The organism is Pseudoalteromonas sp. UBA2102, from assembly GCF_002331165.1.
Lineage (GTDB): Bacteria > Pseudomonadota > Gammaproteobacteria > Enterobacterales > Alteromonadaceae > Pseudoalteromonas > Pseudoalteromonas atlantica.
This window is the reverse complement of the sequence record NZ_DCYU01000033.1, coordinates 1-48,535: the sequence shown is the minus strand read 5'-3', so window position 1 is coordinate 48,535 and position 48,535 is coordinate 1. Positions and strand designations below refer to the sequence as shown.

42 protein-coding genes are annotated in these 48,535 nt (G+C 40.2%); 22 read left to right on the top strand and 20 right to left on the bottom strand.

Annotation, left to right across the window (positions count from 1 at the left end; genetic code table 11):
• Positions 1–88: 88 nt before the first annotated feature.
• Positions 89–2,980, bottom strand: a complete 2,892-nt coding sequence (locus B2R65_RS03980) for an insulinase family protein (protein WP_286741263.1) — start codon at positions 2,978–2,980, stop codon at positions 89–91.
• A gap of 167 nt (positions 2,981–3,147) precedes the next feature.
• On the opposite strand from B2R65_RS03980, the gene B2R65_RS03975 reads away from it, so the two are divergent.
• Positions 3,148–3,567, top strand: coding sequence for an MAPEG family protein (locus B2R65_RS03975; RefSeq protein WP_273607990.1), 420 nt, complete (start codon positions 3,148–3,150; stop codon positions 3,565–3,567).
• A 48-nt stretch (positions 3,568–3,615) separates the two neighbouring features.
• Here the strand turns inward: B2R65_RS03975 and B2R65_RS03970 are convergent, their stop codons facing one another.
• A complete protein-coding gene (locus tag B2R65_RS03970; protein ID WP_273608001.1) occupies positions 3,616–4,374 on the bottom strand; it encodes a peptidylprolyl isomerase in 759 nt (252 codons plus the stop codon).
• A gap of 296 nt (positions 4,375–4,670) precedes the next feature.
• Between B2R65_RS03970 and ushA the strand changes: the two genes are divergently transcribed.
• Entirely contained in the window at positions 4,671–6,293 is a 1,623-nt protein-coding gene (gene ushA, locus B2R65_RS03965; RefSeq protein WP_273607991.1) for a bifunctional UDP-sugar hydrolase/5'-nucleotidase UshA, read from the top strand.
• 41 nt (positions 6,294–6,334) lie between these two features.
• On the opposite strand, the gene B2R65_RS03960 is transcribed toward ushA, so the two are convergent.
• Both B2R65_RS03960 and B2R65_RS03955 read right to left on the bottom strand, forming a co-directional pair.
• Positions 6,335–7,279 (bottom strand): hypothetical protein, encoded by a 945-nt coding sequence (locus B2R65_RS03960; protein ID WP_186807286.1) that lies wholly within the window; start codon positions 7,277–7,279, stop codon positions 6,335–6,337.
• Complete coding sequence (locus tag B2R65_RS03955) at positions 7,272–8,153, bottom strand: type 2 periplasmic-binding domain-containing protein (protein WP_273607992.1); 882 nt, start codon at positions 8,151–8,153, stop codon at positions 7,272–7,274. Before B2R65_RS03955 ends, B2R65_RS03960 begins: the two co-directional genes overlap by 8 nt.
• 233 nt (positions 8,154–8,386) lie before the next feature.
• On the opposite strand from B2R65_RS03955, the gene B2R65_RS03950 reads away from it, so the two are divergent.
• Both B2R65_RS03950 and B2R65_RS03945 read left to right on the top strand, forming a co-directional pair.
• Positions 8,387–9,232, top strand: coding sequence for a S1/P1 nuclease (locus tag B2R65_RS03950; RefSeq protein WP_029772090.1), 846 nt, complete (start codon positions 8,387–8,389; stop codon positions 9,230–9,232).
• Between the two features lie 330 nt (positions 9,233–9,562).
• Positions 9,563–12,703, top strand: a complete 3,141-nt coding sequence (locus tag B2R65_RS03945; protein ID WP_029772091.1) for a TonB-dependent receptor — start codon at positions 9,563–9,565, stop codon at positions 12,701–12,703.
• A 213-nt stretch (positions 12,704–12,916) separates the two neighbouring features.
• Here B2R65_RS03945 and B2R65_RS03940 read toward each other — a convergent pair whose 3' ends face one another.
• On the bottom strand, positions 12,917–13,342 hold the full coding sequence (locus B2R65_RS03940; protein ID WP_029772092.1) for a MarR family winged helix-turn-helix transcriptional regulator: 426 nt from the start codon (positions 13,340–13,342) through the stop codon (positions 12,917–12,919).
• A 415-nt stretch (positions 13,343–13,757) separates the two neighbouring features.
• Here B2R65_RS03940 and hmgA point away from each other — a divergent pair, with 415 nt between their 5' ends.
• A complete protein-coding gene (gene hmgA, locus B2R65_RS03935; RefSeq protein WP_273608002.1) occupies positions 13,758–15,056 on the top strand; it encodes a homogentisate 1,2-dioxygenase in 1,299 nt (432 codons plus the stop codon).
• 5 nt (positions 15,057–15,061) lie between these two features.
• The gene (maiA, locus tag B2R65_RS03930) at positions 15,062–15,691 is read left to right on the top strand and encodes a maleylacetoacetate isomerase (RefSeq protein WP_248461938.1); all 630 of its coding nucleotides are present in this window, start codon (positions 15,062–15,064) and stop codon (positions 15,689–15,691) included.
• Here maiA and B2R65_RS03925 read toward each other — a convergent pair.
• Positions 15,688–15,921, bottom strand: coding sequence for a TIGR02647 family protein (locus tag B2R65_RS03925; RefSeq protein WP_004588741.1), 234 nt, complete (start codon positions 15,919–15,921; stop codon positions 15,688–15,690). The two genes, maiA and B2R65_RS03925, sit on opposite strands and share 4 nt — an antisense overlap.
• Positions 15,922–16,038: 117 nt before the next feature.
• Between B2R65_RS03925 and B2R65_RS03920 the strand changes: the two genes are divergently transcribed.
• A complete protein-coding gene (locus B2R65_RS03920; protein WP_273607993.1) occupies positions 16,039–16,341 on the top strand; it encodes a DUF1496 domain-containing protein in 303 nt (100 codons plus the stop codon).
• A gap of 54 nt (positions 16,342–16,395) precedes the next feature.
• Entirely contained in the window at positions 16,396–16,704 is a 309-nt protein-coding gene (locus tag B2R65_RS03915; RefSeq protein WP_004588743.1) for a VF530 family protein, read from the top strand.
• Between the two features lie 36 nt (positions 16,705–16,740).
• Here B2R65_RS03915 and B2R65_RS03910 read toward each other — a convergent pair whose 3' ends face one another.
• A complete protein-coding gene (locus tag B2R65_RS03910; protein ID WP_121638437.1) occupies positions 16,741–18,360 on the bottom strand; it encodes a diacylglycerol kinase family protein in 1,620 nt (539 codons plus the stop codon).
• Positions 18,361–18,817: 457 nt separating this feature from the next.
• Between B2R65_RS03910 and B2R65_RS03905 the strand changes: the two genes are divergently transcribed.
• From B2R65_RS03905 to B2R65_RS03880, 6 genes are all read left to right on the top strand, one after another.
• Positions 18,818–19,342, top strand: coding sequence for a sigma-70 family RNA polymerase sigma factor (locus B2R65_RS03905; protein WP_024031922.1), 525 nt, complete (start codon positions 18,818–18,820; stop codon positions 19,340–19,342).
• Complete coding sequence (locus tag B2R65_RS03900; RefSeq protein ID WP_273607994.1) at positions 19,339–20,022, top strand: anti-sigma factor; 684 nt, start codon at positions 19,339–19,341, stop codon at positions 20,020–20,022. The genes B2R65_RS03905 and B2R65_RS03900 overlap by 4 nt, the downstream gene beginning before the upstream one ends.
• 389 nt (positions 20,023–20,411) lie before the next feature.
• The gene (locus B2R65_RS03895) at positions 20,412–22,004 is read left to right on the top strand and encodes a DUF4331 domain-containing protein (protein ID WP_273607995.1); all 1,593 of its coding nucleotides are present in this window, start codon (positions 20,412–20,414) and stop codon (positions 22,002–22,004) included.
• Positions 22,005–22,014: 10 nt separating this feature from the next.
• Positions 22,015–22,527, top strand: coding sequence for an Ig-like domain-containing protein (locus B2R65_RS03890; RefSeq protein WP_273607996.1), 513 nt, complete (start codon positions 22,015–22,017; stop codon positions 22,525–22,527).
• Between the two features lie 56 nt (positions 22,528–22,583).
• Positions 22,584–23,612, top strand: a complete 1,029-nt coding sequence (locus tag B2R65_RS03885) for a tetratricopeptide repeat protein (RefSeq protein WP_273586288.1) — start codon at positions 22,584–22,586, stop codon at positions 23,610–23,612.
• Positions 23,609–24,712 (top strand): HupE/UreJ family protein, encoded by a 1,104-nt coding sequence (locus B2R65_RS03880; protein WP_286741255.1) that lies wholly within the window; start codon positions 23,609–23,611, stop codon positions 24,710–24,712. The genes B2R65_RS03885 and B2R65_RS03880 overlap by 4 nt, the downstream gene beginning before the upstream one ends.
• Before the next feature lie 42 nt (positions 24,713–24,754).
• Here B2R65_RS03880 and B2R65_RS03875 read toward each other — a convergent pair whose 3' ends face one another.
• From B2R65_RS03875 to B2R65_RS03845, 7 genes are all read right to left on the bottom strand, one after another.
• Entirely contained in the window at positions 24,755–25,381 is a 627-nt protein-coding gene (locus B2R65_RS03875; protein WP_154945473.1) for a TetR/AcrR family transcriptional regulator, read from the bottom strand.
• Between the two features lie 78 nt (positions 25,382–25,459).
• Complete coding sequence (locus B2R65_RS03870) at positions 25,460–26,875, bottom strand: efflux transporter outer membrane subunit (protein ID WP_286741252.1); 1,416 nt, start codon at positions 26,873–26,875, stop codon at positions 25,460–25,462.
• Positions 26,872–30,006 (bottom strand): efflux RND transporter permease subunit, encoded by a 3,135-nt coding sequence (locus tag B2R65_RS03865; protein WP_054981829.1) that lies wholly within the window; start codon positions 30,004–30,006, stop codon positions 26,872–26,874. Before B2R65_RS03865 ends, B2R65_RS03870 begins: the two co-directional genes overlap by 4 nt.
• 12 nt (positions 30,007–30,018) lie before the next feature.
• Positions 30,019–31,188 (bottom strand): efflux RND transporter periplasmic adaptor subunit, encoded by a 1,170-nt coding sequence (locus B2R65_RS03860; protein WP_054981828.1) that lies wholly within the window; start codon positions 31,186–31,188, stop codon positions 30,019–30,021.
• Positions 31,189–31,446: 258 nt separating this feature from the next.
• On the bottom strand, positions 31,447–32,727 hold the full coding sequence (gene paeA, locus B2R65_RS03855; RefSeq protein WP_138684675.1) for a polyamine export protein PaeA: 1,281 nt from the start codon (positions 32,725–32,727) through the stop codon (positions 31,447–31,449).
• A gap of 115 nt (positions 32,728–32,842) precedes the next feature.
• On the bottom strand, positions 32,843–33,553 hold the full coding sequence (locus B2R65_RS03850; protein ID WP_286741251.1) for a substrate-binding periplasmic protein: 711 nt from the start codon (positions 33,551–33,553) through the stop codon (positions 32,843–32,845).
• Positions 33,554–33,672: 119 nt separating this feature from the next.
• The gene (locus B2R65_RS03845) at positions 33,673–34,782 is read right to left on the bottom strand and encodes an arginase family protein (protein ID WP_024031934.1); all 1,110 of its coding nucleotides are present in this window, start codon (positions 34,780–34,782) and stop codon (positions 33,673–33,675) included.
• Positions 34,783–35,217: 435 nt separating this feature from the next.
• On the opposite strand from B2R65_RS03845, the gene udp reads away from it, so the two are divergent.
• Positions 35,218–35,973, top strand: coding sequence for a uridine phosphorylase (gene udp, locus B2R65_RS03840; RefSeq protein WP_286741248.1), 756 nt, complete (start codon positions 35,218–35,220; stop codon positions 35,971–35,973).
• An 81-nt stretch (positions 35,974–36,054) separates the two neighbouring features.
• Here udp and cdd read toward each other — a convergent pair whose 3' ends face one another.
• On the bottom strand, positions 36,055–36,981 hold the full coding sequence (gene cdd, locus B2R65_RS03835; protein WP_248533169.1) for a cytidine deaminase: 927 nt from the start codon (positions 36,979–36,981) through the stop codon (positions 36,055–36,057).
• A 107-nt stretch (positions 36,982–37,088) separates the two neighbouring features.
• Positions 37,089–39,734: a phosphoenolpyruvate carboxylase gene (ppc, locus tag B2R65_RS03830; protein WP_286741246.1), complete on the bottom strand. Its 2,646-nt coding sequence runs from the start codon at positions 39,732–39,734 to the stop codon at positions 37,089–37,091.
• A gap of 120 nt (positions 39,735–39,854) precedes the next feature.
• Here ppc and B2R65_RS03825 point away from each other — a divergent pair, with 120 nt between their 5' ends.
• From B2R65_RS03825 to B2R65_RS03805, 5 genes are all read left to right on the top strand, one after another.
• The gene (locus B2R65_RS03825; protein WP_024031936.1) at positions 39,855–40,253 is read left to right on the top strand and encodes a thiol-disulfide oxidoreductase DCC family protein; all 399 of its coding nucleotides are present in this window, start codon (positions 39,855–39,857) and stop codon (positions 40,251–40,253) included.
• Positions 40,250–40,972: an SDR family NAD(P)-dependent oxidoreductase gene (locus B2R65_RS03820; RefSeq protein WP_248461929.1), complete on the top strand. Its 723-nt coding sequence runs from the start codon at positions 40,250–40,252 to the stop codon at positions 40,970–40,972. Before B2R65_RS03825 ends, B2R65_RS03820 begins: the two co-directional genes overlap by 4 nt.
• Positions 40,973–40,981: 9 nt before the next feature.
• Positions 40,982–41,593 carry a flavin reductase family protein gene (locus B2R65_RS03815; protein ID WP_004588763.1) on the top strand — a complete coding sequence of 204 codons (612 nt, stop codon included), beginning with the start codon at positions 40,982–40,984 and terminating at the stop codon, positions 41,591–41,593.
• A 158-nt stretch (positions 41,594–41,751) separates the two neighbouring features.
• Positions 41,752–42,972, top strand: a complete 1,221-nt coding sequence (locus tag B2R65_RS03810; protein WP_286741243.1) for a M24 family metallopeptidase — start codon at positions 41,752–41,754, stop codon at positions 42,970–42,972.
• Positions 42,973–43,082: 110 nt separating this feature from the next.
• Positions 43,083–43,742, top strand: a complete 660-nt coding sequence (locus B2R65_RS03805; protein WP_054981820.1) for a DsbA family oxidoreductase — start codon at positions 43,083–43,085, stop codon at positions 43,740–43,742.
• A gap of 56 nt (positions 43,743–43,798) precedes the next feature.
• On the opposite strand, the gene B2R65_RS03800 is transcribed toward B2R65_RS03805, so the two are convergent.
• A complete protein-coding gene (locus B2R65_RS03800; protein ID WP_286741240.1) occupies positions 43,799–44,656 on the bottom strand; it encodes an immunity 49 family protein in 858 nt (285 codons plus the stop codon).
• Between the two features lie 1,047 nt (positions 44,657–45,703).
• Here B2R65_RS03800 and B2R65_RS03795 point away from each other — a divergent pair.
• Together B2R65_RS03795 and B2R65_RS03790 are read left to right on the top strand one after the other, a co-directional pair.
• The gene (locus B2R65_RS03795; protein ID WP_286741238.1) at positions 45,704–46,435 is read left to right on the top strand and encodes a MauE/DoxX family redox-associated membrane protein; all 732 of its coding nucleotides are present in this window, start codon (positions 45,704–45,706) and stop codon (positions 46,433–46,435) included.
• 106 nt (positions 46,436–46,541) lie between these two features.
• Positions 46,542–46,886 carry a TonB family protein gene (locus B2R65_RS03790; RefSeq protein ID WP_029771693.1) on the top strand — a complete coding sequence of 115 codons (345 nt, stop codon included), beginning with the start codon at positions 46,542–46,544 and terminating at the stop codon, positions 46,884–46,886.
• A 67-nt stretch (positions 46,887–46,953) separates the two neighbouring features.
• Here B2R65_RS03790 and B2R65_RS03785 read toward each other — a convergent pair whose 3' ends face one another.
• The 3 genes from B2R65_RS03785 to B2R65_RS03775 form a co-directional block, all read right to left on the bottom strand.
• Positions 46,954–47,232, bottom strand: coding sequence for a peptidylprolyl isomerase (locus tag B2R65_RS03785; protein WP_004588770.1), 279 nt, complete (start codon positions 47,230–47,232; stop codon positions 46,954–46,956).
• Positions 47,233–47,340: 108 nt separating this feature from the next.
• A complete protein-coding gene (locus B2R65_RS03780) occupies positions 47,341–47,763 on the bottom strand; it encodes a hypothetical protein (protein ID WP_286741227.1) in 423 nt (140 codons plus the stop codon).
• A 310-nt stretch (positions 47,764–48,073) separates the two neighbouring features.
• Positions 48,074–48,406 carry a DUF3592 domain-containing protein gene (locus tag B2R65_RS03775; RefSeq protein ID WP_286741225.1) on the bottom strand — a complete coding sequence of 111 codons (333 nt, stop codon included), beginning with the start codon at positions 48,404–48,406 and terminating at the stop codon, positions 48,074–48,076.
• Positions 48,407–48,535: the final 129 nt, after the last annotated feature.

Genomic DNA, 48,535 nt, shown 5'->3' with positions numbered 1-48,535 from the left:
GTAGTACTACATTGGGGTGTTTTACCAATCCACAATAATACTTAATTAAGCGGATTGGCATTCTTTTAGCTGTATAAATATATATAGCTTATTTTTGTAATTTAATACCATTGTAATAGGTTTCAAGCGATTGAATTTTGGTTTGATTTGGTAAATCAGCAAAGTCGCTTTCTACAAATTTAGTACCACGTAACTGCACATTTAAACGTGCGGCTTGTGGGTTTAACATAGTTTGTTTGTAGTACTGCTTAATATCCTCAAGCGTTACTTTTTCAACTTCATCAATTAGCTTTTGCTTAGAGTCAAAGTTAAAGTTTTCGCGATACCAATCAGTAATAAGTGGCCCCATTTCATCGCTTAGGTTTTTAGGCTGCTCTTTTAGTGATACAAGCGTGGCATTTTTAAGTTGAGCAAAAGTATCTAAGCTCATATTATCAAGCTCTACCGCGTACTCTTTTTTGAATTGATCAAAACGTGCCTGTATTTCTTTTGGCCCTTTAACAGGTGTTTGAATAAACAAGCCAATTGCCGAGTAATCCTCTATTGGGCGAGCCAGCGCGCCTACGGCGTATGCAAGTTGCTCTTCGGTGCGCATTTTATCAAATGCAATGGTTCTAAAGTGGCTTTGTAACACCGCGGCTTGCGCTTTTTGTTTATACCCTGGCACTGGGTGAACGGTCATATCAACAACTGCCACATCAGCAACATCAATATCTTTTTGCAATACTCGCGTTTCGCCTGGCTGCGGTAACCATGCTTTACTGCGCGCAAACTCACTCGATGTATGATTGCTTGGTAAAGTGGCACTTAACTCATTAGCTATCGATTCTATATCTTGTTGGTTGTAATTACCGTAGCTAAATACACGTAAATCGTTGGTGGCAAATGTGGCTGTTTTTAGCTTGTTTAAATCGGCAACGCTTAGCGATTCTGCCACTTTTATCAGTGCCTCTGTATCAAAGCTGCCTGTGCGGATAAGTTTTGAGTAGGCGCCAAATGCTTGTGCATACGGAAATTGCTTTTGCTGATTTAACAAGCCACGTTTGTAGCGATCAATGGCTTGGGTAAATGCTTGTGCCGTTACGTCGGCTTTTAACCCGCTTAGCGCTTGTTTTAAAAGTATATCTTGCTTATCGGTAAAGCCACTCATTGATAAAACTAAACCATTACTTGGCGCAAGGTTTACACTCATGCCGGCAATGGCGGCTTCGGTGCTTAGTTGGCTTTGTTGAATGTTATATAAGTCGGCCCATACTGAGTAAAGTACTTCAGCATTAATATCATTTAAGCCTGGTTGGGTATTAATATATACCTCAACCAACCCCTTTGGCTGGGCAGCAAATTTTTGGCTTGCTTGGCGCCATACTTTTACGCCGTTTTTATCGTAAGCCAGTTCAGGGTGTTTTTGCTCTTTAAACTCAGCTGTTTTAATCGCGAAGCTTTCAGGTAGTAAGTTATTTACACTTGGTAAAGCAAGCTTAAACTCGCTTGATGTTTTCCAACTGGCAATTTCGGCATCGCTAATATCTTCTATGCGGTATTTACCATCATAAAAATGCAGTTGCGAGTCGGTTTCTTCTTGTTGCGAAATATACCAAACGCGCAACGTATCGGCATTTAACTGCTTAAGTACCTCGTTTATCGCCTCTGCGTCAAATTTGGCATAATAGTAAGGCGCATCAATGGCATGATTTAATGGGTAATCTTGCATGCTGCCAGTAAGCGCACTGACATAGCTAAACTCATCGCCTTTTTCTAAAAACTTAAATTGATTGCTAAGTGATGTACGAATTTCATTAAAGTACTTAGCATCTACACCTTCTTTTTTAATCAGTTCAATGTATTGCATAATAGTTGCGACAATTGTTTCGCGGTTTTTCATGCCTTCATCGGTTAATTCTAGCGAAATAGTAAGCGCGCCGTAATTGCCGTACTGACTAGGAGAAGGAGACGCTGTTAATTGCGATACCCAGCCTTTGTCGCGTAGTAATTGTGCCGGGCTACCTGGCATTTCATTACTTAATAAATAACTGACATAACGGTTAGGTTTAACCGCAAAGTCGCGGCTGTTGTTATTAATAGTAAACTCAAGTTGCAGCTGTTTTACGTCTTCATTAGGTGAGTAATATACTTTTTTGCCACCGGCTTTATCAAAATCAAGCTCTGCGGTAACGGTTGGCTTTTCAATGTGTTTATTTTTGATATCGGCAAAATAAGTTTTTGCTTTTTGCTCCATTTGCTCAATTGGCAAGTTTGAAATAAGCGCTACTTTCATAATGTTAGATGAATAGTATTTATTGTAAAAGTCGACCGTTTCTTTGTGTAATTGGCTGCCTTCTTTGTCTCCTAGCGTTTCTAGGTTACCAATTAAAAAGCGATTTGCCGGGTGATCGCCCATCATTTTACGGGCAAGTTTAAACTGGCCAAAAAAGTCCATTTCGCGGCGCATTGACCACTCGGCATTTACAGCGTTTTTTTCTTTATCTGTATATTCAGGGTACAGCTTAGGGGCTTTAAAAAAATCAGCAAAACGGTCTAGCGCTTCATCAAAGGCATCGTTATTAATTTTAAACATGTAGTTTGTAATATCGAGCCAAGTATACGCATTATTTACCCCGCCATTTTTGGTCATAAAGTCAGAGTAGCCTTTTGTATCGGGGTAGCGCTCTGTGCCTAAAAAAAGCATATGCTCTAAGTAATGTGCCATACCTTGCTGCATCATAGGGTCGTGTAGTAAGCCTACGCCTACACTTAGTGATGCTGCTGATTTTTCAGCGCTTGGATCAGAGACTAAAATGACTTCTATTTCGTTTTCGAGGGTAAGGGTTTTATATTCGCGCGTATCATTTGGGCTTACAACTAATGTGTCTGAGAGTAAGGAGCTTTGCGAAGAACTAGCAACCGATAATGTAGATGATGTATTAGTACAGCCACTTAAAACTGCTAAAGCGATGACGCTAAAACCAAGAATTTTTTTCATTTTGTTTTTCCATTAAAATTGCGCTTAGGATGCGCTCAAAACAACGTAATAGAGCTAAATTAACACTAACAATTAAGGGTTTACCACAAAATAATACTAATTTATGTAACACATTGTGAAAAACACCTGCATACTTAAAGTCAGAAAATAATAACGAAGGAAATAGGATGGAAAAAATAATAATACTCGCCATGTTTGCACAAGTAACGTTATCGCTCGTTGTAATGTTAATTATGGGCAAGCGACGCTTTGCTGCTGCAAAAAACAAACAACTACAGTTGGACGATTTTAAAACCATGCGCCTTGATAACGCAGGCGATACCGTACGCGTAGCAGATAGAAACTTTACAAATCAGTTTGAAATACCAGTGCTTTTTTATATCGGTTGTATTGTTGCATTGCAACTTAACAGCGCTAGCTACTTAATTACTGCGCTTGCGTGCTTATTTGTTATTTCGCGTATTGTGCATACGGTTATTCATATTGGCAGTAATAATGTAAGAATGCGCTTTAATGTTTTTTTACTAGGCTGCGCCAGTGTGTTTGCTTTATGGCTCGCGATTATTTGGCGAATTTTAGCATTTTAGTAAAAGCGGCTTAATTAGCCGCTTTTTTATTTACTGTTTAACACTTAATTAGTATTTAGCGCGTTTTAAGCGTTTACCCACACCAAGCAGTGCAATTAAGCAAAAACCAACCCCCATACTCCCACCCGAACTGCTTGATGAGCCAGCCTCTGCTGATGAATCGTCCTGGCTTATTAATGTATTGGCTGTTGGGTTTAAGTTGGCAGATGAAAGCGGGTCGTCATCTAATACCACCACACTATTAATAGTTACAAAGTTAGCGCTGCTCAGAGCGACATCGCTACTTGAGCATTGTTCACTGGTTATATCAACCAATGGGATATCGCCGCAGTGTACCAATCCAGCAATACTATCGAGCGTAGCTTGGCTTTGCTCTGTAATTTGCCCAAATACTGTAAAACCGCCATTTTGGGTATCAAGCGCTTCGCTATTATCAACCATATTAAAAAACCACTGGCTCGTTGCGCTGTTTTCATCGTTGGCTAATTTAGCCATCGCGATTGTACCCTTCACATTAGATAAAACAGGCTCATTAACAACAGTAGGCTTGGTGGTTATTGGCACTAATTCGTCGGTAAATGTAAAGCCACCGCCTTGTATTACAAAGTCGCTGACTGAGCGATGTATTACGGTTTGGTTGTATGCGTCATCTTCAATATAACTTAAAAAGTTAGCAACCGTATTGGGGGCTTGTTGATCAAACAAGTTAAGCTCTATCACCCCGTGCGAAGTTTGCATTTCAACAATAGTGGCTTGGCTAGTAAAGCACGAAAACGCAAGTAGTGAGCCAATCAGGCACTTTTTCATCATGAGTCCTTTTTGTTATTGTTATTTAAATTAAGTGTTAATACCAATTCACACTATACGCCAAGGAAAAGCATTTAGAAGGCACAACTACAATTAACACCCTTTTAGTTACACTTCATTACATATTCTTTTAAATAACACTTGCTGTATTCGCTTTGTGTAAAAGCATTTAATAATTTAATATTACTTTTAAAAATCGAATATAAAAAAGTATAAAATAAGTACGTTATTTATCGCTAAATTAGTTTAAACTAACCGCCTAATAAATTAAGCACACCATAATAAATGGGTATTTCATGCGTATAATTATTTTATTTTCAGTTATTTTATCTGTTATAGGTTGTACAAACTCACCTTTAAACACCTCCACTGCTCCACAGTATATTACTGTATTACATACTAACGATAATCACGGGCGCTTTTGGCATAACGAAAAAGGTGAATATGGTATGGCAGCGCGTAAAACGTTAATTGACGCTTTACGTAACAAAGCTCAACAACAAGGCCATGCAGTCCTGCTGCTTTCTGGCGGTGATATTAACACCGGTATACCTGAGTCAGACTTACAACACGCAGAGCCTGATTTTAAGGGAATGTCGTTACTCGGTTACGATGCTATGGCCATTGGTAACCATGAATTTGATAACCCACTGAGCGTTTTAACTAAGCAGCAGCAATGGGCTACCTTTCCTTTACTGTCTGCAAATATTTTTGACAAAGCAACTGGGGAAAGCGCATTTCAAGGCTATAAAATTTTTGAAAAGGGGGGCTTAAAAATTGCGGTTATAGGACTTACCACTACAGACACCGCTAAAATAGCTAACCCACAATATATTGGCCATTTAGAATTTAAAGACCCCGTTGATGTGACGGCAGCTCTCGCTAAAAAAATTAATGAGCAATACAACCCCGATATCACTATTGCACTTACTCACATGGGCCATTATGTAGATGCAAACTTTGGGATTAATGCCCCGGGCGATGTCACACTTGCCCGCTCTTTACCCGCTAATACCTTAGATATGATTATTGGTGGTCACTCGCAAGAGCCGGTTTGTATGGCAGCTAAAAATAAAAATGACGATAACTTTAAACCCGGTCTTGCGTGTAAGCCCGATCAGCAAAACGGCACGTGGATTATGCAAGCACATGAGTGGGGCAAGTATGTAGGTAAGGCAGAGTTTAAGCTAGAGAACGAAAAGCTCACCTTACTCGATTATAAATTGCTGCCAGTTAATTTATATGTTGATGAAATTCAAGTCGATGGGTCTAGTAAACAAGTATTAGCCAACGAATACATTAAACCCGATCCGACCCTAGAAGCTTTTTTAGCAAGTTATCAAGCAAAAGGCGCAAAACAAATTGCAGGTAAAATTGGCAGTGTTGATGCGCGTTTAGAGGGCGATAGAAACAAGGTACGTTACCAACAAACTAATTTAGCGCGTGTGATTATACAGGCACAAATGAATGTGGTTGGCGCCGACTTTGGCCTTATTAGTGGTGGCGGAATAAGAAGCTCTATTGAAGCTGGCGATATTAGCTATAAAGATATTTTAAAAGTACACCCGTTTAAAAATCGCATTACTTACATGGACTGGCAAGGGCGTGATTTATGGAACTACTTAGAAACAGTGACCAGCTTCCCTGTTGATGCAGGTGCCTATTTGCAATATCACAAATTAGCGTTTACCCGTAAAAATGGCAAATTAGTCAGTGTACTCATTGATGGTAAGCCATTTGATGAAAATAAAACTTACCGTATGAGTTTAAATAGCTATAACGCATCGGGTGGTGACGGTTACCCTGCTATTAATAAACTCAAAGGGTTTGTGAGCACAGATGAAACCGATGCCCAGGCGCTTAAAACCTTTGTATCGCAAAATAGTCCTCTTAAAGCTGCGCAGTTTGCACCTAAATAACAAAACGTTATTAAAAGATAATGTTTAAGGAAAGTAGCTGACTACTTTCCTTTTATTTCTATGTTTCCCTTTGCAATATTTATTAAACCGTAACTGTGTAAACGTGAGCGAGAGCCCTCGCCATATGCTTTAGGCGGATAATAAATGTCTTTCATATCAGGGTGTTCGTTTAAGACTTCGTCTAGGGCTGCACGAATCTCACTGAGTGTTTTTTCTAAGCTGCTATTAAAATTTGGCCGCTTGCGTATAGTATGCCCAAGCTCAATCAACCTATAAAAGTACTTATTAGCAAGCTCTATAAGCTCATCTGGCACGTATTTATTTTGATTTAGCACAACATCTTTATTATCACGACAAAACTCTATTAATGCTAAATAAAAGCATAACGGTTTGTTAGCTAAACACACTGTAGCCTCAGGCATATAACTATTACTGAGTGTTTTAGTGTTTAAATCAATGATCAATGCCAGCTCTTTTGGTTTTCCTAAGTCGGTACCAGCATTCAGTGATGGGCCTTTTGCATCTACAGGCATACCTATAATAGACTTCAGCCATTTGCTAAATAAAATACTCAAAACCAAAAATAACAAACAAATTAAAAACCTGTTTTCTGACCAAAACTGTGCGTTTTTCTCAAACACTAAAGAGACATGGGTAGTGCTCGACTTGAGTGTTCTTACAAACTGGTTTGGCTTTAAAGTTAAAGGCTTAGCAGATTTTGGCACAATTTTAACTAAGCGAAGATTATTGTCTAAATAGCCGTTGAGCTTTAATAAGTAGTCTTGCACTGCATGTTGGTTACCCGAGTGCTTTAAAAGCTCATTAGAGAGCGCAATTAACGGTAAATCGAGTGCAACTTGTTTTTCGGTTTCAATAACCTGGCGTTTAATAGCGTCACTCTGCTCATTAATTACAGACACATAAAACACTAAACAGTTAATAATAAAAACAGCGCAGCCAAAAAAAACATATTTATACTTATCCATTTTTAACGATCTCATCTTTAGCTGTTACCTGCTCTGAACTGCAATCCCAGTACGATTGCGCCTCTTTGTAATAACTCAGTGTCTGCTCCTTTGACATATCAAGAATATGACGCTGTACAGCACATAAAAGGTCTGTATTGTTTTGCTGCATTTTTAGATACCAGCGCGAACCTGAAATTTTATTACTTAAAGGGGTTATATAATTTTTTGAAAAACGAGCAGCATCACTTTCTTTCCAAAAAGACGCAATAATATCGACCTGCCCATTAGCTAATAAGTCACGAAGCTCGCTGTGCGAACTGGCGTAAGTAATATCTAAATTGGCTAAGTTGATATTTAAATCTTTAAACATTTTCTTTGGAAGTATATGGCCAGAGCGGCTTGTAGGGTAATCTAATAAGCCTATACGCTTATCTAAAAAGTATTGTTTTGTTAAGCGTGGTTTTTCTTTTGAGGAGATAAAAAATGCGGTGTAATCAGAAAAGCCCACCACAGATTGATAGTTATAAGTTAGCTCTGCATTAAAGGCGTCCATTATATTATTTTTTGCAAGTACGAGGTCTGCAATCCCTTTGCCTACAAAATCGAAGCTTTCCGTTGTACTGTCACCCCAGTAACCTTTAACTGAACCGTATTGTTTCGTTACCACGGTATCAAGGCATAGAGACTCTGTAAGCTTCTCTGCCACGCTTTGCGATGGCGTAAATACAATAAGCTGATTTTTGTTTTCACTGGCTGTTGTATAACATTGTGTTGACGTTTTTATTAGTTCTGGGAAATTTATTTCATCACTTTTAACGCTCACCTTTCCAACAGACCATGCAGCAACCATAACCAGAAACAAAAGTGTAACAAACGACAGTTTATGTAACATGACCTTTCCAAACCCCATCAATAAGATGTACCTAACAACGCTAAGGCTTTATTTGAACAATATTATTTACTTATTACAACAGGTAATTTTACCCATTAAAGTTAAGCTGTTGATTTAAAACGATTATGAATAAGAAATAATGAATACTCTTGACTCCTTTCTATATTTAGCAAAAACAATCACAATGTTTACACCAGCTAATAGGTGAATAAAAATAAATGCAGGAAACATTGATGCGCATTAAAATTGCTACTCTCGTAGCAACAACGTTAATAATTGGTGCTGTTTTTACAACTTCTAAAGCGTATGCGTGGGGTCAAAATGGTCATCGAATTGTTGGGCATATTGCTGAGCAACATTTGAGTGACGAAACAGTGTATAACCTGTTGCCACTATTAGAAGGACAATCCCTAGCTCAAATTTCTACTTGGGCAGATGAGATGCGATCTAGTCCTGAACTATTTTGGCGTAAAAAATCTTCACGCTGGCACTACATAAACCTTCCTAAAAATAAAACACTTTCTCTAAATCACGCACATACACACAGCAAAGACGATGTAACAAATATTCTAGAAGGTATTTACTTCTCTATTAATACACTTCAGTCATCTACCTCTTCCCTTAATGAAAAACAGTTTGCTTTAAAGTTTTTAGTTCACTTGGTTGGCGACAGCCATCAACCATTTCATGCTGGGCGAAGTGAAGATAGAGGCGGCAATTTAATTAAAGTTGATTTTTTTGACAACGAAACCAATTTGCACAGCCTTTGGGACACTGGACTAATAGAAAATGAAAACTTAGCTTACACTGAATACGCTAAGTTTATAGATACCGACGATGCAGCATTAATTAAAACATACTTAAACAGCAGCCCTACTACTTGGCTGATGGAATCTCACAAACTGGCCGAAGATATTTATACCTCAACCAGTGATGAAGTGAGCTATAGTTATGTTTTCAAATACAATCCGCTTGTTAAGCAGCGTTTGCAAAAAGCAGGCGTTAGGCTTGCGGGTGTATTGAACTATTTATTCGATTCGTCAGATGACAACAAAAAATTAAAAATAACGACAAAATAACAATCAACCTATAAATAAAAAACCTACACACGGGAATTAATTTATGTTTATACACTCTCTGGAGTATAGCTAAAATAATACAGCTAAAAATGTATTAATTACAAAATGTAAATAATTAATTGTAAAAGGAATTATAAAGTTTGCATTTCATAATACTGTCACATAACGGCGGTAACATAACAATAAGTAATTAATCCAAATTTAGTTAAGTATACAAGTATAAATTGTGCAAATTAATTTTGCATATTACAAGAGTATAAATTCAACAACACTGCTGACTTTATACTACTTAAAATAACAATTTAATTATAACTTTCACGGGAAATGAAAATGAAGACTAAACTTCAAAAAACAGCACTCTCACTTGCTATCGCTGCGTGTGTAAGTGTAAGTGGCGCTGCATTCGCCAACGAAACAACCTCTGCGATTAAGGGTCAAATTACCGGTCCAAACGGTAACCCAGCTCCAGGTACCAAAATAACAATTTTACACGTACCGTCTGGCTCAGTTAAAACAACAGAAGCAAACGATGCAGGTTACTTTACTGCTAAAGGCCTTCGTGTTGGTGGTCCTTACAAGGTAATCGTTGATTCTGATGTTTATGCTGATCAAGAATTTAATAACATTATCCTAAACATTGGTAACGATTACCCAGTAAATGCTGCACTTGAGCCACAATCAAGCATGGAGCAAATTGTAGTAACGGGTGCACCTATCAGCTCTATGTCTGGTGGTACTGGCCCAGCGTCTACATTTACTTTAACTGATCTTGAAAACACACCTGCTATTAATCGTGATTTAAAAGATATTATTCGTATTGACCCGCGTATCACAATTGACGATAGCCGTGGTTCAATCAACTGTGGTGGTGGTAACCCTCGTTACAACAGCTTAACGCTAGATGGCGTTCGTATGAACGATAACTTTGGTTTAAGCTCTAACGGTTACCCTACTATTCGTGCCCCTTTCTCATTTGATTCAATTGAGCAGGTTTCAGCTGAGCTAGCACCATTTGACGTACAGTACGGTGGTTTTACCTCGTGTAACATTAATGCGGTAACAAAATCTGGTGGTAATGAAGTTCACGGTGGCATCTTCTATGATTACACAAGCGATTCATTAAAAGGCGATAAAATTGAAGGCGAAGACGTTGATAACGGTAACTACACCGAAAAACGTTACGGCTTTAACGTTGGCTTACCGTTAATCGAAGATAAACTGTTTTTATTCACTTCATACGAAAAGCTTGAAGGTGTGCAACAGTTTAACTACGACGGTTTAAGCAGCGGCAGTGTAACTGCAGATGATATTGCTCGTATTACAAACATTGCTCAAACTGTATATGGCTATGACGTAGGCGGTATGCCTTCAAGTATGCCTGTTGAAGATGAAAAAATCTTAGTTAAATTAGATTGGAACATCAACGAAGATCACCGTGCAAACTTAATCTACAACTACAACGACGGTAATACGGTTTCACAGTCAGACACTGGTTCTAGCCGTGTTTCACTATCAAACCACTTTTACGACCAAAGTGCAGAATTTACTTCAATTATCGCGTCTGTGTATTCAGATTGGTCAGATGATTTTTCAACTGAAGTTCGTATTGGTAAATCAGAATTAGACGCAACGGTACAATCGCTTGATGCTGCAAGCAGCTTTGGTGAAATGCAAATAAGCACAGGTAACGGTGGTACAGTTTACATTGGTCCAGATGATTCTCGTCAATCAAATGATTTAGATTACGATACCACTACATTTAAAGTAGCGGGTACTTACTACCTTGACCAACATACCATTACAGCTGGCTATGAGTTTGAAGAGTTAGACGTATTTAACTTATTCGTACAACAAACTGAAGGCGAGTACCGTTTTTATAACGAAAGAGATTCAGACGTAACGGGTATTGATTTATTTGAGCAAGGTATCGCAAACGCTGTTTACTACAACAATGCTGCCGGTACTAATGATCCTAACGATGCGGCTGCAAGTTTCTCATACGCTCAGCATACGTTTTATGTTCAAGACGAATATGCATTTACAGACTTAGATGCAAACATCACATTTGGTTTACGCTACGATAAATACACAAGTGATGACGTACCAAACTTTAACCAAAACTATACTGACCGCTATGGTTTTAGTAACCAAAGCACGTTTGATGGTATTGATTTACTTCAACCACGTGTTGGCTTCCAGTGGTATGCAACAGACGAGTTAGAAGTTCGTGCTGGTGTTGGCTTATTCTCTGGTGGTAACCCAAATGTTTGGTTATCTAACTCTTACTCTAACGATGGTATTACAAACATCGGTACATTCCGCAGCTCGGTTGATTTATTCAACACGCCAAACGTAAATGGTGGCGCGCCTGGTTTTGAAGTACCACAAGAGATGTTTGATGAAGTTGCTAACACTGTAATTGGCTCAGGTGATGCTACAGTAAATGCAGTTGACCCAGACTTTGAAATTCCTTCAGAGTGGAAATACTCAATCGGTGCAACATACACAACTGAAAACGAGTATGTTATTTCACTTGATTACTTATACTCTAAGAAGAAAGATGCTGCCTTAATGCGCGACATCGCACTTCAGGATTCGGGCGAAACTACATTTGATGGTCGTCCTATTTACGAGTCAATCGAAGGCCGTGATGGTGAATACCTTCTTACAAATGTAAGTGGTGATAGCGGTGATTCATCGGTTATTTCATTAGCTGTAAGCAAAATGTTTGACAATGGCGTAAGCGTTAACTTTGGTTACGCATACACAGATTCAGACGATGTTAACCCAATGACAAGCTCTGTTGCTGGCTCAAACTACGGTAACATTGCTCTAACGGATCCTGGTAACCCTGGTGTTGCATCATCAGATTACGAAATCCCACATCGTTTTACTATGACGCTTGGCTACTCTCATGAATTTGTAGATGGTTTTGCTACTCGCTTTAACCTATACGGTGAAGCATACAAAGGCTTACCATACAGCTACACATTTGACGGAAGTGATGACGCATGGGGCGATGCTAACTGGAATGGTGACCGTCAGTTACTTTACGTACCACTTGAAAACGATCCTAACGTTGTTTACGACATGAGCGCTGATGAAATTAACGCGTTTAACGACTTTATCGCATCTAACGGTTTAGAGCGTGGTGAAATCACTGGCCGTAATGCTGAAAACTCAGATTGGTTTGTTAAATTTAACTTTAAAGTTACTCAAGAATTACCAGGCTTTATGGATGGCCATAAAGGTGAAGCATTCTTCGTAATTGATAACTTAACTAACCTGTTAAACGATGATTGGGGCGTACTTAAAAAAGGTCCTTTCGTTGGCGCTAGCATGATTTCAACATCAATTGATGAGCAAGGCCGTTACGTATACTCAGGCTTTAATGAAAACAACGCAAATACATCAGTACAATCTGATGCGTCATTATGGCAAATGCGTGTAGGTGTTCGTTACACTTTCTAATCGCATTAGCGTAAAAAACGACTAATTAAAGCCCATCTTTTGATGGGCTTTTTTTTACCAACCAGCTTAATTAAATTATCTATTTTAATGATGGATATATGTGTTGAGAGCTAGGCAAAAAATTTCTATTTAGTTTTCTAAATGAAAATTTTATAACGCAGATAGCGACACATTTAGCCCCTCAAAATGATTAAGTATTATTGCGGATTGGTTTTATAAGGCCTCTTTAAGCTCTTTTAGTAAATTTAGCAATTGGACTTGTTGCTGCTTACTAAATTTTTCAGCTAATTGTGCTTCCCAGTTTTGTGCATCACGTGCTATGAGCTTGTAAATTGCATTGCCCGGCTCATTTAACATAACCTGCGTTACTCGCTTATCTTGCTGATTTAGTTGTGCTTCTACATACCCTCTTTGCAGCAATGATTTTATAGCTCGCGAAACCGTTGACTTATCCATATTGGCCTGTGTACATAAATCTTTTGCATTGCTTTTGCCATATTGTGCTAAGTTTGCCAACACCCGCCATTGAGGGATGGTTAAGTTGTATTTTTGCTGATAAACACGCGCAAAATCATCGCTTATAAGATTTGCCATTTGGTTTAACTGATAGGGCAAAAACTGCTCTAGATCTATTTCCATTATTACTTTCTCATCGCATTTACACACTGTGAAAACTGTGCATTTTTATTTACAGGCTAAAACATGCGCCCATTTGAAATTACTCTCACTTGAGAGTACTTTAAACTAATTAGGGCCTGTTGACCTTTCAGGATTGAAATTTGTTCAATCTAGGGGCCATTTAATCGCGGCGCGAGGTTTGTAACCTAGTGGGCTAAGTAAAAACCGAGCAACAAAGAGTAAATGGCCCCTAGGCAGAACCCTTCGGGCAGCGCCTGTTTGACTTTTATGCTACGTTATCGCCTATTTATGGGGAACAACCACACTGCATAGGCTCTGCCTTGCCTAATTCCCAAACAGACTGCTGCAAATTCAACCTCGAAAGATAAACAGGCCCTAGAAAGATAAAACAATGTCACTCTCACAGGATCTAAATATGGCCAGCGAAATAAACTACATGAGCGGTTTTGGCAATGAGTTTGAAACCGAAGCGCTACCCGGTGCACTGCCTGTTGGGCAATTTACCCCACAAAAGGTGAAGTACAATTTATACACCGAGCAATTTAGCAGCACGGCCTTTACGGCACCGCGAGCCGCTAATCGTCGCACGTGGCTGTACCGCCTTCGTCCATCGGTGGTACAAGGTGAATACACCGCTATAGATAACGCACTAATAAGAACAGCGCCTATAACTGAAGCAATTACGCCCCCTACAATGATGCGCTGGAGCCCTATTGATATTCCTTCAAAGCCCACTGATTTTATTGATGGCTTAATTACAATGGCTGCAAATGGCAGTGCCAATGGGCAAACCGGTATGGGTATTCATGTTTATGTTGCTAACAGTTCTATGAAAGGGCGTTATTTTTGTAATGCCGATGGTGAGCTATTGTTTGTGCCTCAGCATGGCGAACTGTTATTACACACTGAATGTGGAAAGCTCACAGTAAAGCCGGGGGAAATTGCCGTCATTCCTCGCGGGATTAAATTTTCGGTTGATTTAATTGATGAAACCGCACGTGGCTACATTTGTGAAAACTATGGTCATGCATTTGAACTTGCCGAGCGCGGCCCCGTCGGTGCAAATGGCTACGCCAACGACAGAGACTTTAAATACCCTGTTGCTGCATTTGAAGATAAAGAAGGTAGCTTTGAATTAGTCACTAAATTTAACGGTCATTTATTTAGTTGCCCTATCACACACTCGCCTTTTGATGTAGTTGCTTGGACCGGTAACAGCGCACCGTACAAATACGACTTAGCGCGTTTTAATGTTATTAATACCGTGAGTTTTGACCACCCAGATCCTTCTATATTTACTGTACTTACCTCCCCTTCAGCCACTGAAGGCATGGCAAATGTAGATTTTGTAATTTTTCCACCGCGTTGGATGGTGGCAGAGAATACATTTAGACCTCCTTACTATCATCGCAATATTATGAGTGAGTTTATGGGCTTAATAGAAGGGGTTTACGATGCAAAAGAGCACGGGTTTGTACCAGGAGGCGCTAGTTTGCATAATTGTATGTCGCCACATGGGCCTGAAGCCGAGGTATTCGAAAAAGCATCTAACGCTGAGCTTGCACCGCAAAAATACGAGAACACGTTGGCCTTTATGTTCGAGTCTCGTTACATAATATCGCCCACTAAATATGCCCTTGAAGGAAAAGAGCGCCAAACTAATTACACTCAGTGCTGGCGTAGTATCACAAAACATTTTACAGGCGAGGAATAATAACAATGAAACTATACAGCTACTTTCGCTCATCTGCCGCATACCGTGTACGCATAGCACTTAATTTAAAAGGCATTGAGCATGATATGCAATTCGTTAATTTACTTAAATCTGAACAGCTAGCGCAGCCTTACTTAGATAAAAATGTGCAAGGTTTACTTCCTGCTCTTGAAACGGACGAAGGCGTATTAGCGCAATCACTGGCTATTTTAGAGTGGTTAGATGAAAGCTATCCGCAAACGCCGTTAATTTATGGCACTGCATGGCAAAAAGCGCAAATTCGTAATATTAGCTATGCAGTGGCATGTGATATTCACCCAGTAAATAATTTACGAGTGCTGAAGTATTTAAGCAACGAATTGGAGGTAGACGAGCAAGCTAAAGCCGCCTGGTATAGGCATTGGGTAGAGCTTGGATTTGAAAAAATTGAATTGATGCTAAGTGAAAACGATGAGTTTTGCGTAGGCAATACACCCACTCTCGCTGATATATGCTTAGTGCCACAGGTATTTAATGCGTTGCGTTTTAATGTAGATATGGCTGCGTATCCAAAAATTGCAGCCATTTATGCACGTTGTAATGCATTACCCGCTTTTAGTGACGCCGCGCCGCAAAATCAGCGCGATGCAGTTTAACTTTTTAATGCGCAGTGAATAACACTCACGTGCTCTATTAAATCAAGGCCCAGTTCGGTTAAATAGCCGCCATCTGGGCTGTCTATCACGCCTTTATCAAACAACCTTTGTGCCGCGCTTAATAAATTTGGTTCAGCATCCGAATGTAACTTAATCCCTTGCATTTTGCTCTCTCGTGGAAATTTAGCTAATAACGTAAATTCATCTATCATTGTTTGATTAAATTGCATGTGTTCACCTTTTTATAATTGTGTGTTTAAGTCAGTGTTGTTTAACGCTATTACTTACCCTAGCATGTTTTTTAATCGTGTGTACTATTTTTAAACTATCAAAACTCGAGGTCGCTCATGCGCCATATTATGGTTTTATTTATTTTTTTAATTGCGTTCACTTTAGCCCCTAGCAGTTATGCAAAAACAGTCAAAACGCATTCTATTATTGACGCTAATGAGATTATTAATAAGGGTGATATTTGTTGGTACGACAACAAACGTTATAGTGAAGGCGCGCTGGTGCAAGTACATTCTTTTACCTTAGTGTGCGCAGCTAATAACCCACAGCATAATAACAGTGAGCTAATTTGGCTAAAATTAGATAAAAAAGGCAATATTGTTTATCCCACAAAGCCTAAAACCATTACGGTCAATTAGCGCTAAAAGAGGATTTACGCTACAATGCGCACAGTTTAAATAAGTAGTATGGCTATGGATAATCAACCAAAAAATCCTCTTCATGGGGTAACGTTAGAACAAATTTTAGTAGAGCTTGAGCAGCGCTTAGGGTTTAAAGCCATGGGCGAGCAAGTAAACATTAAATGTTTTACCGACTCACCGAGTATTAAATCAAGCTTAAAATTTTTACGTAAAACCCCTTGGGCTCGCGATAAAGTTGAAGCTCTCTACTTACATACGTTAAGTAACAAACCGCTGCGTAAACCCAAAAGCGCTCAGCGCCCTAAGCCTGCCAGCCAAAGCGATAGCAGTGGTTTTGTTTGGCCAAGCATTAAAAAGTAACACAAAAATGCACGTTAAATACGTGCATTTTGTATTTTATAGCTCCTTACTAATTACTTTTAACGAGGCGGGGTCAACTGTAATAGTAAGCGTATCCGCTGTTTTTATTTCACCATCCAGTACATACTTAATTTCTTCGTCTGCGGTTATCGTTACTTTTTTAGCGTTGGTATGATGCGAGCTAATTGCTAAATGCGTTTGTGTAATACTACTAAACATAAGTTCAGCAATGCTTAACACGCGAGTGGTGTTTTCATCACTAGGTAGCAGCCAATTAATGTCTAATAGGCCATCTTCGTGATCGGGCTGACCACCTCCTTGAGCTAATAACGTAGTAAATGGCGCAGCATTAGCCACAATAAAGCTATTTGTATTTACCTCCTGCGTTTGATTATCATCAAGGGTGACATAAAGGGTTTGCGCTTTTTGCTCACTAAATGCCTGAAAAAAACCACTTAAATAGGCAAGCTGACCCGATTCGTTTTTTGAGTCTCTATCTGCTTTTTCTACCATTGATTGCTCATAACCAATCCCAGCTAACAACAGCATTAACTCGTCATTACAATAGGCCGTATCAATTGTTTGGGTTTGCCCATCAATAATAAGATCGCAGGCCTGCTCAACAGGAATGATTTTAGAGCTAATCCCCATAAGCACATGCGCTAAGGCATTGGCTGTGCCCATTGGAATAATACCCAGCTTGCACTGAGTGTTTACCAATACACTTGCTACCTCTGTCACGGTTCCATCACCGCCACAGGCAATTATTATATCTGGCTTATCTTTAATGGCTTGTTTAGCAAGCTCAATACCGTCTATTTCTTTGGTGGTGGTTAATACTTCTAAATCATAATACGCCGACAACCTAGCCACTATTAAATGCTCTTTGTCTTGCCACATTTTGGTACCCGACACAGGGTTTGCAATAATAACGGCTTTGTTTTTAATAACTAGCTCGCCCTTTTTATGTCGCTTTGCTAAATGACGAAGCTGATGCTTATTAAGATTTGCGGTTTCGCGGGTTTCTTTTATTTGCGCGAGCACTTGGTGAACATCGGCGTTTTTATCTTGGCTCAGTAAATACGCTGCCATAACAAATACCGAACGCCCTCTGCCCAGTGCACAGTGAACTACCACGCGGCGGTCTTCTTTAATATGATGATGTATCCAGTTAATGGCTTGGTTTAATTGCGAATGGGTAGGCACACTATGATCAAGCACCGGAATATTTAAATAGCTAATATTTTCTTGTGTAGAGCTCCATTCTAAGCCATCAAACTCACACGTTACATCTAATATTGCCGTTATGCCGTTTTCTTTTAACGTATCTATATCAGAGGGGAACAATCGGCATGCTAAAAATAAATGGTCGTTAATTTTTTGAATGGGAGGGACTTTATCGTGCTTGCGAGAATACGCATTGTAAATTTGAGCACCCAGTAAAAAAGGCACAAATGCCCAGCGAATATAAAATGGGATGACACCATTTTCACGCTTTCTAAAAATTTTCGCCAAATTAAAAATGTAAGCACCACTGACAAGAATTAACGACAATGCACTCCAGTAAAATACCACTGCAAAATATACCGAGTTAACCTCCCACCCTATAAATATAAAAATTAACGCTAAAATTAAATAACTCGTTGCAGCCCACATATTTTCTCCTTTATTTTTACTGTTTTGGCACATTTTTTTACAGCTGTGTATAAGTGTAGTAGCAATTTACACGCCAACAAAAGTTGTTTTTTAGGAACAAAAACAACACTAAGTAACTGATATAAAATAAATAAAAGTAGCTAGCTTTAGCTGTATTCGCATATTAGGCGCTTTTTACACAGTAATCGGTCATTTTTTCTCACTACTCAAAGGTAACTGTTTATATTTAAAACTTGTTTCAATGTGTACAGCAGCTAATATAAATGTCAGCTTAAAAGTTTTTGCATCCAATCACTCTTTTCACACGTTTATTGAGAGTGTGTTTATCTTTATTGGTTAAATTTATAACAGCCTGTTTAATCTCTATTTCAAAGCGATTAAGTTGCGCTTAAATAAAACAATTTTTAATTCACGAAGCCCAACACACCTCGGTAATAATAAAAACAACAGGAACCTTATGGAAAACGACAATTTACTTCCTCTTTTGTGTAAAACAGCACAGGGTAACAAAGCCGCGTTTGCTGATTTGTATCAGCAAACAAGCGCAAAGCTTTTTGCGATTAGTTTAAATATGCTGTCAAACCGCGCGCACGCAGAAGAAGTACTGCAAGAGGCATTTATAAAAATTTGGCATAACGCGTCAGAGTACAACTCATCTAAAGGCACAGTTATTAGCTGGATGATAAGCATTGTGAGATACCGCAGCTTAGATGCATTGCGTTATCACAAGGTAAGAAAAGAGCAGGCAATGGGTGACGATGAATACGATGAACAAGCTGTCGATGTTAGTTACGACGAACAAACCAAACTTGTTAATTGTATTGAGCAACTTGACCCCCAACAAAAACAAGCCATTCATTTAGCCTATTACAAAGGGCTAAGCCATGGTGAGTTAGTCAATCACATAGAAACGCCCTTAGGCACAGTTAAAAGCTGGATCAGGCGTGGTTTGCAGCAGTTGCAGAGGTGTTTAACATTATGAATTATAATAAACCAGAATTACTTGATGCTTTAGCAGGGCAGTATGTATTAGGTACTTTAAAAGGCCTGGCACGAAAACGTTTTCAACGCTTAATGCTCAGCTTACCGCAAGCCCGAGAAGCCACTATAATGTGGGAGCAAAATTTAAATGATTTAGCCAGTGCAATTACGCCTCAAACACCCAGCGCGCAAGTGTGGCAGAATATTTTAAATACATTAGAACACACCAACCAACCCGTTAAAACGGTGATCAAACCAGCCACATCGCTATGGCGCAATTGGTCATTTATAGCCACAGCTGCCTGTATTATCTTAGCATTTTTGGTTATTCAGCCCACAACTCAGCCCCAATACAGCCAACAAATTGCTTTAGTACAAAACCAAGATAAACAATCACTGTGGTTTATTAACGTAGATGAGCAAACATTATCGGTTAAAGCCAGTGATAAACTCGTTGCGCAAACCGATAAAGACTACGAGCTGTGGATGATTTTAAAAGGGCAAGACACGCCAATTTCGTTGGGTCTACTGCCTCAAAACGGTGAAAAACAGTTACTCAAAGGCACGCGCTTTAAGGCACAAGACATTGCCCTACTCGCTGTTAGCTTAGAGCCTTTAGGTGGCTCGCCAAACGGCCTACCAACACAAGTACTGTACACGACAGATTTAGTTATTTTATAACTAAATAAACGCGACTGGTTGGTCAAACTTTGTTTGGCCAACCTTTTTATTTACCTTGGGGTGTACCGCCCTTTACCTATTAATATTTGATTAAACTAAAGTAGGCTTAATCGCAGTGCGATGCTTATCATATTGTGTGCTCAATACCTGGTGCGTTATTTTAATTGCATACACCCCCTGTAATAAGTATAAAACCAAACCGCTTCAGCCTCTTTATCACTCTCTTATCACTTCCTTATCAAAATATAAAACAGCCTGCTGAAAATTTAATCTTGAACGTTAAATACCCCTTTATTAACAATAATAAAAAATATTTAACTTTTTTGCATCCATTGTGCTTTTTGTTTCGTTATTAGTTATGACTCCAATCAAAACTAAAGGAAAAAGTCATGAAAGCTTTAACTCCATCTATACTCGCAGTACTAGTATGCAGTACCTTAGTAAGCACCTCTAGCGAGGCATCAAGTCACCGTGAAGCGCCGAACATTAGCCGCTTTCCAACCTTAGACTCTACCGACTTTTACGTATTTAATAGTTATGAAGCAGGCAGAGACGACTACGTTACATTTATTGCCAACTATATTCCTCTACAAGATGCCTACGGCGGCCCTAACTACTTTGCTATGGACCCAGATGCAACCTACAGTATTCATATTGATAACGACGGTGATGCAGTTGAGGATATTACCTTTGCTTTTAATTTTACCAGTATGCTGCCAAACGATAATCAAGGCGTGCAATTAACCGTTGGCCCAGAAGATAATCAGCGTACTGTATCTGTACCTCTTAAAAACGTTGGTGGTGTAGCAGCAGGTGATGATAGCGCCGCTAATTTTAGCGAGTCATACACACTCAGCATGATAAGCGGTCCACAACGCACGGGTACCAGTACAGCATTAAGTAATACCACCACCAGTTCAACCACGTTTAATAAACCGCTTGATTATATTGGTGACAAAACATTTGGTTCAATGGCTGATTACCAAACCTATGCAGATCAGTTTGTTTATCAAGTTTCGGTACCAGGCTGTGACAGTATGGCCAAAGTATTTGTTGGTCAGCGCAAAGACCCATTTGTCGTTAACTTAGGTAAAACATTCGATTTAGTAAATTACGTTCCCGTTGAAGGTGATAGTGCGCCTGGTGCTGGAGATGGCGGTGGTTTCCCTGGGGGGATTACACAAAGCAGTGAGAATGACGACCTCGTAGATAAAAACGTTACCTCAATTGCAGTTGAAATGCCTAAAAGCTGTATTGTAGGTGAAGGCAACGGCGTAATTGGTTCATGGACAACAGCGAGCCTACCTCAAGCACGCATTTTAAACCCTAACGCTAAATTTGCAGATAACGCGGTAAATGGCGGTGCATTAACGCAGGTTTCACGCTTAGGTAATCCATTAGTTAATGAGCTAGTTATTGGTATTAAAGACAAAGATACCTTCTCAACGGCTCATCCTAAAGACGATGCACAGTTTTTAGATTACGTTTCGCACCCGTCTTTACCAGAGCTGTTAAATATTTTATTTAAAGATGCAGTAAATACCACACTTGGCGCTAATTTAGAAACTCTTGCTCCAACTAACTTTCCACGTACTGATTTAATCACCGCATTTTTAACTGGTTTTGCAGGGGTAAACCAACAAGCCACCGTAACGCCATCAGAAATGCTACGTTTAAATACTGCAATTGCAGCCACAGCACAAACTGATCAGTCTGCATTTGGTGTAGCCGGTGATGATTTAGCAGGTTTTCCAAACGGGCGCCGTCCAGGTGACGATGTCGTTGATATTGCACTTCGCGTGGTAATGGGGCGTTTATGTCATCCTATTCCTGTAAATGGTGAAGACACCGACTTAGGTCTATGTACACCAGAGGATGCTGATGTAGGTACAGTGCCATTCACTGATGGTGCTCCAGTTGATGCAAGCATGATGGATGCCACTTTCCCATACTTAGCCACCCCACTTGCAGGCTCTAAATAAGGAGTAACGTATGCGTAATTTAAACCTTACCCATAGCAGTATATTGTTATGCGCTTTGGCACTAGGCGCGTGTAGCAGTGATGATGATAACAAACAACCCACACCGGTTGTAAATTCTGCGCCCAGTGCTAGCGATGCAATGTTAATTACACAAACAGAAGTTGAAATTAACGACATGTTAGTGGCCACCGATGCTGATGGCGATACATTAACATACACATTAACTTCGCAGCCGACATTAGGTAACGCTGTAGTAAATAGCGATGGCAGCTTTACCTATACCCCAAACAAAGAAGCAACCGGTAGCGACAGCTTTATGTTTGGTGTATCAGACGGTGTTAACCAGCAAGTGACTGCAGCGGTAAATATAACCATTGAAGCACTGCAAGTGGACTTTGCACAATTTGCAAGCGATGCATTTAATCAAAGCCCCACTGCGCAACCGCTATCTACCAACGGACGTGTCTTTATCAATACAGACACAGACGTAAGCGGTATTTCATCGGGCGCTTCTGGTAACTAACTCAGTAAGTAAATTAAGCTGATGGCCATGGATGGCTTTTTTAAGAGGATAAAACAATGCGCAGTCATTATAAAAAAATGCTCTTTGTTTTTTGCGCTGCACTGTGTGTAAATAACGTGCTTGCAAAACCAATTACCCCAAAAGATAACGCAATTATTGCCTCAAGCAATGCAACATTAAGTGCTAATTTAACCCTTGAGCAACTCACTGCGCTGGTGCTAAATAGCCAATACATAGGCCAAACAGAGCGCTATCAAGGTGTATTAAAAAAACGCTTAAAAAACCTATATACCGCTTCTGCAACTGCACAAAGCGGTTATTTATATGCACGGGTACTTCAAAAGGAGCATGCGTTTTCGCGTGCCATAGACGTTGCTAATAACGTATTAAAAACCCAGCCAGATCATGTAAACACCCATTTATTACTAGCTAATATGTTGATGACACAAGGCAAATTTGAACAAGCTAAGCGCCATTGCGTGGCATTAATTGGTAACACCAGCCTATTAACGGCCAGCACGTGTGTGCTGGATGTACAAAGCCAACAGGGCAAACTGAGTGAAAGTTATCATGCGTTAGTTAAGCTTACGCAAAACAAAAACAGCAGCTTAGCGACAAAACATGTGCTCAGCGAAATGGCATTTAGACTCAATAAATTCACCCGTGCGCAGCAGCATATAAATAATATTGATTTAAACACAGCCCCGGTAAGCCTTATTGTGCTGTGGGCCGATATTCAACTGCAGCAAAACAACCCTGAAAAAGTGCTTAATACACTCGGTAAACTTGCCAATAGCCACTCATCGCTCGAAGACGCTATTTTGCTCAAGTTAGCCATAGCTGAAAAACGCAGTAATAAGCACACTAATACGGTGTGGCAACCGCTCATGCAACAGCGCGTAAAATTACGTGAACAACGCCAAGATACCTTCCATGCCAACGACTTAGCTAACTACTATATTCATGTACAAGCAAACCAAGCCAAGGCACAATACTGGGCAAATATAAATTGGCAGCAAGCAAAAATGAGTACAGATAAACATTTACTAAGCCAAGCAAATACGATGGTTAGGGATTCTTTATGAGTAAAATAAACGCGTTATTTGTTTTATTTATAGTTGCGCTATTTGCCAACTTTAGCGTGCAAGCACATCAGTTGAGCACAAGCTACATTTCACTGGATAATACAAACAACGAAAAGCAATACACAGGCACCTGGCAAATAAATATTAGCGATTTAGAACAACAAGTTGCGCTTGATGTTAACCAAGACACACAAATAAGCTGGGGCGAATTAAAATCACAAAAGACGGCTATTAATCGCTATGCCAAAAATACTCTATCGGTTTTACAAAATGAGCAAACTTGCCCATTAACAATCACCGATAACTACCAATTAGATAATCATTTTAATGAAGCATATTTAGTGTTACCGCTAGTTTTTAGCTGTAACACTGATGCAGATGTAACGTTAACGTACCGCGCTTTTTTTAACCAAGACGCAAACCACAAAGTTATTGTAAATGTAAATCAGGTTTCGCGGGTTTTCACTATAGATGAGCAACAACACACTTTTACCACTGAGCAATCGAGTTATTTAACGACCTTTAACCAATATGTTTATCAAGGCGTGTTACATATTTGGATTGGCATTGACCATATTTTATTTTTAATCGCACTACTTTTAACCTGTGTTTTAACACGCACTGAAAGTCACTGGCAGGCAATAGTAAGTAAAAAGCACATTATTAAGCACACTGCGTGGATCGTGACTGCGTTTACCCTTGCGCATTCACTTACCCTTACTGCTACGGCTCTTAATCTTGTTTCGCCAAGTAGCCGCTGGGTAGAGCTAGGTATTGCAATCTCGGTATTATTTGCGGCTTTAAACAATGTATGGCCGGTTATATTACGCCTTGGCTGGCTTACTTTTGCGTTTGGTTTGTTACATGGAATGGGCTTTGCCAGTGTACTTGGTGAGCTTGGGCTCTCGAGCGATTATCAATTGCTCAGCATTTTAGCGTTTAACTTAGGTGTAGAGCTTGGGCAGCTGAGTATACTGTGTATTGCACTGCCGGTGTTACTAACCATGCGCAATAAACCTATTTACATAAAATGGGTGATGCCAATTGGCTCCCTTGCTATCGCTGCAATGGCACTATTGTGGTGCGTAGAGCGTATTTAGCATTAAAAAAGCGAGCCTTTTGACTCGCTTTTTAGTTTTCTATTACTTTGTTTTATCAAACGGCATTAGCAAGGTTTTCATCGCAGGCCTAAGCGCGATTAACACCGTTTCTTCGGTGAGCTCAGGGTAGAGCATCTTACGAAGCAGTAACCCCGCCATCATCGAAAAAATAACGTTAATGCGGCTTTCAAGTTCGTGTTCATCAGTGTCTTTAAGTGCACTACGTTCACTGGTGAGCAATTGACGCATGCGCCCCCGCGCTTGAATATCCATATCTCGTAAAAGCGAGGCCACTTTACTATTGCGACCCGCTTCCGCCATCATGTCTAAATCAACCACACAGGCACCGGTATCCATATGCCTTTGTACACCAATGTTTAAGCCATCTATAAGCGCTTGCAGAACATCACCAGGGTGATCTTCAAATTCCTGAAAGATAGAAAACATTTCTTCCATGTCTTTAGCAATAATACTTTCAATTATTGCCTCTTTGCTTTCAAAGTAGTTATATATATGCCCAGCGCTCATGCCTGCCGTACGGGATATTTCGGCCATGCCTGCGCCATGATATCCCTTGCGTTTAAAACACTCTGAGGCAGCACTAAGCACCTGCTCTCGCCTAGCTTGTGCTAATGCTGGGTCTGTATGCCTTTTAGCTTTCGTGCTCATAACCCTACTCCGGTATTAAGCGCATACTTAATACAGCGTAAGCTCATTGCATAGCTTAACTTAACAACACCTTTCATTTTACTGCTCTTGCACAGGTGTTTTAGCTATATTCCAGCCGCCACCTAATGCTTTATACAAATTAATTTGGCTGGCAAGGTAAGCCTGCTGACCTGTTATTAACTGCTGTTGAGCCGAGTACCACGTACGCTGTGCATCAAGTACCTGTAGGTAGCTATCAGCGCCTTTTTCGTAACGCATTTTTGATAAATCGTACGTTAGCTGACGCGAACTAATTAACATATCGAGGGCATCAAGTTGCTCTTTGTAGCCTTCTCTATCTGCTAATGCATCGGCAGTTTCACGAAACGCATTTTGAATTTTTTGCTGGTACGTCGCCACCGCAATTTCTTGATCGGCCTTAGCCACATCAAGGTTTGCCTGGTTACGTCCCATAGTAAAAATTGGTAAGTTGATTGACGGTACAAAGCTCCACGTCCCTGAGCCTGAATCAAACAAGCCACTTAAATCGCTAGACGTACTGCCCGCAGTCGCGGTTAAGCTAATGCTTGGGTAAAACGCCGCACGCGCTATACCAATATTCGCGTTAGCGGCTAATAAAGCGTGCTCAGCGGCTTTAATATCAGGGCGCTGCGTTAATAAATCAGAGGGTAAACCAACAGGTACTTCTGGTAAATCCAGTAAATTAGTTAACGAGTTAGTCGGTAATAAATCACTCGATACAGGGCGCCCTACCAGTAAATCTAACGCGCTTTTATCACGTTTTAACAAGCGTTTATATGTTGCTATATCTACTTTTGCAGTGGCAACCGTACTTTTAAGCTGCTCAAGCGTAATTGCCGATGTAGCGCCTAAATCAAAGCTTTTTTGCGTAAGCGAGAGCGACTCCTGCTGCGAGCTTAATGTTTCTTTAGCAAGCTCTAATAGCTGTAAGTCAGTTGCGTAGTTTAACCAAGCATTAGCAAGCTCAGCAATGAGTGAAATTTGCGTGCTGTATTGCGTAAGCTCAGTGTTATAGAGGTTTTGCAGGGCTTGCTCAGACTGGTTACGTACCTTACCCCAAATATCTAATTCATAAGAGGTAATACCAACCGTTGCGCTGTACTGTGAGCTAATACCTGCTTCACCCGTACTGGTTAAATCAGCCGGTAAACGTTGGCGCGTAGCCCCACCATCAAAATCTAATGAAGGGTATAAACCCGAATCTTCAATTTGGTATAAACCGCGTACACGCTGCACATTTAATACTGCTATTTGCATATCTTTATTATGCTCAAGGCTTAAGCTAATCAAGGTTTGCAATTTTTCATCATTAAAAAATTGCTGCCAATGTAACTGCTGCGCTGCTGCTTGCTCAGTGTCAGATACATAAGTATCTGGCACTGGTAAACCAAGCTCTTTTTGCTCAGGGGCTAGTTGGCAGCCACTTAAAACAACTAATGTAATTGCGCTTAAAGTGAAGCGTTTAATGCTCATTGTGCGCTCTCCTTTTTATCGTCAGTGTTTTTCATTGGAAATACACGACGAACTAAAACAAAGAATAACGGCACAAATACCACCACTAAAATAGAAGAGGCAAGCGTACCACCTATAATCGAAATACCCAGTGCATTTTGCGCACCTGAACCGGCACTTGAGGCAATAGCAAGCGGTATAACACCACAAATAAAGGCCATTGAGGTCATTAATATTGGACGTAAGCGTAAGCGTACTGCTGCAATAGCCGCATCGACTAACCCTAGGCCTTCTTGCATTTTATGAATCGCAAATTCTACGATTAATATTGCATTTTTAGAGGCTAATCCTATGGTGGTTAATAAACCTACCTGAAGGTAAATATCATTAGATAAACCTGCCATTACCGCGGCAACTGTCGCACCAAATATACCTAATGGCACAATAAGCATAACCGCAAACGGTACGGACCAGCTTTCATAAAGCGCTGCTAAACATAAAAATACAAACAATAGCGATAAACCGTAAAGTAACGGGGCTTGGCCACTGCTAGAGCGCTCTTGAAACGAAATACCCGTCCACTCAGAGGCAATTCCATTAGGAAGTTGTTTAACTAAGCGCTCCATTTCATCCATTGCTTGGCCAGTACTGTAACCTGGTGCAGCAGTACCTTGAATTTCCATTGCTGAAAAGCCGTTATAACGCTCAAGACGTGGTGAACCATAGGTCCAATACGAACTTGCAAAGGCTGAAAATGGCACCATATCGCCGCTGTCATTACGTACATACCACTTGTTTAAATCCTCTGGCACCATACGTCCTTGCGCTTCACCTTGTAGGTAGACCTTTTTAACGCGGCCACGGTCAATAAAGTCATTAACGTAACTACTACCCCACGCAGTTGATAGCGTGCTGTTAATATCAGCCTGAGACACACCCAGTGCTTGTGCTTTAGCAAGGTCAACATCAAGTTGCAGCTCGGGCATATCTTCTTGTCCGTTAGGGCGTACACCCGCCAAAATTGGGCTTTGACTCGCTAAACCAAGTAATTGATTACGCGCTGCTAATAAAGCATCGTGGCCAAGTCCAACCCTGTCTTGTAAGAAAATATTAAAACCATTTGCAGTACCTAGCTCAACAATGGCTGGCGGCGGGAAAGCAAACACAAACGCTTCTTTAATCGTTGAGAAATAGCCCATTGCTTTACCTGCCACACCTTGCACAGATAAATCATCACGTTCGCGCTCATCCCAATGCTTAAAGTTTACAAACCCTATTGCTGAGTTTTGACCAGAACCTGCAAAGCTAAATCCGGTTACCGTAAAAATACCGTTAACAGCTTCAGATTGATCGTTTAAATAGTGGTTTTCTACTTTTTTAACCACTTCTAATGTTTCTTCGGTAGTTGAGCCTGCAGGCAGTGAAACCTGGTTAAACAAAATACCTTGGTCTTCATCAGGTAAAAACGCTGTAGGTAGGCTTGAAAAGATATACACCATGCCCGCAACAATAAGGCCATAACATAAAAGGTAGCGCTTAGATAAGCGGATCATACGGCTTACAAAACTTTGCGCGCCGGCATTTGTTTTATCAAACCCGCGGTTAAAACCACTGAAAAAACGGCCAAACATCGAGCTATTATCATGCACGTGGCTAGGCTTTAAAAGCGTGGCACACAATGCAGGTGTTAAAATAAGTGCTACTAATACCGATAGCCCCATTGCTGATACCAGCGTAATAGAAAACTGACGATAAATAACACCGGTAGACCCACTAAAGAACGCCATCGGAATAAATACAGCCGACAGCACCATGGCAATACCCACTAGCGCGCCTTTAATTTCATCCATCGATTTACGTGTTGCTTCAAGCGCAGAGAGTTTTTCTTCACTCATTACACGCTCAACGTTTTCTACTACAACAATCGCATCATCAACCAGTAGACCTATGGCAAGTACCATCGCAAACATGGTTAATGTATTTATTGAATAGCCAAACGCGTACAAAATACCAAAAGTACCTAACAACACCACAGGTACAGCTATAGTTGGAATAAGCGTAGCGCGGAAGTTTTGTAAAAACAGATACATAACAACAAATACCAGCACAACTGCTTCTATCAATGTATGCACTACTTTTTCAATCGATAACGAAACAAACGGAGTAGTATCATAAGGAACAACAACATCTAAGCCTTCAGGAAAAAACGCTTTTAACTCTTCAATAGCAGCTTTTACACCTTCTGCGGTATCGAGTGCATTTGCCCCACTGGCAAGCTTAATACCTAAGCCCGATGCTGGTTGTCCATCGTAACGCGCTACAACACGATAGCTTTCACCACCAAGCTCTACACGGGCTACATCTTCAAGGCGTACAAACGAGCCATCGGCGTTTGCCTTAACTATAATGTCTTCAAACTCTTTTGCTGTTTGTAAACGGCTTTGTGCAGTAACGGTAGCATTAAGTTGCTGACCTTCAACCGCAGGCATGCCGCCTAATTGTCCAGCAGACACTTGGGCGTTTTGAGCACTGATTGATGCACTAATATCAGCAGGGGTTAACTTGTAGTTTTGCAGCTTAGCTGGGTCTAACCAAATACGCATAGCATACTGAGAACCAAACAGCTGAACCTCACCTACCCCTTCAACACGCGAAACAATATCTTGAACATTAGATGACACATAATCACCAATATCGATATTCGTCATGCTGCCATCTTTTGATACAAAACCCAGTACCATTAAAAAGTTACGTGCAGACTTAGCCACCGATACACCTTGCCTTTGCACTTCTTCAGGTAGCAAAGGGGTGGCTGTGGCTAACTTGTTTTGCACTTGTACCTGTGCAATATCCGGGTCAGTTTCGGCGCTAAATGAAAGCGTAAGGGTTGCTGAACCACTCGACTCAGAAGTCGATGACATATATAGCAAACCATCAAGGCCTTTCATTTTTTGCTCAATAACTTGGGTAACCGTATCCTCTAGGGTACGTGCTGATGCGCCCGGGTATGTTGCAGTAATACTAATTGCCGGCGGGGCAATTGACGGGTACTGAGCTATTGGTAAACTTTGAATAGCTAAAACACCTGCAAGCATAACCACGATAGCAAGTACCCATGCGAAGATGGGTCTGTCGATAAAAAATCGTGACATTAAAACTCTCCGTTATTGCGCTTTGTCAGCTGTTGCTGATGGTGAAACTTCAGTCGGTGTTACCGGCGCTCCAGGGCGAATTTTTTGTAATCCTTCAATAATCACTTTATCGCCATCGCTTAGCCCGTCGGTTACTAACCAGTTTGAACCAATCGTTCTGTCTACTTTTAAAACGCGGCTTTCAACGGTGTTTTCTTTGCTAACAACCATGGCTGTTGGCTCGCCTTTTGTATTACGGCTAACCCCACGTTGCGGCACTAAAATAGCGTCTTGTTTTACGCCCTCAACCACTGAGGCACGTGCATACATACCCGGTAATAATAACTTATCAGGATTTGGGAATTTAGCGCGTAAGGTAACCGACCCTGTGCTTGGGTCTACTGTCACTTCAGAGAACTGTAACGTGCCTTTAAGTGGGTAAGTTGAGCCATCTTCCATTTGCAGTTCAACATCTGTTTGCGATTGTGAATCAACGCTCAATGAACCTGAAGAAATAGCTTTTTTAAGTTGAGTTAGCTCGTTGCTAGATTGGGTTAAATCAACATAAATAGGGTCAAGCTGGGTCACTGTTGCCAGTGCTGTTGTTTGATTAGCGCTAACAAGCGCACCAACAGTAACGCTCGATTTACTAATTTGGCCACTGATTGGAGAAGATACATGGCTGTAATCTAGGTTAATTTGCGCCGATTTAAGCTGTGCTTTTGCCGTTAATAGCTCTGCTTGCGCTTGCTTTTGCGCTGCATCTGCTTCGTCAAAGTCTTGCTGACTTACGGCTTTAATTTTTAAAAGCTCGCTATAACGCGACGCTTTTGATTTAGTGCTGGCAATACTTGCCTCAGCGCGGGCCACAGCTGCTTCGCTTGCTGCTAGGTCAGCTTCAAACGTAGCGGGGTCAATTTGATAAAGCGCTTGGCCTTGCTTAACTTGAGCACCTTCTTTAAATAAACGCGATTGCACAATGCCACTTACTTGCGGGCGGATTTCCGCAATTTGAAAAGCACTAATGCGACCGGGAAGCTCCTTTTTTAGTGTAAGCGCTTGGCTTTTTAATGTAATTACACCAACAGGTACTGCTTGTGGAGCTGAAGCTTGTTGCGAGTCAGCTGCTTGGTCGCAACCTGTTAAAGCAACAGATCCAACGAGGGCTGTTAATACAAATAAAGCGATGCGAGAACGCTGCATGTTAAATACCTTTTAGTCTATTTATGTCTAGAGTGAACGATCATTCTAAAGTAAATCTAAACGAGAATAAATTAAAACGGGTGCAAATTTACACTAACTTACAGTTGCAAAATTAAACTACGCCATAGGTTGTAGAGGGTGTTAATTTGATGAAAAATAAAACGGACAAGTATGAAAAATAAACTTTATTGCGGTGCGTTATTTATTAACCTGCAACAAAAAAGCCAAGCTAAGCTTGGCTTTAATACAAATTTATAACTATTTACTTATACGAGACACTAATAATTGCTCCACCCTTATCCCCTCAACATCAACCACCTCAAATTTAAAGCCATTAAAGGTAAAGTGCTCAGCACGTTTAGGTATACGCTTCATTGTGTATATTAAAAAGCCAGCCACGGTTTCAAAGTGCATTTGATCTGGAAACTCTTCGATGTCTAATACTTTTGCTAAATCAGAAATCGGGGTTAAGCCATCCACTAACCATGAGTGCTCATCGCGGGCAATAATAAGTTCATCGCCTTGGTGGGTAATTAAATCTCCCATAAACCCTTTCATTAAATCTTTTACGGTAACAATACCGACTAACAAGGCATATTCATTTACTACCACAGCAAACGGTTTTGCAGCACTTTTAAACGCATTTAGCGCTTCAGACAGGCTTAGGGTTTCAGGTAAATAAAACACGTCTGTTTCAATCAGCTCTTGCTTAATATTAGCTGGCTCACCTTTTAGTACTTGTCGTAGTATATCTTTTGACTCAACAGAGCCGCGTAATTTATCTAAATTACCCGAGACCACTAAAAAATGATTATGGGGGTTTTCAATAATTTTGGTGGCTATATCGTGACTGCTTTCATTTAAGTCAAAATAAACTATTTGGTCGCGTGGGGTCATTACGCTTGATAAAAAGCGTGCTTCTAGTTCAAACACATTGCCAATTAGCTCATACTCTTGTTGTTGTAAGCTGCCGTATTCTGCGCCCGCATCCATCATCGCCACAATGTCTTCGGTGGTAACAATATCTTCCCGCTCTGCGGGTACTTTAAATAAACGCAGTACAAAATTAGTTAAACCATTAAAAAACATTACTAATGGCGTAAGTGCAAAAGTAACCCATCGCATTATTGTTACCACACGCACAGCCACCGCTTCAGGCATAATCATCGCTAAACGCTTTGGCATTAAATCAGCAAATAATATAAACAGCGAGGTAATGGTAAAAAACGAAAATAAAAAACTAATTTTTTCAAGGTGTACACCTTGATAAAAAAGCACCAAGATACTTTGTACATAAGGCGATAGCGCTTGTTCGCCCACTATTCCGCCTAAAATAGCAATCGCGTTTAGGGCAATTTGGATCATCGCAAAAAACGCCCCAGGGTTTTCTTGCAGTTTTAATACCGCGGCCGCGTTATCACTGCCTTCATCGGCCATTACCCGCAGTTTAATTTTACGCGACGCTGCAATAGCAATTTCCGACATGGCAAACAACGCACTGATCAAGATCAATAAGCTAATCCCGATTAAATCACCCATTTAACGCTCCAAAAAGTTAGCGCTTTTTCAATAAAAAGCAGCTGATTATAGACGCTTTTTTAAACGCGGCAATTTATATTTATGCTTTTACAGGATTAATTAATAAGCCATTGAATTAGCGTTGTTTATTTTGCTTTTTTGCTTCATCGAATGCCAGCGAAAGTCTATCTTGTAGGCTTTGCGGCATGTTTTTATTACAGGCAAAGTAAAGGGGGGAGTGTTGTGTATTGAGCGTAAATATAGGCTCTAATAATTTAAGCTTTGGCTCAAACTGTGCGCGGTAGTTAAATTGTTTTTTACTTAAAATAACAAAGTCGAGAATATCGTGCCGTGTGCTTATTAATTTATCTATTTTGTCTAAGCTATCAATTATCAATAAGTTGTTAGCTTCACTAAAGCCACGTTCTAGCAAATAATGGTGGCTAAAATTATCCCTAAGCACCGCTGTTTTATATTTTTTAGCGTCGTTAAGCGTTTTTAAGCGAATGTTACGTGATTTAAGGGCATAAATAGCAGAGTCAAAACTTTCAAGCTCAGCCACCCAGCTAAACTTATCTTCTCGCTTAGGTAACCTTACAATAGAAAATATACAGGTATTCGTATCTCTTAATACTGCGTTATAAGACACAGCCCAACTGTGCGCTAACATAGTGTATTTAATATCTGTATTGGCGAGCGCGTTTCTCACTTTATCTACAGAGCGCCCTGCAAGTTGGTTGTTTTCGTCAATGTATTGAAAGTCGGGGAATACTTCGGTCACTATTGTAATTTCAGCTGCATTAAGCCTTATGCATGCAAAACACAACAAAAATAAGTACAGCTTCATTTAGCTTCGCCTCAAAACTAAAACAGATATACACCAACTATAGCCGAGGGTAACCGAACCGCTAGTTTTTAACCTAGCCCTATACGCTGATAGGACTAGATTTTTTAAAGACTAACTTGCTATTTATTCATTGCACTAATTAAGAACGCTGAAATTTTAGCGCCTTCACGTAATGTTGTTTCTGAACTTGCTTGGCCTACTAATGAGCTGTCGGTAAATGGCGCTATTTCCATCATGTCGGCGCCAGTAATTGGAAACTCATCGGCAATAGCTTGTAAAATATCCAGTGCATGTTGCGGGGTTAAGCCGTTATCTTCTGGTGTGCCCGTTGCTGAGGCAAATTCGGCATCGAGTGCATCTATGTCAAAGCTTACATATACTTCATCTACGTTATCGGCTTTAAGCTGCGCAATGGTTTCATCTGCAACCGCTTTTGCACCACGTTCTATAATTTCATTAGCCCAATGTTGTTTTACACCAAAGGTGCTTTCCCAGTGCGATTTAGGTTTACCGCTTGAGCGAATACCAAACTGGATTAAATGATGCGGTGCAGGTAAAAACTCTAATATATGCGTACACCAGGAGCCAAAACATAAATCGATGCCTAAGCGCTCTACTAATAAATCGGTATGCGCATCAAAATGAATAATAGCGGTACGTTTGCCTTGCTCGCGCTTAGCTTTTAAATACGCTTTAGTTAGCGGGTAGCTAATTGAGTGATCGCCCCCAATACCAAATATGCCTTTATCTTTAAATGTGGCGTAAAAGCTGTCACACACATCTTCGGTAATAGAAAGCGGGCTTACGTAGTAATCATCGTTTTTATCGCCGTATAGGGCTTTTTGGCAGTTTGAAATTGTGGCGTCGTTTAAGTATTTATCATGTAATAAATGCGGTATAACACGCACATCACCTAAGTCGAAAGAGCGGCACTGGGTTTGCTGATCAATCAAGGCTGAGCGTAAGAATAATGGCCCCCAGTTTGCCCCACGTAAAATACCGCCGCCACAATCTGAGCTAATACCTAACATAACTGCTTTGTGAGGAGATTCGGGTAATTGTGTTAAAGAATCACGCCACAAAACATCAACATTTTCGCTTTGCCCATACAATTTATTACGTAATGCCGCTTTACGCTCTTTCGCGGTATTAACTGTAAATACACCATCGCCAGGTGCACATAAACAGTGCTCTACTTTACGTTTAAACGCGTCAAATTGTGTGCTCATAATAAATCCTATACTTGTGTGTTTTATTCATGTGGTTTTGATTAGTTATGCAAAAACTAAAATTATCGGCCTATTTGCAAATAACGCGTAATGCGCTCACTTATTGCTCAAGCGTTATTTACACGCTTATTTAAAAGCCGTTAAAATAAAGCCGAAATCAAACCGTAACTATTTGTTATTAAATAACTAAAAACGCTTCAAACCACGTATTGATAAATTTAAATTATCACCATAATCAATACATATAGACTCTCAATAAACAAGTCAACCACCCGCCTTTTAACGAACTTTAAGGCTTTGATTTAATATTCAATGTGAATGAATAAAGCCATCATTTATAAGTATTTTTCAACATCGGACATACGTCCTGTACTTAGTTTACATTTGCCGTAATGATGCTAGATTGACAACAAATTTTTATAAAAAGGCTTAGTTATGGAAAAGGTATTTCACTTAGGATTATGTATTGACGATTTAAAAGGGGCTGAACTTGCTATTGTCCCTGGTGACCCAGATCGTGCTGCACGCATTTCTCAATTCCTAGACAACCCAACCTGCCTTGCTCAAACACGTGAGTTTCATGTTTATTTAGGCCAGTTAAATGGTCACTCTGTGGTGATTTGTTCAACCGGTATTGGCGGCCCTTCAACCTCTATTGCTGTAGAGGAGCTGGCACAGCTTGGCGTACGTACTTTCTTACGCATTGGTACTACTGGGGCAATTCAGCCACATATTAATGAAGGTGATATTTTAGTAAGCCAAGCGTCTGTGCGTTTAGATGGCGCAAGCCAACACTTTGCACCACTTAGCTACCCTGCGGTATCTGACTTTTTTGCCACTCAAGCTATGGTGCAAGCGTGTAAAAACCTAGATATCGACTTCCACATTGGTATTACTGCCTCAAGCGATACATTCTACCCAGGGCAAGAGCGTTACGATACGCACTCGGGTTATGTACCTAAGTCATTACAAGGTAGCTGTGAAGAGTGGCAAAACCTAGGCGTGATGAACTACGAAATGGAGTCTGCTACCTTATTTACCATGTGTGCAGCGCTAGGCCTTAAAGCGGCGTGTGTTGCCGGTGTATTGGTTAACCGAACTCGCCAAGAAATTCCAAATGTTGATCACGGTGAAATTGAGAAAAAATCAGTGTCTGTGGTATTAGAAGCTGCAAAAGTACTATTAGGCTAATGCCTTTTTAGCGCTTTAATAAAACGCATAAAGCACAGCAATTGCTGTGCTTTATTGTTTTTAGCTTACCCTGAACTCTGGTTACCTTAGCTTTGCGCTAATCACTTCTATTTCTGGCAAATTGCTAAAGCTTGCAAGTACCGCACGTGCTACTCCCCCTTGGTTTTCATGACCTTGGGTTTCTAACAGTGTAATTGCTTTAATCGTTTTATCGTTAAAGCTAAGACCCGCTAAAAACAATTGACTAAGCGCACTTTGAAGTGGCGAAAGGCTTGGGCTGTAAGCCGCGTTTTCTGCGTAACTGCCGTAAAAGTCACCATTATTAAAGGTGCTTATTTTAACTGCGCTAAAGTTGTTACTATAAGGTACGTAGGCCATTAGCGCCATGGCTGCTAGTTTTTCATCAAGGGCTGTATCTGCAAATGTGTGTTGCTGCTGTTTTGGGTTAAACAGGCTAAAATCGTTGCCTAAATCAGTGGGGCCAAATGAATGCGGTAATAAATCAGCTAATTTAAAGTGCTGATCTGGTAGTAAAATATCAAACTCTTTTGCATCAGCCATTTCGTTCATAAACTGCCTGCAATAGCCACATGGGGCATCGCTAATTGCTATTTTTAGTATTTTTTTTGCGCCATTTAACCACGCATTGTTAATCGCCGACTGCTCTGCATGCACGACTAAACTAAGCGCTTGGTGATCAAACTCGACATTAGCACCAAAATAAAAATTTATATCACCTTGCTCATCAAGAGCTTTAACAATAGCTCCCACATGAAAATGAGAAACAGGAGCCACCGAAAATTCAGACGCTAGAGGCACTAAACCTTGTAATAACGCGTCATCAGATACATTAAGTTGCGCGCATAATTGGCTAATATCGTTAGGATGTAAAATACCGCGCTGGGCTTTTAATTGGCTGCGTAATGCTTGAGTTTGCGTAACGCTTAGTGAGATATGTGAATTTGTGAGTGCTGTGTCTTGTTGCACAGTAAAAGTTGCTGATGCCATAACATATTATAATTATTTAATGGCTAAGTAGTTTAAAAGGTTAGGCGCCTAAATGCCAGCAAAAAAAGGGAGCACACTGTGCTCCCCTGTTTTTTAGTTAAAGTAGACTAACCAGTATTGCGCATACCTGCAGCAATACCTGTCATAGTGATCATTAATGCATTATCAATATCACCTTCACTTACTTTATCGCTTGAGCGCGAACGGCGCAGCAGCTCAACTTGCAGTACATTAAGCGGATCGGTGTACGGATTACGCAGCGCAATCGACTCTTTTATCCATGGTTGATCTGCCAATAAGCTATTTTGTGGGCTAAGCGATTGCACTAAGCTAATTGCTTCTTCTAGCTCTTTACGTAACGAGATACCTAATGGTTTGTACATATCTTCCACCAGCGCGTTATCGTAATGCTCACTTAACCAGCTATCGGCTTTACTAAATACCATTTCTAGCATTTCAAGACGTGCTCTGAAAAATGGCCATTTCAGGCTCATTTCGTGCAGTGTTTCTATGCCGTATTTATCAAGTGCCGCTTTTAAGCCTGTTAATGCACCAAGCCATGCAGGTAACATTAAACGGTTTTGGCTCCATGCAAAAATCCATGGAATAGCACGTAAGCTCTCAACCCCACCATTTGGGTTACGTTTCGCAGGACGCGAGCCCAATGGTAATTTAGACAGCTCTAGCTCAGGCGTTGCCATTCTAAAGTAAGGAACAAAGTTTTCATCATGGCGAACCACATTACGGTAGTGCTCGCACGACTGCTCGCTTATCAACTTCATCACTTCACGCCATTCTTGCTTAGGCTCTGGCGGTGGTAATAAGTTACTTTGCAGTACGGCACCCGCGTAAATGTTTAAACTTTGCAGTGCTACATCGGGTAAACCAAACTTAAAGCGGATCATTTCGCCTTGCTCAGTTACTCGCAAGCCACCTTTTAATGAACCAGGCGGTTGTGAATGCAATGCTTGTGCAGCAGGTGCCCCACCGCGCCCTACCGTACCACCACGACCATGGAATAAAACAAGTTCAATACCGCGCTTATCGGCAAGCTGCACTAGTTTATCCATTGCTTCGTACTGTGCCCAGCCTGCGGCCATCATGCCGGCATCTTTAGCTGAATCAGAATAACCAATCATGACATTTTGGGTATTTTTAATATGCCCGCGGTACCAAACGTTATCAAGCAACGTGGTAATTACATCACTACCAGCGTTTAAATCGTCAAGCGTTTCAAACAAAGGCGCTACTGGTAAATCAAACTGACAGCCACTTTCTTTTAAAAGCAGTTGTACAGCTAAAATGTCAGAGGCGGTACGCGCCATTGAAATAATATACAAGCCAAATGTTTTTTCATCTTGCTTAGCTATTACATCAAAGGTGTCGAGCACTTCTTGCACCTCTGAACTTGGTTGCCAGTTTTTAGGAATAAGCGGGCGGCGTGAGTTAAGCTCGGTAAGCAAAAATGCTTGTTTGTCTTGCTCTTGCCATTGGTTGTAATCGCCTAAGCCTAGGTGGCGTGTAAGCTCAGAAAACACATCGCTGTGGCGGTCTGAATCTTGGCGTACATCAAGTTTTGCCAAACGCAGGCCAAAGCTATTTATACGGTGCAGTAAATCAAGTAATAAACCATCGGCGACAACTTTCATGTTGCACTTTAATAAAGAGCGATAGCACACCTCTACTGGGTGCTTGATTTGATTTATATCAGTGATTAAGTCTTCTGAATCGCTGCGCTTATTCTTAATTTTTGCACCTAAATGAACCACTGTTTCAGAGACTTGGTTTTTAAGCTTTTTAAGTACAGCGCGATAAGGTTCAAAGTCTTGTCCTGCCAGCTCAATTAGCTCATCGCTTGCATCTGACATGCTCAGCTCTGCGCTTAGCGTGTTAATATCACGGCTGTATAAATCAAGCGCCATCCAACGACCATGGTCAAGTACTTGCTGTGTTACCTGTGCGGTTACAAATGGGTTACCGTCACGGTCTCCGCCCATCCAAGAGGTAAACTCAATGGGGCTGTAATCAATCGGAAGCTCTAAACTTAAATGCTCTTTAACTTGATCTGAAAACTCACGTAAAAAACGTGGCACAGCATGCCATAAGCTGTTTTCAATAACAGCGTATCCCCATTTAGCTTCATCAACTGGGCTTGGGCGAGAACGACGAATATCATCGGTGTGCCATGCTTGGCTGATAAGCTGAGCGATACGGTTTAAAATAGCTTCACGCTCTTGTGGTAAATTGTCTTTGCGCTCAAGCGAGGCTAAACAATCACTTAATTCTACGTGCTTATTAATAATTGTACGGCGCGTCACCTCGGTTGGGTGAGCGGTTAATACTAAGTTTATGTGGAGTTTTGAGAGTGTTTCGGCCAGATGATTACTATCTAATTGGCCTTCTTTTGCTTTTGCAGTTAACGTTTTTAATGTTTGAGTGAGAGGGTTTAGTTGGCAAAAACCAACATCATTAAAACGCGAAACAGTGTGGAACTGCTCTGCTACATTAGCTAAATTTAAAAAATGATTAAATGAACGGGCAACCGGTAAAAGCTCTTCATCACTAAGCGCATGTAGTACCTCAATTAGCGCTTGTCTGTCGTCTTCATTACCACTGCGAGATGACTTTGATAAAGCACGAATTTCCTCTACTTTATCTAAAATCGCTTGGCCTTGGGCATCTTTAATAGTTTGTCCTAGTAGCTGCCCAAGTAAATTAACATTACCTCGCAAGGCGGCATATTGTTCACTCATTTCTCAGTCTCCTTTGTTTCATGGAATGCTATTAATATCATCATGAGCGCAGATTTAATAGATCCATTTGCAATGGTGAATCGTAATTAGCTATATGTAAATTATTAGAAAACGGCTTTTATGATCATTTTTTACGACGCCAGCTGCCCGCTTTGCAATACCGAAATGCAGCACCTTAAAGATGCTGATACTAAACATAAAATTGTTTTAGAAGACCTTAATAGCCACGATTTTAGCGCACGTTATCCAAGTGTTAATAAAAACAAGGCCATGGCTATATTGCATGCACAGTTACCAACTGGGGAGATGATTTACGGCTTAGATGTTACTTATCAAGCGTGGAAAACAGTAGGCAAATACCGCTGGTTGAAAATTTTTCGCTTGCCAATAATTCGCTACTTCGCTGATGCCGCCTATATGTTTTTTGCAAAACACAGACAAAAAATAAGCCGTTTGCTCATGCCAAACGCCTCCTGTTTAAACGGCCAATGCACTGTTAATACAAAGGACAAACAATGAAAACAATTGTTTTATTTGGTGCCAGCAGCGCAATAGCACAAGCTTATATTGAGCACCTACAAATAAATGCACCCACAGTGCAAGTTATATGTGTTAGCTCAAAAAAGGCAGATACAAATAGTAATGTTGTTTACATAAAGAGCGATTACACAGCGCAAAGCTTAGCCAAGGTTACAACTTACTTAAAAGAGCAAAATGCCGATATTCAACAAGTCGTTATGTTTAATGGCACATTGCACAATAAAAACCACATGCCAGAAAAAAAGCTAGAAGAGCTAAACGCAGACTATTTTAATGAATTATTTAATTCCAACACACTCACTCCCTTACTGTGCTTGCAGAGCATTTTACCGCTGTTAACACATAAAACGCAGTGCACTATAACGGCGCTCAGTGCGCGTGTGGGCAGTATTAACGATAATAAATTAGGTGGTTGGTATACATACCGCGCATCTAAAGCGGCCTTAAACATGCTATTTAAAACCGCAGCGGTAGAACTGGCGCGCCGAGCTAAAAATACTAAACTGGTGTTATTTCATCCGGGCACTACCGATACTGCGCTTTCAAAACCATTTCAAAAAAACGTACCTGCGGATAAGCTTTTTAGCGCTGAATTTGTAGCTAAACAGCTTTTTACATTTACGTTTAATAACCCTCATTTAGAACTTAACGGTGAGCCCGCCTATTTAGATTGGCAAGGCGAAGCCATACCCTGGTAAGGACCTTTAATGCATTTTACTAAAGAGCGCATAAACGCACTTGAAAAACACACTCGTACTCATTTAATTAATTCACTTTCGGGTTTTAAAAGCGCCAACTTAATTGGCACGCAAGACAAGCAAGGCAATACAAATGTAGCTATTGTTAGCTCGGTTATTCATTTAGGGGCTCACCCGCCATTAGTTGGCATGATAATGCGCCCTAATAGCGTGCCTCGACATACGTTTGAAAACATCATAGAAACCGGCTGTTACACCATTAACCAAGTTAATAAGGCCATATATAAGCAAGCTCATCAAACATCAGCTCGCTACGATAAAGGCGAGTCAGAGTTTGACGCGACAGGTTTAACGCCAGAATACCTAAATGAATTTACAGCCCCGTTTGTGCAAGAGTCGCGATTAAAATACTCTGTAAAATACGTTGAGCACCAACACTTAGCCGTTAATGGCACCGAGCTGGTTATAGGTGAAATTACCGATGTGTATTTAGATGAAGCGGCGCTGCAAAGTGATGGCTTTTTAGATTTACAAGCCATTGAAACAGTGGCTGTAACAGGGCTTGATAGTTACCACACTAGCAATAAATTATCGCGTTTACCTTACGCTAAAAAACCTTAGCATGCATGTTGTCGCATAATATTGAATTATGCTTTTACATTAAACACAATGCCTAACACCAATCTGCTTATTGGGGCTTTTTAACATTTTAGTGAAATTTAATTTGTTAAATTGCTCAAGAATTTATGCAGCTTGGTATTGAAACCAAGGAGACTTTTATGGCCACACTAGGCGTTGGTACACACACAAGCGAGCAAGCATTAGCGGGATTAAGCAACATGACCGCCGATGTAACCCCTATTCAAACAGATGAATATTTACAGCGCATTGCAAAAGCACAAGCTTATATGCAAGCAAATAATATTGATGCAATTTATTTAAATGCAGGTACAAACCTCACTTACTTCACAGGTATGAAATGGTATGCAAGTGAGCGCATGGTTGGCGCCATTTTACCCGCTATAGGCGATGTACAATACATAGCCCCTTATTTTGAAATTGGCACCCTAAACGGCTTTAAAGTGATTGAAGGCCCCATTCATGGATGGCAAGAACACGAAAGTCCATATGCGTTATTTGTAAGTGTACTCAAGCAGCTCAACATTAATGACAATGCCACAATAGGCATTGATGAAAGTGCCCAATTTTTTATATTCGACGGTATTAACAAAGCGCAAAAAGGCCTAAATATAGTTAATGCACAGAGCGTTACTGCACATTGCCGCATGCATAAGTCGGTAAACGAATTAGCGCTTATGCAATGCGCAATGGATATGACTTTAGCTGTACATCAAGCAACTGCAAGCATGCTTTACGAAGGTATTACCACCACAGAGGTAGAAGCCTTCATTAAAAAAGCGCATCAAAAAGTAGGTGCCCCCGGTAACTATTTTTGTATTGTTTTATTTGGTGTGGCGACCTCATTTCCACATGGCGTTAAAGATGCGCAAGTGCTTAAAAAAGGCGATATGGTATTAATAGATACCGGTTGCAAAGTGCATGATTACCTTTCAGATATAACCCGCACCTATGTATTTGGTGAGCCAACAGTGCGCCAGCGCATGTTTTGGGATCATGAAAAAGCAGCGCAACTCGCCGCCTTTAGTGCTGCAAAAATTGGCGCTACGTGTGAAGCAGTTGATGCCGGCGCTCGTCACTATTTAGCGGCTCAAGGATTGGGGCCACAGTACCAAACACCGGGCTGCCCGCATCGTACGGGCCATGGTATTGGCTTAGATATTCACGAATGGCCTTATTTAGTCGGTGGAGACAAAACCCCACTTGCACCTGGCATGTGTTTTAGTAACGAGCCAATGCTAGTAATACCTGATGAATTTGGTGTACGTTTGGAGGATCACTTTTATATGACCGACAACGGCCCGCATTGGTTTACACAACCAAGTTATAGTATTGACGACCCGTTTGGGCTGAACGCTTAAACCCTTTATAAAGAGCAGCAATTAGCTGCTCTTTTTAGTTTGAGGATTGATAATGCATACTTCATCCCAATATCGTTTGTTATACCAAAGCAATCCGCAAAAGGATGAATATGAAAAACTTTAAAATTGATATCGTGTCAGACGTAATGTGCCCATGGTGCGTAATAGGTTACAAAAACCTAGAAACAGCGCTTGGCCAACTTAAAGACGAGATGAGTGCAGATATTACGTGGCATCCTTTTGAGCTAAATCCTGACATGCCGCTTGAAGGTCAAAATTTAAATGAGCACCTAATGCAAAAGTACAACCTAAGCGAAGAGCAAGGCGATGAAAATCGTAAAAACATGTTCGAAGCAGGCCAGCGTGCCGGGTTTACCTTTAATTTTGATGGTGAGCGCATCATGATCAACAGCTTTGATTTACACCGCCTACTTACTTGGGCTCGTGAAGAAGATAAGCAAACCGAATTAAAGCTTGCCATGTTTGAAGCACACTTCACCGATTTAAAATACTTAAATCAAGAAGAGGCACTGCTTGATGTAGTAGAAAGTGTTGGCCTTGATAAAGAACAGGCGCGTAGTATTTTACACTCAGATAAATACGTTCAAACAGTACGCCAAGAGCAAGACCGCTTTAAGCAACTCGGTATTACTTCAGTCCCTACATTTATTATCAACGATAAATATGCAATCAGTGGCGGACAACCAAGCGACTCATTTATTCAAGCACTAAAACAAATTAGTGAAGAAGAGGCTAAGCAAGAAGTTTAGTTAGCTAGCAAAATTAAAGGCTGCAATATGCAGCCTCGTAGCCAAACAAGGCTAATTTAAGCATTTTCAAACTCTTTATAAATTAGCCACTTTGGCAGGTAAGGGGTGTCGGGCACTTGCCAACCATGTTTATCATAGGCAAGGCTAGCCACTGCGCTTATTAGCAGAGCTACATCGCCTGCCCACGTAACTGCGCCCTCAGGTGGGTCATTGTAAAATGTAAAATGTAATTCAATAGCCTTGTAGATTGCCCGTTTATAATGAGCTTCATCGTTTGATAAAAGCGCTACCCACACATCCAAATAAGGCAAGAAAAGCATGTTCACATAAGGCGCTCTAAATTCATCAACATGCTCAGGGCCTGATTTTTCCATTACCTCGCGTAATAACACTGTTTGGTCTGCGTCTTGTACAAATATATTTCGCACAAAATTTAGGAGTGCGAAGTCAAGGACGTCAGGGTACTCAAGCCAATTTTCTTCGCATCGACAGATTAGTTCAGTCGCATCAGCATCTCTTAAACACAGGGCTAAACTTAATTGCAGTAACCAATCATCAACCATGATCAAGCGATGTTCAGAATGACCTTCTAAGCGAAATACGTGACCTTTTAAAGTAAAAATATGGCGCTGCCCAGGGTTTGACACTAAATTATAATGCGCATGCAATAAGTCTAGGCCAAAGCGCATAATAGGCACGCCCTCAAGCCTTTTTTCTGCATTTTGTGCATGAAAGCTTAGACTTATACAATCCATTGCGTCAGAGTTTAACCGTGCCTGCGGCTCCTCATAAATCGCGGGCTCTAGCTCGAGATAACGCTGCCACCTATTGTTATAAGTATCTAAATGAATATGAAAGGCATTTTGCAAGTTCACTAATTTATAGTGGTCATTGTGGTATTTTAATTGGCTCATAACTTGATACTTCCAATGGTGTAATTTGTCACGTCAAACGTTGGTTTTAAACTACTGCCAGTTTGAAACTTCTGTTGCACTTTACGAAATTCAATGTTAACAGAATAACTATCAAATGCTTGCAAAGTGTTGCTCAAGGCTTGTGTAAATAGGGTGGTCAGGCCTTTCTTTTTGACACTATTTTACTTACACGAGAATAGTGCAATTGAAAATAGTCACCAATCTCTTTCAAAGTGTCTTGTCCTGAAATCTGTTTACACATTTCAGGACAAGACAAATTTAAAACTAAATAAGGCTGCACATTTTAGCCCTATTGGTTCTCAACTGGAATATGCAAATATTCGCCGCTGTAGTTGATTAAGCAATCCTTACTAGCGCAGTAATAGAGCGCCCCTGACTTGAGTATTTCCTCCTCAGTATTTTTAATTATTAACGCGCAGCGATGCGTATTTTCGAAAGTCTTAATCGATATTTCTAAAAAGCCTATGAGGGGTTTATTATTTATTGTTACCTGCTCTGTTATTAAGTTTATTTTAATAACCCTAACCAATCGAAAATATTTATAAACTATATACAAACTGGCTAAGCAGCTAAATGGCAGTATCATCTCCCCCCTGCAACTTTGTTAAAGCCACCTTCGTATGTTGGTAAATGAGTGAATAGACTAGTAAGCTCCCCTAACGCTAAAACGAGCCCTGCTAATATAGCGATAGCTCCTATCCCTACACCTTTAGATTTTATTAACGTGACTGTATTTTTCATAATAATAGGTAGTTGATATTGCTTATGGTTAATTTCTAATATAGGAACACATCTACTATTTGTTCCTTTGCCACAATTAACATTATACGAATAGATTTTTACACTGGCATTATAAGTGCATTATTAGCAAAGAAAATTATTACATGCTCTGTGAGATAATTTTGTGCGAATGATAGGTAAAAATTACATTTATTTAGACCCTTTTTTCTAAGCGACCAACAATGTTGAAACCTACATTTGTACTGTCTGCACAAATAAATTAACTATTTAAAGTAAGGAGTACACATGGCTAAGTCAGCAACATTATATAGAATGGCAACCGATGAACATATATGTCCGTTTGGTTTAAAATCTAAAGATCTACTTAAACGAAAAGGTTATGAGCTTGATGATAATCTATTAACCTCTCGCGAAGAAACCGATGCATTTAAAAATAAGCACGATGTAAAAACAACGCCGCAAACCTTTATAGACAACGAACGCATAGGTGGCTACGATGAGCTACGTAGTTATTTTAACAAATCTGAAGCAGGCCAACAGGGGACAACTTATACTCCCGTAACGGCCATTTTTGCTGTTACACTATTGCTTGCCTTTGCATTTAGCTACTCGACTGGCTTTGCACTTTTTTCTATGCATACAGTTATGCTGTTTGTCGCGTTAACAATGGGCGTACTGGCTATTCAAAAATTACGCGACTTATACAGCTTTAGTAATTCTTTTATAACCTATGATTTATTTGCGATGAAAGTAGTGAGATATGCTTATGTGTATCCATTTTTAGAAGCATTTGTAAGTATTGGCATGATTGCAGGGCTTTCAGCTTATATTGTTGCACCAATTTCTTTATTTATTGGGGGTGTTGGCGCCGTGTCGGTGATTAAGGCTGTTTACATAGACAAACGAGAGCTTAAATGTGCCTGTGTTGGCGGAGATAGTAATGTACCGCTGGGGTTTGTCTCTCTGACCGAAAACCTGTTTATGATTGCGGCGGGTATCTGGATGTTTATTAAATAACCTTAATTCAGGTTAAATAATGGGCTTGATAACTAAGCGGATTATTTTACATGACTGGTATTTTAGTGTAAAAAAGGGGACTAACTAAATAATAAAAGGAATTAAAATGAAATACTTACTGTCTATAATTGCCGCTCTAATCATTACTGGCTGTACTACAACTCCACTTCAAGACAGTCCTACCGCAACAGTAAAATCAACAGTTCCCCCTAAATACCCTGTTGCAGAGGTACGTAACAAAACAGAAGGTTTTGTTACCATGTCTTATGATGTAGATAGTTATGGGCGCCCAAATAATATTAAAGTTATTAACGCTAAACCTGAACAAGTGTTTAATAGCGAAGCCAAACGTGCCCTATCTAAATGGCAATACTCACCTAAAGTTGTTAATGGTGTTGCTGTACCTGATAAAAACTTAGAAATGACAATTGAGTTTAATTTGGATAATTAATAATCGGGTAAGGTTATATCTTAAAGGCTGCAGTGTGCAGCCTTTTTAGTATTTGACAGCGAGCTTATTAAGTACGATAAAGCACTTTAATTACATGCCAGCCAAATTTAGTTTTAACTAAATGTGGCTCTAAAATAGCGCCATTAAAGGCTATTTTGTCAAACTGCGGAACCATTTGCCCGCGTCTAAATTCGCCAAGGTCACCGCCTTTTTTACCTGATGGGCACGACGAGTATTTTTTAGCTAAGGTTTGAAATTTGGCACCTTTACCTAATTGCTTAATAATGTCTTCTGCTATTTCTTTGTGTTTAACCAATATGTGGAGTGCGTGCGCTGTACTTGCCATTTCAAAGCCCTGATAATTTAAAACGCGGCGATTTTAGCACAGCCACCTAAACCTAGCATCTACTTATAGCTGACCAGTCAAATAATTGGCGTCACCCAATAGCACGCTTTAATTCACAAAACCTGATATTTGGTCTAAACAGCTATATTCAGGGGCCGAGAGCGGGCTTAACCTAGTTACTTTTCTAATTCGTGGTGCTTTACTTTTTTCATGACTGGCAATAAATCCCTCCACTAAAAGCATTCTATTGCTACAACGCTTAACAACCCCCTCAGTTACATCACCGTAAAATGGGAATACTAAGTATTGCTTTGACATTTTTTCTAGAGCTGCACGATCTTCATAAAAACTAAGGTGCCCATAATGTCCAACTAAGCACACTTTAGTTCCAACCAAATCATTTTGATTCTTAAACAGTGGACCCCATGATACTTTTTTACATTCTATACTTTCCTGTAAGGGAACTGCTTTTACAGAAAAGACCACAACCATTAAAACTAACAATCTAGACATAGATATAAATTTTTTCATATTTGGATTCTATTAACTTTCCGGGAGGATTGCTCTATAACGCATCCGTACACTCTAAACTGCGAGGCCAAAAAATATCATAACCTATTGATTTGTATTAGTTAACACCTCAATATTAGCAGCAACCAACCAAAGGCAATAAGAAAAACCTAACCCAATTAATTTTCTGCTTCTGCTAAGAGCCTTTTTAAAATCAGTTTTTTAATAACGTTCTTAAATTCACAACTGAGAAAAATACCATAGCTATACACACAAACAACAAAAGATAAATACCGTAGCCTACACCAACCATTAGGTAGGATTTACTAGGCTACTGAGGATTATAATAAACATTAACTTTATCCCTCGTTTGATATTTTTTAAGTTGTAAATCTCGCTCCGCTCTATCAAGCATAGAGTTGACGTTTGATACTCGATTTCCAACAAATAGCTTTTCATCAACCATATAAGAGTATTCAACTTCTAAAATATAGCGCTCTTGGTTATGTTGTATACGTAGTCCATTACTAGAAATAACAGTACCCTCAACCATAGGCCAACTTTTCGTAGTCTGACCTTCTGAAACAACGGTTACTAAATAAGCACTCCAAGCGAGTGAAGTTAAAAGCATTACAACAAAAAAAACTCTACTTTTATTAAACATATCAACACCTGATTTTTTTGGGACTGCGCAATATATTTGTTTATGGAGACAATGATTCAATACGGGGTTTTGCGCCCATCCCCTCGAAATTAACCTTAGTCTAAATTTTTAAGCTTTTTTCTAACTCTA

Excerpts from the sequence above, each read along its gene's own strand:
- B2R65_RS03980 (WP_286741263.1), bottom strand. The coding sequence starts at position 2,980 with ATGAAAAAAATTCTTGGTTTTAGCGTCATCGCTTTAGCAGTTTTAAGT.
- B2R65_RS03975 (WP_273607990.1), top strand. The coding sequence starts at position 3,148 with ATGGAAAAAATAATAATACTCGCCATGTTTGCACAAGTAACGTTATCG.
- B2R65_RS03970 (WP_273608001.1), bottom strand. The coding sequence starts at position 4,374 with ATGAAAAAGTGCCTGATTGGCTCACTACTTGCGTTTTCGTGCTTTACT.
- ushA (WP_273607991.1), top strand. The coding sequence starts at position 4,671 with ATGCGTATAATTATTTTATTTTCAGTTATTTTATCTGTTATAGGTTGT.
- B2R65_RS03960 (WP_186807286.1), bottom strand. The coding sequence starts at position 7,279 with ATGGATAAGTATAAATATGTTTTTTTTGGCTGCGCTGTTTTTATTATT.
- B2R65_RS03955 (WP_273607992.1), bottom strand. The coding sequence starts at position 8,153 with ATGTTACATAAACTGTCGTTTGTTACACTTTTGTTTCTGGTTATGGTT.
- B2R65_RS03950 (WP_029772090.1), top strand. The coding sequence starts at position 8,387 with ATGCGCATTAAAATTGCTACTCTCGTAGCAACAACGTTAATAATTGGT.
- B2R65_RS03945 (WP_029772091.1), top strand. The coding sequence starts at position 9,563 with ATGAAGACTAAACTTCAAAAAACAGCACTCTCACTTGCTATCGCTGCG.
- B2R65_RS03940 (WP_029772092.1), bottom strand. The coding sequence starts at position 13,342 with ATGGAAATAGATCTAGAGCAGTTTTTGCCCTATCAGTTAAACCAAATG.
- hmgA (WP_273608002.1), top strand. The coding sequence starts at position 13,758 with ATGGCCAGCGAAATAAACTACATGAGCGGTTTTGGCAATGAGTTTGAA.
- maiA (WP_248461938.1), top strand. The coding sequence starts at position 15,062 with ATGAAACTATACAGCTACTTTCGCTCATCTGCCGCATACCGTGTACGC.
- B2R65_RS03925 (WP_004588741.1), bottom strand. The coding sequence starts at position 15,921 with ATGCAATTTAATCAAACAATGATAGATGAATTTACGTTATTAGCTAAA.
- B2R65_RS03920 (WP_273607993.1), top strand. The coding sequence starts at position 16,039 with ATGCGCCATATTATGGTTTTATTTATTTTTTTAATTGCGTTCACTTTA.
- B2R65_RS03915 (WP_004588743.1), top strand. The coding sequence starts at position 16,396 with ATGGATAATCAACCAAAAAATCCTCTTCATGGGGTAACGTTAGAACAA.
- B2R65_RS03910 (WP_121638437.1), bottom strand. The coding sequence starts at position 18,360 with ATGTGGGCTGCAACGAGTTATTTAATTTTAGCGTTAATTTTTATATTT.
- B2R65_RS03905 (WP_024031922.1), top strand. The coding sequence starts at position 18,818 with ATGGAAAACGACAATTTACTTCCTCTTTTGTGTAAAACAGCACAGGGT.
- B2R65_RS03900 (WP_273607994.1), top strand. The coding sequence starts at position 19,339 with ATGAATTATAATAAACCAGAATTACTTGATGCTTTAGCAGGGCAGTAT.
- B2R65_RS03895 (WP_273607995.1), top strand. The coding sequence starts at position 20,412 with ATGAAAGCTTTAACTCCATCTATACTCGCAGTACTAGTATGCAGTACC.
- B2R65_RS03890 (WP_273607996.1), top strand. The coding sequence starts at position 22,015 with ATGCGTAATTTAAACCTTACCCATAGCAGTATATTGTTATGCGCTTTG.
- B2R65_RS03885 (WP_273586288.1), top strand. The coding sequence starts at position 22,584 with ATGCGCAGTCATTATAAAAAAATGCTCTTTGTTTTTTGCGCTGCACTG.
- B2R65_RS03880 (WP_286741255.1), top strand. The coding sequence starts at position 23,609 with ATGAGTAAAATAAACGCGTTATTTGTTTTATTTATAGTTGCGCTATTT.
- B2R65_RS03875 (WP_154945473.1), bottom strand. The coding sequence starts at position 25,381 with ATGAGCACGAAAGCTAAAAGGCATACAGACCCAGCATTAGCACAAGCT.
- B2R65_RS03870 (WP_286741252.1), bottom strand. The coding sequence starts at position 26,875 with ATGAGCATTAAACGCTTCACTTTAAGCGCAATTACATTAGTTGTTTTA.
- B2R65_RS03865 (WP_054981829.1), bottom strand. The coding sequence starts at position 30,006 with ATGTCACGATTTTTTATCGACAGACCCATCTTCGCATGGGTACTTGCT.
- B2R65_RS03860 (WP_054981828.1), bottom strand. The coding sequence starts at position 31,188 with ATGCAGCGTTCTCGCATCGCTTTATTTGTATTAACAGCCCTCGTTGGA.
- paeA (WP_138684675.1), bottom strand. The coding sequence starts at position 32,727 with ATGGGTGATTTAATCGGGATTAGCTTATTGATCTTGATCAGTGCGTTG.
- B2R65_RS03850 (WP_286741251.1), bottom strand. The coding sequence starts at position 33,553 with ATGAAGCTGTACTTATTTTTGTTGTGTTTTGCATGCATAAGGCTTAAT.
- B2R65_RS03845 (WP_024031934.1), bottom strand. The coding sequence starts at position 34,782 with ATGAGCACACAATTTGACGCGTTTAAACGTAAAGTAGAGCACTGTTTA.
- udp (WP_286741248.1), top strand. The coding sequence starts at position 35,218 with ATGGAAAAGGTATTTCACTTAGGATTATGTATTGACGATTTAAAAGGG.
- cdd (WP_248533169.1), bottom strand. The coding sequence starts at position 36,981 with ATGGCATCAGCAACTTTTACTGTGCAACAAGACACAGCACTCACAAAT.
- ppc (WP_286741246.1), bottom strand. The coding sequence starts at position 39,734 with ATGAGTGAACAATATGCCGCCTTGCGAGGTAATGTTAATTTACTTGGG.
- B2R65_RS03825 (WP_024031936.1), top strand. The coding sequence starts at position 39,855 with ATGATCATTTTTTACGACGCCAGCTGCCCGCTTTGCAATACCGAAATG.
- B2R65_RS03820 (WP_248461929.1), top strand. The coding sequence starts at position 40,250 with ATGAAAACAATTGTTTTATTTGGTGCCAGCAGCGCAATAGCACAAGCT.
- B2R65_RS03815 (WP_004588763.1), top strand. The coding sequence starts at position 40,982 with ATGCATTTTACTAAAGAGCGCATAAACGCACTTGAAAAACACACTCGT.
- B2R65_RS03810 (WP_286741243.1), top strand. The coding sequence starts at position 41,752 with ATGGCCACACTAGGCGTTGGTACACACACAAGCGAGCAAGCATTAGCG.
- B2R65_RS03805 (WP_054981820.1), top strand. The coding sequence starts at position 43,083 with ATGAAAAACTTTAAAATTGATATCGTGTCAGACGTAATGTGCCCATGG.
- B2R65_RS03800 (WP_286741240.1), bottom strand. The coding sequence starts at position 44,656 with ATGAGCCAATTAAAATACCACAATGACCACTATAAATTAGTGAACTTG.
- B2R65_RS03795 (WP_286741238.1), top strand. The coding sequence starts at position 45,704 with ATGGCTAAGTCAGCAACATTATATAGAATGGCAACCGATGAACATATA.
- B2R65_RS03790 (WP_029771693.1), top strand. The coding sequence starts at position 46,542 with ATGAAATACTTACTGTCTATAATTGCCGCTCTAATCATTACTGGCTGT.
- B2R65_RS03785 (WP_004588770.1), bottom strand. The coding sequence starts at position 47,232 with ATGGCAAGTACAGCGCACGCACTCCACATATTGGTTAAACACAAAGAA.
- B2R65_RS03780 (WP_286741227.1), bottom strand. The coding sequence starts at position 47,763 with ATGAAAAAATTTATATCTATGTCTAGATTGTTAGTTTTAATGGTTGTG.
- B2R65_RS03775 (WP_286741225.1), bottom strand. The coding sequence starts at position 48,406 with ATGTTTAATAAAAGTAGAGTTTTTTTTGTTGTAATGCTTTTAACTTCA.